This window comes from Streptomyces sp. NPDC032091 (genome assembly GCF_055580265.1).
Map to the genome: position 1 here is coordinate 1 of NZ_JBVILR010000004.1, position 53,872 is coordinate 53,872.

Consider the following 53,872-nt stretch of genomic DNA (forward strand, 5'->3'; position numbering starts at 1 on the left):
TACTGCAGGGGGGACCCTGTGGGAGAGTAGGACGCCGCCGAACAATCATTGTGGGAAAGCCCCGCACCAGTCATGGTGCGGGGCTTTTCTGCGTTCCGGGGCGGTCCGTGGACTCCTGTAGGGTCAGGGGAGCATAGATTCGACATTTCTACAGTCACAGTGGAGGCCCCCGGGTGGAGGTCCAGGAGACTCGGGTCCAGACTGACCGAATTTTCACCATTCCGAACATCCTGAGCATGGCCCGCCTCGTGGGCGTGCCGCTGTTCCTCTGGCTCATCCTCGCGAAGCACGACGGCTGGGCACTGCTCGTGCTCATGCTCAGCGGTGTCAGTGACTACCTCGACGGGAAACTCGCGCGGCGCTGGAACCAGATCAGCAAACTGGGCCGGCTCCTGGACCCCGCCGCCGACCGGCTCTACGTCCTGACCACCCTGTTCGGACTCACCTACCGGGGCATTCTCCCGCTGTGGCTCACCGCGGCCCTGCTGGCCCGTGAGGCGATGCTGCTGGTCATGGTGTGGATCCTGCGCCGGCACGGCTATCCGCCGCCCCAGGTCAACTTCCTCGGCAAGGCCGCCACCTTCAACCTGATGTACGCCTTCCCCCTGCTACTGCTCAGTGACGGTACGGGTTGGTTGGCCTGGATGGCGTCCGTTTTCGGATGGGCGTTCGCAGGTTGGGGTACAACGCTCTATTGGTGGGCAGGAATCCTTTACGTGGTGCAAGTCCGTCGTCTGGTCAAGGCGGATGCCACGGCCGATTGAACTCGCTCGGCGCCGGTACTGACGCGGAGGAGTAGCGGACCAACCGTCCGGGGCGGGTGAGGTCGGCCAGACCGTCATCTCTCTAGGAGGACTCTTCCGACATGAAGGCCGTCGTGATGGCCGGTGGCGAAGGAACGCGGCTTCGCCCCATGACCTCAAGCATGCCCAAGCCGCTCCTGCCGGTGGCGAACCGGCCGATCATGGAGCATGTGCTCAGGCTGCTCAAGCGGCATGGGCTCAGCGAGACCGTGGTCACCGTTCAGTTCCTGGCGTCACTCGTCAAGAACTACTTCGGTGACGGCGAGGAGCTCGGAATGGAGCTCACCTACGCCAACGAGGAGAAGCCACTCGGCACCGCCGGCAGCGTGAAGAACGCCGAGGAGGCCCTCAAGGACGACACGTTCCTGGTCATCTCCGGCGACGCGCTCACCGACTTCGACCTCACCGACCTCATCAACTTCCACAAGGAGAAGGGCGCACTGGTGACGGTGTGCCTCACCCGGGTGCCGAACCCGCTGGAATTCGGCATCACCATCGTGGACGAAGAGGGCAAGGTCGAACGCTTCCTCGAAAAGCCGACCTGGGGTCAGGTGTTCTCGGACACCATCAACACCGGCATCTACGTGATGGAACCGGAGATCTTCGACTACGTCGACCCGGACGTCTCGGTCGACTGGTCCGGCGACGTCTTCCCCCAGCTGATGAAGGAAGGCCGGCCGATCTACGGCTACGTGGCCGAGGGCTACTGGGAGGACGTGGGCACCCACGAGAGCTACGTCAAGGCGCAGGCCGACGTCCTGGAGGGCAAGGTCCAGGTCGACATGGACGGCTTCGAGATCTCGCCCGGCGTCTGGATCGCCGAAGGCGCCGAGGTCAGCCCGGACGCCGTGCTGCGCGGGCCGCTGTACATCGGGGACTACGCCAAGGTCGAGGCCGGGGCGGAGGTCCGCGAGCACACCGTCGTCGGGTCGAACGTCGTCGTCAAGAGCGGCGCCTTCCTGCACAAGGCCGTCGTCCACGACAACGTCTACCTCGGGCCGCACAGCAACCTGCGCGGCTGCGTCATCGGCAAGAACACCGACATCATGCGGGCCGCCCGGATCGAGGACGGGGCCGTCATCGGCGACGAGTGCCTCGTCGGCGAGGAATCGATCGTCCAGGGCAACGTACGGGTCTACCCGTTCAAGACGATCGAGGCCGGCGCCTTCGTCAACACCTCCGTCATCTGGGAGTCGCGCGGCCAGGCCCACCTGTTCGGCGCCCGCGGCGTCTCCGGGATCCTGAACGTGGAGATCACCCCCGAGCTGGTGGTGAAACTCGCCGGGGCCTACGCGACCACCCTCAAGAAGGGGGCGATCGTCACCACGGCCCGTGACCACTCCCGAGGCGCCCGCGCGCTCAAGCGCGCCGTGATCTCGGCGCTCCAGGCCAGCGCCATCGACGTGCGCGACCTGGAGAACGTCCCGCTCCCCGTGGCCCGCCAGCAGACGGCCAGAGGCGCCGCGGGCGGGATCATGATCCGGACCTCGCCCGGGGTGCCGGACTCCGTGGACATCATGTTCCTCGACGAGCGGGGCGCGGACCTCTCGCAGGCGCAGCAACGCAAGCTGGACCGCGTCTACGCACGTCAGGAGTACCGCCGGGCCTTCCCGGGGGAGATCGGCGACCTGCAGTTCCCGTCGAGCGTCTTCGACTCGTACACGGGCTCCTTGCTCCGGCGGGTCGACACCACCGGCATCGCCGACTCCGGGCTCAAGGTCGTCGTGGACGCCTCGAACGGCAGTGCCGGGCTCGTCCTGCCCAGCCTGCTCGGCCGGCTCGGGGTGGACGCGCTGACGATCAACCCCGGCCTCGACGAGTCCCGGCCGACCGAGAGCCACGAGTCCCGGCGCGCCGGACTGGTCCGGCTCGGGGAGATCGTGGCCTCGGCGCGGGCGGCCTTCGGCGTGCGCTTCGACCCGGTCGGCGAGCGGATCTCCCTGGTCGACGAGCGGGGCCGGATCATCGAGGACGACCGGGCGCTGCTCGTCCTGCTCGACCTCGTCGCGGCCGAGAAGCGCAGCGGCAAGGTGGCCCTCCCGGTCACCACGACCCGGGTCGCGGAGCAGGTGGCGGCGTACCACGGCACCCAGGTGGAGTGGACGACGACCTCGCCCGACGACCTGACCCGGGTGGGCCGCGAGGAGACGACGATCTTCGGCGGCGACGGCCGGGGCGGGTTCATCGTCCCGGAATTCAGCAGCGTCTTCGACGGGTCCGCGGCGTTCGTGCAGCTCATCGGGCTGGTCGCGCGCACGCAGCTCACCCTGAGCCAGATCGACTCGCGCATCCCGCGGGCGCACGTCCTCAAGCGGGACGTGCCGACCCCGTGGGCGGCCAAGGGACTCGTCATGCGGCGGGTCGTGGAGGCGGCGGGCGACCGGCAGGTGGACACCACCGACGGCGTGCGCGTGGTCGAGACCGACGGCCGGTGGGCGCTGGTCCTGCCGGACCCGGCGGAGGCGGTCACCCACCTGTGGGCCGAGGGCCCCGACGACGCCTCCGCGCAGGCGCTGCTCGACGAGTGGGCCGCGGTGGTCGACGGGGCCGGCGAGCACTGACCGGGCCGGCCGGTACGACCGGCCGGTCCCGCCCCGTACTGGTGTGCGGAACGGGACAGCAGTGCGGCGGGCCGGGTGCGGGGAGTGACCCCGTCCCGGCCCGCCGGTAGGCCGCATTGGATGTGGGCGGCGCCGACATGCGACGATGTGCGGCATGTCGCAGCCGCCCAACAACCGGAGTTCGGCCACGCCGTCCGCGCGCCCCGACGCCTCCATGTCGCTGCTGACCCACGTGATGGACCACAGCCTCGACGAGGGCTATGCGGAAGCCTCGGCCCGGCGTGAGGCCGACGGTACGGCGGGGCTCCCGCGGACCCTCAAGGCCAAGCTGGCGCTCGCCGCCGGGCTCGTGCTGGCCGCCATGGTGGTCACGCTGGGTGCTGCGCAGGCGCAGGTGGCGGCTCCGGTCCTGGCCAAGGAGCGCCAGGAGCTGATCGACCGGGTCGAGCGGGCCGACCGGCACGCGGACACCCTGGAGCGGGACATCGAGCGGCTGCGGACCGAGGTCGCGGACCGGCAGAGCGAGGCACTGAAGCAGCAGGGCGGCCGGCAGGCGCAGCTCGTGGCGCTGCTGTCGGGTGCAACCGAAGTGCACGGTCCCGGCGTCAAGCTTGTGGTGGACGATGCCAAGGGGTCCTCCTCGGGCGGCGGAGGCGGTCCGCGCGAGAGCGCCGGCTTCTCGGACACCGGCCGGGTCCGCGACCGGGACATGCAGCGGATCGTCAACGGGCTGTGGCAGTCCGGGGCGGAAGCCGTCTCGATCAACGGGCAGCGGCTGACGGCGCTGTCGGCGATCAGGGCGGCCGGTGACGCGATACTGGTCGACAACCGGCCGCTGGTGCCGCCCTACGAGGTCCTCGCGATCGGGGACGGGAAACGGCTCGGCACCGCGTTCCAGGACTCCGTGGACGGGCAGTACCTGCACGTGCTGCAGGCGAGCTACGGGATCCGCTACAGCCTGTCCCCGGTGGACGAGGTGAAGCTGCCGGCCGCGTCGAGCCTGACCGTGCGGACGGCGACAGCAGAAGAGCCGAAGAAGGGTGCGTCGTGATCGCGGTACTGGGCCTCCTGGCGGGAGTGGTGGTCGGGCTTCTGGTCCGCCCCGAAGTGCCGGCCGTGGTGGAGCCTTATCTGCCGATCGCCGTGGTCGCGGCCCTGGACGCCGTGTTCGGCGGCCTGCGCGCGATGCTGGACGGGATCTTCGTCGACAAGGTCTTCGTGGTGTCGTTCCTGTCGAACGTGGTCGTCGCCGCGCTGATCGTCTTCCTCGGCGACAAGCTGGGCGTCGGCTCGCAGCTGTCGACCGGCGTGGTCGTCGTCCTCGGCATCCGGATCTTCTCCAACGCTGCGGCCATCCGCCGGCACGTCTTCCGGGCGTGAGGCCGATGAGCACGGACAACACCCCGCAGGGGGAGCCGGAACCGGGACCGGTGGCGGAGCCGGCCCCGGCGCCGCGGCCGCAGCAGACCGGGCGCCAGCGGCTGGCCGCCGGGCTGTGGCCGCCGCGGCTCAGCCGGGCCCAGCTGATCGTCGCGCTGCTGCTCTTCGTCCTGGGGCTCGGGCTGGCGATCCAGGTGCGCTCCAACAGCGACTCCAGTGCGCCGCTGCGCGGTGCCCGCCAGGAGGACCTCGTACGGATCCTGGACGAGCTGGACGGGCGGACCAAACGCCTGGAGGACGAGAAGCAGAAGCTGGACGACCAGCGCAAGGAGCTCCAGAGCAGCTCCAACCAGGCGGAGGAGGCCCGCAAGCAGACGCTGGAGCGGGAGCGCCAACTGGGCGTCCTGGCCGGTACCGTGGCCGCACAGGGCCCCGGGATCACGCTGAGGATCACCGACGCCAAGGGCCAGGTGCGCTCGGACCAGCTGCTGGACACCCTCCAGGAGCTGCGGGCCGCCGGGGCGGAGGCGATCCAGATCAACGGCGTGCGCGTCGTGGCGGGGTCGTACTTCTCCGACGAGGGCGGCGGGGTCGCGATCGACGGTAAGAAGATCACACAGCCCTACGAGTTCAGGGTGATCGGCAAGCCGCAGGATCTGGAGCCGGCGCTCAACATCCCGGGCGGTGTCGTGCAGACCATGGAGAAGGAACAGGCCACGGTCGCCGTCACACGGTCGGCGAAGATCATTGTGGATGCCTTGCGGGCTGCGAAGCAGCCTGACTACGCTCGGTCGTCATCGCCGTGAGACGGGGCGGAGCGAGGACGGTCCCACGCGGGCTGACGCCTGCGGGGGGTCGACGCACAGAAGTCGCGGTGCGTGGTGGAAACTGTCTGGTGGTTACGGACGTTGTCAGAATGTCCGGGTCGGCAGGTGTGTGTATGCGGAGTTCGTCCTGCCCCACGGGCGGGTCTGTTTCGGTCAAGGGGAATCGCCCGTGAAGTTGTTTGAGAAGTTGTTCGGCAAGAAGAACCGCGAGGAAAGCGGTACGGCGCGCCACCGTGCGGGTCACGGCGAGGGGGAGGGCCAGGGCGACCGGCCGCTCTTCCGCGACGAGGTGGCCGGCCAGGGGGGCGGCGCGGGTGCGCACGGCCCGTCGGCCGCCGACCCTTCGGCTGCGGGGCGCATAGGCTTCGGAGACCCGGCCTCCCCGAACGCGGGTGGCGGGTACGCCCCCGACCCGTACGCCACCAACGCCTCCGCGGGGCAGCCGCGGAGCGAGGAGCCGTCCATGTCGGCCGGGCAGACGTGCGGCAGGTGCGGGCACCGCAGCGACGCGGCGAGCCGTTTCTGCTCCAACTGCGGTGCGCCGCTGCGGCCCGGCCTGACGCCGGAGCGCGCCTCGGAGACCACGTCCACCATCTCGATCTCGGGCCTGGAGGCCTACGAGGCCGAGGCGACCGGACAGCACGTCTCGCCCTCGCTCTCCCCCGAGGCCCAGGCCGCGGTGGAGGCACTGCCCCCCGGCTCCGCCCTGCTCATCGTGCGGCGCGGCCCCAACTCGGGCAGCCGCTTCCTGCTGGACGGCGAGCTGACGACGGCGGGCCGCCACCCGCAGAGCGACATCTTCCTGGACGACGTCACCGTCTCCCGGCTGCATGTCGAGTTCCGCCGGGGCCCCGAGGGCGGCTTCACCGTCGCCGACGTGGGCAGCCTCAACGGCACGTACGTCAACCGCGAGCCGATCGACTCGGTCGCCCTGCACAACGGCGACGAGGTGCAGATCGGCAAGTACCGGCTGGTCTTCTACGCGAGCCTGCGGGGCGTCTGACCTCCCCCTGGGCCCGGCCCGGGGGGACCTCCTGAGGGAAGGTCCCATGCTGCGCACCCCGACCGGCGGCGCCCCGAAGAAGGGCGCCGCCGGCACCGCCGGCTCGTCCGGGCAGCTGGTGAGCATCGGCACGGTGCTCACCATGCTCCGTGACGAGTTCCCCGAAGTCACGATCTCGAAGATCCGGTTCCTGGAGGCGGAAGGGCTCGTCGAGCCCCGGCGCACGCCGTCCGGATACCGCAAGTTCAGTACGGACGACGTGGAGCGGCTCGCCCGCGTCCTGCGCCTCCAGCGCGACCACTACCTGCCGCTGAAGGTCATCCGCGAGCAGCTCGACGCGCTCGACCGGGGTGAGCAAGTCCGGATTCCGGCCCCGGCCGCGCACGGCGAGTCCGTGGAGGGCGCCGGGGGTTCCGCCGGCCCCGGGGAGGCGGGCGCCGACCGGCCGACCGTGGCCCGGGTCGGGCGGGCCGAGCTGATCGCCGCCGCCGAGGCGGACGAGGTGCAGCTCGTCGAATGGGAGTCCTACGGGCTGCTCGCCGAGGCGCCCGGCGGCGGGTTCGACGCCGAGGCGGTGACCGTCGCCCGCCTGATCGCCGATCTCGGCCGGTTCGGGCTGGAGCCGCGCCACCTGCGGGCCGTGAAGGCGGCGGCGGACCGGGAGGCCGGGCTGGTGGAACAGCTGGTCGCACCGCTCCGCCGGCACCGCAATCCGCAGACCAGGGCCCATGCCGAGGCCACGATGAAGGAGCTCGCGGGGCTCTCCGTACGCCTCCACGAGGCCTTCGTACAGACCGCTCTCGGGGTCCGGCTGCACTGAACCGGGACGCCGCGACCGGGCCCCGACTACCCAAACCTGCCGGGCAGGTCCTAGGGTTGCTGTGTGAACGAGCTCGACGTTGTGGGTGTCCGGGTGGAAATGCCCTCCAACCAGCCGATCGTGCTCCTGCGTGAAGTGGGAGGCGACCGGTACCTCCCCATCTGGATCGGTCCTGGGGAGGCGACCGCCATCGCCTTCGCACAGCAGGGGATGGCACCGGCCAGGCCGCTGACGCACGACCTGTTCAAGGACGTGCTGGAGGCGGTCGGCGAGGAGCTGACCGAAGTCCGGATCACGGATCTGCGGGAGGGCGTCTTCTACGCGGAGCTGGTCTTCGCCAGCGGCGTCGAGGTGAGCGCGCGGCCGTCGGACGCCATAGCGCTGGCCCTGCGCACGGGGACGCCGATCTACGGCAGTGACGGCGTGCTGGACGACGCCGGAATCGCCATTCCCGACGAGCAGGAGGACGAAGTGGAGAAGTTCCGCGAGTTCCTCGACCAGATCTCTCCCGAGGACTTCGGCACGGGACCGCAGTAGGCCGGATGCCCGCGCCGCGCGGGCCACGGCGCCCACCGGGAACTTTCAGCCCATTCGACTAGCCTTTCCCCGCAATGGGGTACGCGAAACCACTCTCAGGGTGATTATCACTCGGCGTGCCGAGTGTGGCGATCGTTGACGCACCCGTGGTCACTGCCTACCTTCAAGGGGGCAGGTCAAGGACGGAGGGTCGGCGTGAGGATCACGGGCGACGGTACGACCGGGGGAGTCCCCGTACGGAGTGACGGTGGGCCGTCCCCGCTGCTCGGCGGCGGGTCGGGCGCCGCGCACCGTCAGCCGGCGTCGAAGCCGGTCGGGCCGGTGGACGACGCCCCGGGGCCCGAGCAGGTCGGCTATCGCGGTCCGACGGCCTGCGCGGCCGCCGGCATCACGTACCGGCAGCTGGACTACTGGGCGCGCACCGGGCTGGTGGAGCCCAGCGTGCGGCCCGCGTACGGGTCGGGCACCCAGCGGCTGTACAGCTTCCGCGACGTCGTGGTGCTCAAGATCGTGAAGCGTTTCCTGGACACGGGCGTGGCCCTCCAGAACATCCGCACCGCCGTGCAGCACCTGCGCGGCCGGGGCTTCTCGGACCTGGAGCGCATGACGCTGATGAGCGACGGCGCGACCGTGTACGAGTGCACCTCCCCCGACCAGGTCGTGAGCCTGCTCCAGGGCGGCCAGGGCGTCTTCGGCATCGCCGTGGGCGTGGTCTGGCGCGATGTGGAGAACGCGCTGTCGCAGCTGCACGGGGAGCGCGTGGACACCGGGGAGACGGTCGTGGGCCACAACCCGGCCGACGAGCTCGCCGCCCGCCGCAACCGGGCCGGCTGACGCACGGGCCGGAGCCCGTGCGTACGGCCGCCGGGCGCGGGCGGGGAAGATCACCGCGTTGTCAGTGGCATGAGGCAGCATCGGTGACGTGAGAACCGCGCCGACCATCCTGCACCTGGACATGGACGCCTTCTACGCCTCCGTGGAGCAGGCGTCGAAGCCGAGCCTGCGCGGGAAGGCCGTGATCGTCGGCGGGCTCGGCCCGCGAGGTGTGGTGGCCACCGCCTCGTACGAGGCCAGGCGCTTCGGGGTGCACTCGGCGATGCCGACCGCCCAGGCCCGCCGGCTCTGTCCCAACGGCGCCTACCTGATCCCCCGCTTCCTGGTCTACCGCGAGGTGAGCGAGATCGTCATGGGCCTGCTGCGCGAGCTGTCGCCGCTGGTGGAACCGCTCAGCCTGGACGAGGCCTTCGTCGACCTGGAGGCGGGCGGCCGGGCCTTCGACTCCGCGAGCGCCCGCGCCACGGGGGAGCGGCTGCGGGCCGACATCGCGGCCGCGACGGGGCTCAGCGGCTCGGTCGGGCTGGCCGGCTCGAAGATGCTGGCCAAGGTGGCCTCCGAGGAGGCCAAGCCGGACGGGCTGCTGCTGATCGAGCCCGGGACGGAGCGCGAGCTGCTCGCCCCGATGTCCGTGCGGACCCTGCCCGGGGTCGGCCCGGCCACCGGGGAGCACCTGCGCCGGGCCGGGATCACCACCGTGGGGGAGCTGGCCGAGGCCGGTGAGGACGAGCTGGTCCGGATGGTGGGCCGGGCGCACGGAGTGGGCCTGTACCGGATGGCGCTGGGCCTGGACGACCGGCCGGTGGTCGCGGAGCGGGACGCGAAGTCGGTGTCGGTGGAGGACACCTTCGACGTGGACCTCCACGACCGGGTGCGGATCCGCTTCGAGGTGCAACGGCTCGCCGACCGGTGCGTGGGCCGGCTGCGGGCCTCCGGGCACTCGGGGCGGACCATCGTCCTGAAGGTGCGCCGCTACGACTTCTCCACCCTCACCCGCTCCGAGACCCTGCGCGGGCCCACCGACGATCCGGCGGTGGTCCGGGAGGCGGCCGCGCGGCTGCTGGAGGGCGTGGACACCACCGGCGGGGTGCGGCTGCTGGGGGTGGGCGTGACCGGGCTCGCGGACTACACCCAGGAGGACCTGTTCGCCCAGGCGCTCGGCGCGGGGCCGCGGGAGGCGGCCGCCGCCGTCCCGTCGGACGGGACCCGGGAGGCGGAGGAGGCCGGCGGGGAGACGGGCGCCCAGGGGCCTCCAGGGGCCCCCGGGACCGTGGGGGCCGCCGAGGGCGCCGGGGGCGCCGTGGCGTCCGGGGCGGACCCGCAGGCCGCCGCCGCGCGGCACTGGCCCGCGGGCAGCGACGTACGGCACGCGGTGTACGGGCCCGGGTGGGTGCAGGGCAGCGGGGTCGGCCGGGTCACCGTGCGCTTCGAGCAACCCGGATCGCCGCCCGGGCGGGTGCGCACCTTCCTGGTCGACGACCCCGAACTGGAGGCCTCCGACCCGCTGCCGCTCGTGGGAGCTCCCGGTCCGCGCGAGAGGGCTTAGGGGGTATCCGGGGGAGGGAGGCGGAAGTCGCCGGGCAGGGCGACGTCCAGGCCGTAGTGGTGGTAGAGCTGGAGCTCCTGCTCGGGGGAGAGATGGCGGCCCACGCCGAAGTCGGGGGCGTCCTTGATCAGGGAGCGTTCGAACGGGACGCGCAGTACCTCGTCGACCACCTCGCTCGGCTCCAGCGGGACGAAGGCGTCCCGGCCGAACAGGCCGGTCCGGACCGCGGCCCACTCCGGGACCCCGGTGGCGTCGTCCAGGTAGACCTCGTCCACCGTGCCGATCTTGGCTCCGTTACGGTCGAACGCCTTGCGGCCGATCAGGCTGCGCGGATCGATGTCGGTCTGCACGGTCCCTCCACGGGGTCGCAGTCATCCGTAATGACTACAAAAGTGCATATTCGGATGAGGGGCCACTTGAGGGAGGGTCCAGATCCTCGCTGGTAGGCTGGGTGACGGCTGTTGACCCTGTGCGGGAGAGTCCTCCGAGTGAGCTCGACGGAGGCGCCGAAGGAGCAAATCCTCCCCGGAATCTCTCAGGCATACGTACCGCACGCGACGAGGCCACTCTGGAAAGCAGGAGCGGGTCCCGGGCGTGCAGTGCCGGTCCCCACTCCTCACCGACGGTGAAAGCCGGACGACGGGCGACCCCCGAGACTCCGGTGAAGCTCTCAGGTTGAGATGACAGAGGGGGAGGCCGTCCGGGTGCCCGCGCCGTGGTGCCCCTCGCAGGTCATACGACCAGGAGGCCTCCGTAATGACCGCCAACCGCATTCCGCTCTCCCAGCTCGAACGGGGCATCCCCTTCGAGCAGCGTCACATCGGCCCGGATGCCGAGGCGCAGGCGAAGATGCTCGCCCAGGTGGGCTACGGCTCCCTCGACGAGCTGACCGCCGCCGCGGTACCGGATGTGATCAAGACCGCCGAAGCGCTGAACCTGCCCGAGGCGCGGACCGAGGCCGAGGTACTCGCCGAGCTGCGCTCCCTCGCCGACCGCAACCAGGTCCTGTCGTCGATGATCGGCCTCGGCTACTACGGGACCTTCACGCCGCCGGTGATCCTGCGCAACGTCATGGAGAACCCGGCCTGGTACACGGCCTACACCCCGTACCAGCCGGAGATCTCGCAGGGCCGCCTGGAGGCCCTGCTGAACTTCCAGACGGTCGTCGCCGAGCTGACCGGTCTGCCGACCTCCGGCGCCTCCCTGCTGGACGAGGGCACCGCCGCGGCCGAGGCCATGACGCTGGCCCGCCGCGTGGGCAAGGTCAAGGGCAACGTCTTCCTCGTCGACGCCGACGCGCTGCCGCAGACCATCGCCGTCATCGAGACCCGCGCCGAGCCGATCGGCATCGAGGTCGTCGTCGCGGACCTCTCCGCGGGCATCCCCGCCGAGATCGCCGAGCGCGGCGTCTACGGCGTGCTCCTGCAGTACCCGGGCGCCTCCGGCGCCGTGCGCGACATCAAGGCCGTCATCGACCAGGCCCACGACCTCGGCGCGATCGTCACCGTCTCCGCCGACCTGCTCGCGCTGACCCTGCTCGTCTCCCCGGGCGCCCTCGGCGCGGACATCGCCGTCGGCACCACCCAGCGCTTCGGCGTCCCGATGGGCTTCGGCGGCCCGCACGCCGGCTACATGGCCGTCCAGGCCAAGCACGCCCGCTCCCTGCCCGGCCGCCTGGTCGGCGTCTCCGTGGACGCGGACGGCAACAAGGCCTACCGACTGGCCCTGCAGACCCGCGAGCAGCACATCCGCCGCGAGAAGGCCACCAGCAACATCTGTACCGCGCAGGTGCTGCTCGCCGTCATGGCCGGCATGTACGCCGTCTACCACGGCCCGGACGGCCTGCGGACGATCGCCCGCCGCACCCACCGCTACGCCGCGCTGCTCGCCGCGGGCCTGACGGCCGGCGGGGTCGAGCTGGTGCACGGCTCCTTCTTCGACACCGTCACCGCCCGGGTCCCCGGGAAGGCCGCCGAGGTCGTCGCCGCCGCCCGCCAGGGCGGGGTCAACCTGTACCAGGCCGACGCCGACCACGTCTCCGTCTCCTGTGACGAGACCACCCTGCGCGCCGACATCGAGGCCGTCTGGGCCGCCTTCGGCGTCTCCGCGGACATCGAGGCCCTGGACGCCACCGCCGCCGACGCGCTGCCCGAGGGCCTGCTGCGCTCGGACGCGTACCTGACCCACCCGGTCTTCCACCAGCACCGCTCCGAGACCGCGATGCTGCGCTACCTGCGCAAGCTCTCGGACAAGGACTACGCGCTGGACCGCGGCATGATCCCGCTGGGCTCCTGCACCATGAAGCTCAACGCGACCACCGAGATGGAGCCGGTCACCTGGCCCGAGTTCGGCCAGCTGCACCCCTTCGCCCCGGTCGAGCAGGCCGGCGGTTACCTCACGCTCATCAGCGAGCTGGAGGAACGTCTCTGCGAGGTCACCGGCTACGACAAGGTCTCGATCCAGCCCAACGCCGGCTCCCAGGGCGAGCTCGCCGGTCTGCTGGCCGTCCGCGCCTACCACCGCGCCAACGGCGACGAGCAGCGCACCATCTGCCTCATCCCGTCCTCCGCGCACGGCACCAACGCCGCGAGCGCCGTGATGGCCGGCATGAAGGTCGTCGTCGTCAAGACCGCCGACGACGGCGAGGTGGACGCCGACGACCTGCGTGCCAAGATCGAGCAGCACCGTGACGAGCTGGCCGTGCTCATGATCACGTACCCCTCGACGCACGGTGTCTTCGAGGAGCACGTCGCCGACATCTGCGCCCAGGTGCACGAGGCGGGCGGCCAGGTCTACGTGGACGGCGCCAACCTGAACGCCCTGGTGGGCCTGGCCAAGCCGGGTCACTTCGGCGGCGACGTCTCGCACCTGAACCTGCACAAGACCTTCTGCATCCCGCACGGCGGCGGCGGCCCGGGCGTCGGCCCGGTCGGTGTCCGCGCGCACCTGGCCCCGTACCTGCCCAACCACCCGCTCCAGCCGACCGCCGGCCCGGAGACGGGCGTCGGCCCGATCTCGGCCGCGCCCTGGGGCTCGGCGGGCATCCTGCCGATCTCCTGGTCGTACGTGCGCCTGATGGGCGGCGAGGGCCTCAAGCGCGCCACGCAGGTGGCGGTGCTCGGTGCCAACTACATCGCCAAGCGCCTGGAGCCGCACTACCCGGTGCTCTACACCGGCCCGGGCGACCTGGTCGCGCACGAGTGCATCATCGACCTGCGCCCGCTGTCGAAGGAGACCGGCGTCAGCGTCGACGACATCGCCAAGCGCCTGATCGACTACGGCTTCCACGCCCCCACCATGTCCTTCCCGGTGGCCGGCACGCTGATGATCGAGCCGACGGAGTCCGAGGACCTCGCCGAGATCGACCGCTTCTGCGACGCGATGATCGCCATCCGCGCCGAGATCGAGCGGGTCGCGGGCGGCGAGTGGCCGGCGGACGACAACCCGCTGGCCAACGCCCCGCACACGGCGGCGGTCCTGGGCGGCGAGTGGAACCACCCGTACACCCGCGACGAGGCCGTCTTCCCCGGTGGCGTTTCCGCCGCCGAGAAGTACTGGCCGCCGGTGCGCCGGATCGACGGTGCCTTCGGCGACCGCAACCTGGTGTGCTCCTGCCCGCCGCTGGACGAGTACGACAACTGATCCCATGCCGAAGGGGCCGGCCCCGGAGCTTTCCGCTCCGGGGCCGGCCCCTTTGTGCGTGCGTGCGTCCGTGCGTGCGTGCGTTCTGTGCGTGCGTGCGTCGTGCGGGCTCAGGCCGCCGCGAGCGGGCGGTGCGGAGCGATGATCTTGCCGTCCGGCAGCAGCTCACCGGTGTCCTCGAAGAGCAGGACGCCGTTGCACAGCAGGCTCCAGCCCTGTTCCGGGTGGTTGGCCACCGGGCGCGCGGCCTCCCGGTCGGCGGACTCTGATGACGGGCAGGCAGGCTGGTGCTGGCACATGGATGCGTTCTTTCGCTGCGGTGTGGTCTGTTCGCGGGTCTGTTCGCTACGGCTCGATGCGTGATTCATGGCCGTCCCCCTGTGTCGTCCCCGCACCTGCGGGGAGGATGTCCTCAGTCTTCCCCCATGACGGCTGCTTCGCAGGGATTTCCCGGCAGCAGTCCTCATGGATTGAGGACGCATCACTCGTGCGGGCGGTTCAAGCCAACTGCCCTGTCCTTTCGGATGGTTCGCGGCTGGTCCCGGAGGACTAGGCCGAATGGGTCATGCGGGTGGGGTGCCCGCCCGGGCCTGCGGGCCGGGCGCGGGCATGCCGACGGCGCGGCCCGGATCGCGGGCCGCGCCGTCGGCGGAGCGGGCCGTTCAGGCCGCGGGGGCCGCCAGGGTGGGCGGGACCGGCGGGGCCGCGGGGGTCAGCCGGTGGGTCAGTACGGGCAGCAGCTCCGAGACGGGATGCGGCCGGTAGGGGGCGATCCCGGGCGGGGCCGGGGCCAGCGGCACCAGCAGGTCGGCCGCCGCCGGCAGGCCCGCGGCGGCATCGGCGCCGACCGCCCCGTGCAGCCACAGGGTCAGCATGTACAGCTCCGGTACGGACAGCAGCCGGGGCTGGTAGCTCTTGCCGAGCTGTTCCGCCTGGCGCAGGGCGCGCTCGGTGGCGGCCACGTAGGGGCCCTCGAAGAAGTGCGAGAAGGCCCAGCCGTCCGGGGTGAGGCGGGTGTCGGCCGCCGCCACGAAGCGGTCGCCGCTGCGGATCAGGAACCTCCAGCCGGTGAGGCGCGTGCGGGGCGGCCTGCCGTCGGCCCCGCGGCCGGACACGCTCAGGCGGTCGAGCACGTGGACCGGAAGGGGGAGCTCGGCTGTCAGCGGGCCCTGGATCGCGCGCAGGGCGGGGGTGCGTGCCTCGTGGACGGCGGTGGGAGAACCGAGTGCCGCGAGGACGCTGCGCAGGGCGGGCGCGGGAGCCGGGGGGACATGCAGCGGCATGGTGGGTCGCCTCTCACTTGGGAGACCGGTGGTGCGGGGGAAGGTGCGGACGGCGTTGTCGCATTCTGGGGTCAGAGGTGGGCATTGGGGCAATGGCCGCGCGCCAACTCTCTGCCTCGTTTGCGGAGTTTATACGACATGTGTTCACACAGTGTTTCGGCTAGCTGTCCCGCCTATTGCCGGCAAGGCGCTTACCGGTCCCGCTGTCATGGTATTCATGCCGTTCGCGCGTGAAGGAACCACGCTGACCTCGGAGGTTACCGGAAGGGGGCTCGGCTGGAAAGTGCCGGTAATCATGAACAGGCAAAACCCATAAGGAATGTGCACACCACGGCTTGCCAGGTGAATGTGCCGGAGCGCCCATCCGGCCACACCGGCGTGCGCTCCCCGCCAAGCCGCTCCCCGCCGCGTTATCGATCACGGCCCCTGGGCATCATCGACCGTAACGTGCGCCCGGGGTAGACCGGGCCGGGCCCACTCCAGGAGGGACGCTTCGATGGGGGAGAAGGTCGTGGCAGGCGGATTCGACCTGTCCGATCGGCATCGGTATCGGAGGAAGCTCCACGAGTGCCTGGAGGGGCTGGAGCGGCTTCTGGCGGAGAAGAGGTTCGACCGCCCCAAGAACATGATGGGACTGGAGATCGAGCTGAATCTCGCGGGCGCCGACGGTTTGCCGCGCATGGTGAATGCGCAGGTACTGGAGCGGATTGCGAGCCCCGATTTCCAGACCGAACTGGGAATGTTCAACCTGGAGGTGAACGTACTCCCGCACCGGCTCGACGGCCGGGTATTCGACCGGCTCGCGGAGGAGCTGAGCGCGGGCCTGCACTACGCCCACCGGCAGGCCGCGGAGATCGACGCCGGAGTGGTGATGATCGGCATCCTGCCGACGATCACCCGCGCCGACCTGGCCCTGGCCAACCTGTCGGCGGTGGACCGCTACTCCCTGCTCAACGAGCAGATCCTGATGATGCGCGGAGAGGACTTCCGGCTGGAGATCGAGGGGGTCGAGCGGCTGAGCTGGAGCACCGGGTCGATCGTGCCGGAGGCGGCCTGCACCTCCGTACAGCTGCACCTCCAGGTCACCCCGGCGCGGTTCTCGGACGTGTGGAACGCCGCCCAGGCGGTCACCGCCGTGCAGATAGCCGTGGGCGCCAACTCGCCCTTCCTGTTCGGGCACGAGCTGTGGCGCGAGTCGCGTCCGCCGCTGTTCACCCAGGCCACCGACACCCGGCCGCCCGAGCTCCAGGCCCAAGGGGTGCGGCCGCGCACCTGGTTCGGGGAGAAATGGGTGGACTCGGCGTACGAGCTCTTCGCCGAGAACGTCCGCTTCTTCCCCGCCCTGCTGCCCATCTGCGACGAGGAGGAGCCCCTGCGGGTGCTCGCCGAGGGCGGGGTGCCCAGCCTCCAGGAGCTGGTGCTGCACAACGGCACGGTCTACCGGTGGAACCGGCCCGTGTACGGGGTGGCCGACGGGAGGCCCCACCTGCGGGTGGAGAACCGGGTGCTGCCGGCCGGGCCCACCGTCGCCGACGTCGTCGCCAACGCCGCCTTCTACTACGGCCTGGTGCGCACCCTCGCGGACGAGCAGCGCCCGGTGTGGACCCGGATGCCCTTCGCGGAGGCGGAGGCCAACTTCGACGCCGCCTGCCGGTACGGGATCGACGCCCGGATCCGCTGGCCGCGCAGGGGCCGGTCCGGGGGACTGGTGAGCGTGCCGGCCGTGCGGCTGGTGCTGGACGAGCTGCTGCCGATGGCCGCCGCCGGACTCGACGCCTGGGGCATCGAGCCCGCCGACCGGGACCTCTACCTCGGGATCATCGAGGAGCGGTGCCGGCGCCGGGTGAACGGGGCGACCTGGCAGGTGGACACGTACCACCGCGCGCTCGCGGGCGGACTGGACCGTGACGCCGCGCTGGCGGCCACCACCCGCCGCTACAGCGAGCTGATGCACCGGGGCGAACCCGTGCACACCTGGCCGGTCGGACTGGAGGACCAGGAGGTGGACGCGAGCGCCGCCGCGTCCCGGTGATCCCGTCCGGCCCCCGAGGAGGCAGTATGGGGTGGTCGGAGCGTGACGGACGGGGCAGGACGGGAGTCGGGGCGTGCGGACGGAGCCGGAGCCGGTGGTGGTGGAGCCCCGCGAGGACGGGCGGCGGGGCGTCCTGCGCACCGAGACGCTGCTCGTGCTCGCCCTGTCGCTGGGCGCGAGCGGGGTCTCCGCGCTGATCAGCTTCATCGGGTCGCTCACCAAGCCGGGCGGGCTCAAGGACCAGGCCGCCACCCTCAACGGCTCCTACGCGCCCGGGCGGCCCTGGCTCGACCTGGCCTGGCAGCTGTTCGGCATCGCCACCGCCCTGGTGCCGGTCCTGCTCGTCGCGCACCTGCTCACCCGTGAGGGCGCGCCCGGGCTGCGGGTGCTCGGCTTCGACCGCACCCGGCCCGGCCCGGACCTGGCCCGGGGCGCGCTCGTGGCCGCCGGCATCGGGAGCGCCGGCCTGGCCTTCTACCTGGCGGCCCGCGCCACCGGCTTCAACCTGACGGTGGTGCCGGAGGCGCTGCCCGACGTGTGGTGGAAGTTCCCGGTGCTCGTCCTCTCCGCGGTGCAGAACTCCGTGGTGGAGGAGGTCATCGTGCTGGCCTACCTGCTGCGCCGGCTCGGACAGCTGGGCTGGTCGCCGACGGCCGCGCTGCTGGCCAGCTCCCTGCTGCGCGGCTCGTACCACCTGTACCAGGGCATCGGCGGGTTCGTCGGCAACATGGTGATGGGCGTCGTCTTCGTCCTCGCCTACCGGCGCTGGGGCCGCGTCGCGCCGCTGGTCGTCGCCCACGCGCTGCTCGACGTCGTGGCCTTCGGCGGCTACGCCCTGCTCGCCGGGAAGGTCGGCTGGCTGCCGACCCCCTAGCGGGCCGGAGTCTCAGGCGGAGGTGTGCAGTTCGCCGTCGATGACGGTGACCGCGTGGCCGGTCAGGAGCGTGCGGTCGCCCGCGAGGCGGACCCGGACCAGGCCCGTGCGGGTACCGCCCTGGAGGCCGGTCATCTCGGTGCGGCCGGTGCGCGCCGCCCAGAACGGGGCCAGGGCGGTGTGCGCGCTGCCGGTGACCGGGTCCTCGTCGATGCCGAGGGCGGGGAAGAAGCCGCGGCTGACGAAGTCGTAGCCGCGGGCGGGGTCCTCGGCGGGCGCGGTGACGATCACCCCGCGGCGGGAGTGGCCGCGCAGGACCGCGAAGTCGGGGGCGAGCTCCCGTACGGTCCGCTCGTCGGCCAGCTCCACCACCAGGTCGCCGATGTGCGCGGAGGTGTCGTGGACCGACGTGATCGGGGCGCCGAGCGCGCGGGCGATCTCGGGGTCCGGCTCGACCGGGGTGAGGGAGGAGGTGGGGAAGTCCATGGTGACCGTCCCGTCCTCGGCGACCTCGGCCGTGAGGACGCCGCAGCGGGCGGTGAAGCGGATCAGCCCCTTGGCCAGGCCGCTCGTGGCCAGGGCGTGCGCGGTGGCGAGGGTGGCGTGGCCGCACATGTCGACCTCGGCCACGGGGGTGAACCAGCGCAGCGCCCAGTCGGCGTCCCCGCCGGGCGGCAGCGGGTGGGCGAAGGCGGTCTCGGAGAGGTTGACCTCCGCGGCGACCTGCTGGAGCCAGGAGTCCGTGGGGAAGGGGCCGTCGAGGAGGAGGACGCCCGCGGGGTTGCCGTGGAAGGGGCGGTCGGTGAAGGCGTCGATGATTCGGATGCGCATGGGCCGACCGTAGGGGGCCCGCCGGGATCCGTGCCAAGGCCAATCCGGGATGACTGGCCTTGGCGCGGGCCGGCGGTGGGGGTCAGGTGCGGGAGAGGGCCGCGGTGCCGGACAGGAGGGGGATGAGGGTGTAGTTCCCGTCCCCCCGGCCGCAGGTGGGGGCCGTGTCGACGGTGCCGGAGACCTTGGTGCCGGTCGTGAACCGGCCGTCGCGGGTCGTCGGCACCACCGTGGTGAAGTGGTCGTCGAACCCGTTCCGGCCGTAGTAGTAGACGCACTGCTGGAGGTTCACGTAGCGCCCGGCCGACAGGTCCAGCACCTTGACGTCGGACAGCAGGGGGACGAGCCGGTAGAGGCCGCGGCCGGGGCCGCAGTCCGGTGTCGTGTCCCGGGTGTCGGAGACGTTGGAGCGGGCGGAGAAGTCGTTGCCGCCGAGGTAGGCGACGGTGGTGACGTGGTCGCGCGTCGCGTCGGAGTAGTAGACGCACTGGTGCAGGTTCAGGTAGCGGCCCGCGTTGAGGTCGAGGGTGTCGAAGCCCGCCCACGGAAAGAGCGGGGAGAAGTTCCCGTCCCCGGCGCCGCAGGAACGGCTGGTGTCCGCGGTGGCCGAGGTGTTCGTCCCGGACGTGAAGCGTCCGTCGCCGCTCGGTACCACCGTGGTGAAGAAGTCACCGCCGAGCGCGGTGGTGTACACGCACTGGTGGAGGTTGAAGTACCGGCCGACCAGCGCCGGACGGTCCTCGGCGGTGGCCGTGGCCACCGGCCCCGGCAGTACCGAGAGCAGCGCGGCCGCGCCGGCCGCGGCGGCGAGCCACTTCCTGATCCGTCCCTGATGGCGCACGGATGTCCCCTTTCGTCGGCTTCCCATGGAGGAGCGGGGCAAGAACAGCACGCGCGGACGAGCGTCGCCTAGGAGTTCTCCCGGCATTCCACCCCAATGGGTGCAGGTGGGGAGCGGTGTTGCCGCCTTCGTCTCCGATAGTTTCCGATACATCGTTGACGCATCGCGATGGATCAACGATAGTGGAACACGTCAAGCAGACACACGAGACGAAAGGAGCGCAGTGATGCGTTCACGCGGACAGCACGACCACGGACATGAGCACGGACGGGGTCACGGCCACTGCGGGCCGGACCGTCGGGAGGAGTTCAGGGGGCTGCGCGCGGCCTTCGGGCCGTTCGGGCCCGGCTTCGGCGGCGGCCCCTTCGGCGGACGGGGCGGGCGCGGCGGCCCGCGCGGGAGGGCCAGGCGCGGCGACGTGCGGGCGTCCATCCTGGCGCTGCTCGCCGACCGCCCCATGCACGGCTACGAGATGATCCAGGAGATCGGCGAGCGCAGTGGCGGGGCGTGGAAGCCCAGCCCCGGCTCGGTCTACCCGACCCTCCAGCTGCTGGAGGACGAGGGGCTGATCAGCAGCGCGAGCGAGGGTGGCAAGAAGCTGTTCACGCTCACCGACACGGGCCGCGCCGAGGCCGAGTCGGGTCCGGACGCCCCTTGGGCGGACGCCGGGCGCGGCTTCGACTTCGAGGCGATGCACGAGATCCGTGCCGCCGGCGCCGGCCTGATGGAGGCCTTCGGGCAGGTCTTCAGGACCGGCACGCCCGAGCAGCGGGAGAAGGCCCTCGCGGTCGTCAACGACGCCCGCAAGAAGCTGTACCTGATCCTGGCCGACGAGCACTGAACCGGTCCGGCCCGATGACGACGGCGCGCCCCGCGAGGACTCTCGCGGGGCGCGCCGTTCGTGCGTGCGCGGGGCCGGGCGGGGCCGGGTGGCTCAGACGACCAGGGCGGCCAGCCGGCGCAGGGACTCGTTCAGCGCGGCGGTCGCCGAGTCCTTGAGCTTGCCGGCCATCAGGGAGACCGCGGCGCCGGTGAACTCCCCGTCGATGCGGACCGTCGTGGCCGTGCCGTCGGCGGTCAGGGTGTACCGGGTCAGGACGGCGACCCCCATCGGGCCCTTGCCGGTGATCGCGAAGAGGCGCTGGTCCTCCAGTTCGGAGACGGTCCACAGGACCTCGGCGGGGAAGCCCATCATCTTCATGTTCTCGGTGAAGGTGGCGCCGACCGCGAGGGTCTCGGGCCCGCCCTTCGGGAAGTCGGTGTGGGTCATGCTCCACCGGCCGTACGCGCCCCAGTCGGTCAGCTGGGCCCAGAGCTTCGCGGCGGGCGCCTCGATGCGTGATTCCGCGGTGACTTCAGCCATGCGTCCACCCCTTCGCGTCGGGTTCGTGCGGCGGAACGTAGCCCCGGGGGTCGGAACATTCAATACTGATGACCTGTCAGGAACCGGAGGTTCCCGCGCCTTCGGTATCGGGTCCGTCTCAACAGGTGTCACTCTGGTGACGCTCCTGACGGGCCCTGTCATGATGGCCCGATGCAAGCGTCAGGGAAGAACGCCGGACTGGGCCTCGCCCTCGTCTCGGCGTGTGCGTTCGGTGGTTCCGGTGTCGCGGCGAAGCCGCTGATCGAAGCCGGTCTGGACCCGCTCCACATGGTGTGGCTGCGGGTGGCGGGGGCGGCCCTGGTGCTGTCCCCCCTGGCCTGGCGGCACCGCGGCCTGGTCCGGCGGCGGCCGCTGCTGCTCGCCGGCTTCGGGCTGGTCGCCGTCGCGGGCGTGCAGGCCTTCTACTTCGCCTCCCTGTCGCGGATCCCGGTCGGCGTGGCCCTCCTGCTGGAGTACCTGGGCCCGGCGCTGCTGCTCGGCTGGATCCGGTTCGTGCAGCGCAAGCCGGTGACCCGGGCGGCCGCGGCCGGGGCGGCGGTGGCCGTCGTGGGGCTGGCCTGCGTGGTCGAGATCTGGGCCGGGCTGAGCCTCGACCCGCTCGGGGTGCTCCTCGGTCTCGCCGCCGCCTGCTGCCAGGCCTTCTACTTCGTCTTCGCGGACCAGGGCACCGACGGCGAGGACGTGCCCGACCCGATGGGCGTGATCGCGCACGGCATGCTCGTCGGTGCGCTGGTGATGACCGTACTGGCCCGCCCCTGGCAGATGGACTGGCAGGTGCTGGCCGGGGACGCGGCGCTCGGGGACCTGCGGGTGCCCGCCCCGGTGCTGCTCGGCTGGGTGGTGCTGGTCGCCACCGTGGCCGCGTACCTGACCGGCGTGGTCTCGGTGCGCATGCTCTCCCCGCAGGTCGCGGGCGTGGTGGCCAACCTGGAGGCCGTCGTCGCCACCGTGCTGGCCTGGGTGCTGCTGCACGAGCACCTCTCGACCTGGCAGATGGTCGGCGGGGCGCTGGTGCTGGGCGGCGCCTTCATCGCGCAGTCCTCGCGGCCGGCCCCGGTGGTGGCGGGCGAATCGGTTCTGCCGGCGGTCGAGGCCGAGGCCGGGGCCGGGGCCGACGCGGAGCCCCAGGCCGCGCCCGAGCGGACGAGGGCGTAGGGTGCTCTGCATGTACGACACCGTGCTTTCGCCGCCGGCCGCCTAGCGCGGGCGGCCACCGCCGAACGAGAGACCAGCCACGGGAGTTCCCGGGCCGGTCCGTGCTGCCCGCGAAGCGATGACCCGCAGTCCTCATCCTTCACGCAAGCGCGGAGAAACACGTGTCGAACCACTCGCCCGCCACCGGGCGCAGCCTGCTCTACCTCGTCGTCGCCGGAGTCGCCTGGGGCACCGCCGGGGCGGCGGCCTCCCTCCTCTTCCTGGCCAGTGACCTCGGTCCGCTCGCCCTGTCCTTCTGGCGCAGCGCCGGCGGGCTGGTGGTGCTGCTGGCGGTCCTGGCCGTACGCCGTCCCGCGCGGGCGGCCGGGGCGGCGCGCGGCCGCCGGCCCTCGGCGGCCTCGCTGATCGGGACCGGTCTGATGTTCACGCTCTTCCAGGCCGCCTACTTCGGGGCCGTCCGCGAGACCGGCCTGGCCGTCGGCACCGTGGTCACCCTGGGCGCCGGGCCCGTGCTGATCGCGCTGGGCGCCCGGTACTGGATGGGCGAGCGGCTCGGCTGGGGCGGACTGGCCGCCGTCGGCGGCGCGCTCGGCGGACTCGCCGTCCTGGTGCTGGGCTCCGGGGGCGGTGAGGTGAGGCCGCTCGGGGTCGTCTGGGCCCTGCTGTCGGCCGCCGGGTACGCGGGGATGACCCTGCGGGCGCGCTGGCTCGGGCGGCGCGGGGCGGGCGGGGACCCGCTGGTGACCACCGCCTGGTCGGTGGGCGTGGGCACGGTGTGCCTGCTGCCCCTCGCGGCGGTGGAGGGCCTGCTGCCGCACACCGCCGAGCCGGCGCGGGTGCTGGTCCTGCTGGTGTACGTCGCCGTGGTGCCGACGGCCCTGGCCTACGCCCTGTACTTCACCGGGGCGGCGGCGGTGCGTGCCGCGACGGTGTCGGTGATCATGCTGATCGAGCCGGTGAGCGCGGCCGCCATCGCCGTCGGGGTGCTCGGGGAGCGGCTGACCGGCGCGGTCGTGCTGGGCACCGTCCTGCTGCTGTCCGCGGTGGGCGCGCTGATCGTGGCCGAGGCGCGCAGGCCCGCGGGCTCGGCGGACCGGCCCGCCGACCGGCCCGCCCGTGAGGCTCAGAGCGCGCTGACGTAGTCCGGGACGGCGATGCCGGGGGCCAGGCCGGCGGCCGGGACGGGGGTCCCGTACGCCGGCGCCACCGGGACCACGCCCGACCAGAAGGGCAGCTCCAGGTCCTCGGCGTCGTCGTTGGGCCCGCCCGTGCGGACCTTCGCGGAGACCTCGTCCAGGTCCAGCCGGATCACCGCCGTGGCCGCGAGCTCCCTGGCGTTGGCGGGGCGGGAGTCGGCCGCGCGGCCGGGGACGACGTGGTCGACCAGGGCGTCGAGGGCCATCCGGCGTTCCGCCTCGTCGGTGACCTCGTACGCCGTGCCGTGGACGACCACGGAGCGGTAGTTGATCGAGTGGTGGAAGGCCGACTTGGCCAGGACCAGGCCGTCCACGTGCGTCACCGTCAGGCAGACCGGCAGGCCCGGGTCCTGCTGCCCGGCGGCCAGCAGCGGGCGCGAACCGGTGGAGCCGTGCACGTACAGGGCCTCGCCCACCCGGCCGAACAGCGTCGGCAGCACCACCGGCGCGCCGTCGCGGACGAAGCCCAGGTGGCAGAGGTAGGTCTGGTCGAGTATCGAATGCACCGTCTCGCGGTCGTAGCGGGCCCGCTGGCGGGAGCGGCTCGGGACGGTGCGCTCGGTCGGCTCGTAGGCGGCGGGGGTGACGCTCATGATGCGGACTCCGTTGTACTAGTGCATAATTGCCTTTGTGCTAGGAGAATATACGATCAGTGGGCGTCGCGCATCGGACATCGCGGCCAGCATCGAGGCGGGCGTCGGATCGGGCGCCCTCGCGCCCGGCGCGCCGCTGCCGCCGATGCGGGAGCTGGCGGGCGAGCTCGGGGTGAACCCCAACACCGTGGCGGCCGCCTACCGGTCGCTGCGCGAGCGCGGGATCATCGAGACCGACGGGCGGCGCGGCAGCCGGGTGCGCGGGCGGCCCGCCAGCACCCCGCGCGACGCACTGCGTGCGGAGGTCCCGGAGGGCGCACGGGACCTCACGGACGGCAACCCGGACATGTCGCTGCTGCCCTCCCTGGACGGGCCCCTGGCCGCGGCGGCCCGCCGGTACGCGCAGGCCCCCACCCGCTACGGGGACGATCCGGTCCTGCCCGACCTCGCCCGCCTCGCCCGCGCGGGCTTCGAGGCGGACGGGGTCCCGGCCGGGGCCCTGGCGGTGACGTCGGGAGCGCTGGACGGCATCGAGCGGGTCCTGGCCGCCCACCTGAGACCGGGGGACGCCGTGGCGGTCGAGGACCCCGGCTGGGGCAGCGTGCTGGACCTGGTCCCGGCGCTGGGCCTGCGGGTGCTGCCGGTGGCCGTCGACGACGAGGGCCCCCGGCCGGAGGCGGTGGCCGGAGCGCTCGAAGCGGGGGCCCGCGCCCTGGTGGTGACGGCCCGCGCGCAGAACCCGACCGGGGCGGCGGTGGGCCCGGCGCGCGCCGCGCTGCTGCGGGAGCTGCTGGCGGACCGGCCCGGCGTCCTGGTCATCGAGGACGACCACGGCCACGGGATCGTGGACCTGCCGCTCTGCCCGCTGGGCGGCGTCACCCGGCACTGGGCGCTGGTCCGCTCCACCGCCAAGGCCTACGGCCCCGACCTGCGGCTCGCGGTGCTCACGGGCGACGCGGTGACGATGGACCGCGTCCGGGGCCGCCAGCGGCTGGGCCCGGGCTGGGTGAGCCGGCTGCTCCAGAGCACGGTCGTCGAACTGTGGGCCACCGGCGCGGTGGACCCGTCGGCGGTGGCCCGTTCGTACGGGCTGCGCCGGGACGGGCTCGTCGAGGCGCTCGCCGAGCGGGGGGTGGCGGCGCACGGGCGCAGCGGCATGAACGTGTGGGTGCCGGTCGCCGACGAGACGGCGGTGGTCACCCGGCTGCTGACGGCGGGCTGGGCGGTCCGCCCGGGAGCCGTCTACCGGCTGGAGGCGGGGCCGGGGGTGCGGATCACCGTTTCCACCCTGCGTGAACGGGAGGTCCCGTCGCTGGCCGGCGCCGTGGCGGCGGCGGTGCGGCCGGCGCCGGGGGCCCGCTTCGACTGAGCGCGGGCACGCGAATGCCCCCGCCGCGCGGTGCGGCGGGGGCCGGGCCGGCGGGGCCGGAGGTCAGGCGCGCCCGCGGGATTGCGGGCGGGCCTGGGTGAGGGCCGCTCCCGCGAGGACGATCAGGGCGCCCACCGGGGTGTTCCAGTGCAGCTGCTCGCCCAGGAGCAGGACGCCCGCCGTGGTGGCGATCACCGGGATGAAGTACGTGACCATCTGCGCGGTCGTCGGCCCGACCTCCGCCACCAGGCCGTACTGCATCTGGAGGGCCGCCCCCGTGCCCAGGGCCCCCAGGGTGATCACCGAGAGGGTCGGCCACAGCGGGAAGGCGGCCGGGGCCGAGGTGAACAGGGCGCTGACGGCGGCCAGCTGGAGGGTCGAGACGATCAGCTGCGCCCCCGTCATGGCGACCGGCGAGCCGGAGGTGCCCGCCAGGGTGCGGCGGACGTAGATCCAGCCGATCGGGTAGCAGAGCGAGGCGAGCAGGGCCAGGGCGGTGCCCTTGGCGTCGACGCCCGTGAACCCCTGCCAGGCGCCGAGCACGGTCAGCACGCCGAGGAAGCCGAGGCCCAGGCCCGCGAACCGGCGGCGGGTGGGACGGTCCTCGGACAGCGCGACCAGCGAGAGCGCCATGCCCCACAGCGGGGAGGTGGCGTTGCAGATCCCGGCCAGGGTGGAGGTGATGGACTGCTCGGCGTAGGCGAAGAGCGCGAAGGGGGCGGTGTTCAGCAGCAGCGCGGCCACGGCCAGGTGGCCCCAGGTGCGCCGGCCCCGGGGGAGCGGCTCGCGGCGCACCAGCAGCACCGCCAGCAGGGCGAGCGCCCCGAAGAACACCCGGCCGAGGGCGACCTGGAAGGGCGCGAACGCCCCCGTCCCCACCTTGATGAACAGGAAGCTGAACCCCCACACCACCGAGAGGAGGGCGAAGCGCACCCGCCAGTCGAGCCCACCGGTACGGCCGGCACCCCGCGGCGGGGCGGCGGCGACGGAGGTGGTGGCGGGGGAGGAGGCGGCGGGACGGGGGGTGACGGATGCGCTCATGGGTTTCACTCTGCTGCGCCCGACCTCGTAGGACAAGCGAGATCTGCTGGCCACCACGGCGTAGCATCGCTTACATGTTGAACCTGGAACGCCTGCGCGCCCTCGACGCCCTCGCCCGCCACGGCTCGGTCAGCGGAGCGGCGTGCGGCCTCCATGTGACCACATCGGCGGTCTCCCAGCAGATGGCCAAACTGGAGCGGGAGGTCGGACAGCCGCTGTTCGCCAAGAACGGCCGCGGCATCCGGCTCACCGACGCCGGGCGGCTGCTGGCCGGCCACGCCGCCCGGATCATCTCCCAGGTGGAGCTGGCCCAGGCGGACGTCGAGGCCCAGCGCGGCCGCGCGGTGGGGGAGCTGCGGATCGGCTCCTTCCCCACCGCCATGCGCGGGCTGCTGCCCCGGACGCTGACCGCCCTGCGCGCCCACCACCCCGAACTGCGGGTGCTGGTGCGGGAGAAGGAGCCCGAGGAGAGCATGGCCGCCGTGGTCCGGGGCGACCTCGACATGGCCCTGGCCATCGACTGGCACAACAAGCGGATGCCGGTACCGGCCGAGCTGACCCGGACCCACCTCCTCGACGACGCCGCCGACATCGCGGTCCCGCGCGACCACCCCCTCGCCGACCGGGCGCAGATCTCCCTCGCCGACTTCGCCGACGACGACTGGATCTCCTGGAACGAGGGGCAGTTCTGCCACGAGTGGCTGGTCCACACCCTGCGCGGTACGGGCGTCGAGCCGCGCATCGCGCACATCGCCGAGGAGCACCACACCCAGCTCGCCTTCGTGGAGGCCGGGCTGGGCGTGTGCGTGACGCCCCGGCTGGGGCGGGGGCCGGTCCCGCCGGGCGTGCGCCTGCTGCCGGTGTGCGACACCGTACGGCGCCACGTGTACGCCGTCTGGCGCGCGGACGCCGACCGCCGGCCCTCCCTGCGCGCGGCCGTCGAAGCCCTGAAGGAGGCGGCGGCCGCGGTGGCGGGCATCCCCTAGAGCTTGGCGAAGTCCCAGGACACGAGCGAGTCCGGGGTCAGGCGGATCCAGGCGTGCCGTCCGTCGTACGGCATCCGCTCGATGCCGAAGTTCTTCCGCGGGAAGATCCGTTCCACCTCCGCGAGCTCCGGGCAGGGTTCGCCGGTGCGGGGCGCCTCGCCGACGAAGACCGCCGTGCCGGACAGCTCGACCCCGCGCAGCTCCCCGTACTCCTCTCCCGCGTCCACCAGCACCGACACCCGGGGGTCCTTCCGCAGGTCCGACCAGCGGCGGCTGCGCGTGATCGAGTACAGCCACAGGGAGGTCCCGTCCCAGGCGAACCACAGGGCGCCCACGTGCGGGCGCCCGTCCGGGGAGACCGTGGCCACCCGGCAGGTGCGCTGCTCGCGCAGGAACGCGTCCACCTCCCCGTCGGTCATCATGATGCGCCGGCCCCGCCGCTGCGTCCCCGGCCCGCTCGTCCCGTCCATCGGCACCGCACCCCTTCACATCTGACTGTGTGTCAGGAATCATGCGTCCTCGTCCGCCGACGCACCAGGGGGAGCCATGCCGGAGTTCGATCCCGCCACCACCGCGCTGCTCACCGTCGAATGCCAGAACGGGGTCGTCGGCGAGGAGAGCGCCCTGCCCGAGCTGGCCGAGGAGGCCCGGGAGTCCGGGATGCTCGGCCGGGTGGCCGCGCTCGTCGCCGCCGCGCGCGGGGCCGGGGTGCAGGTGGTCCACGCGGTCGCCGAGCGGCGCCCCGACGGCCTCGCGGCCAACACCAACGCGCGCCTCTTCCGGGCCGCCGGGAGGCTGCCCGTGCGCCAGCTGACCGGCAGCCGGGCGGTGGAGGTCGCCGCCCCCCTCACCGTGGACGGGAGGGACCTGGTCGTCCGCCGGCTGCACGGGCTCTCCCCGATGGCCGGGACCGACCTGGACGCCCTGCTGCGCAACCTCGGCATCCGGACGCTCGTCGTCACCGGGGTCTCCTCGAACATCGCGATCCCCAACACCGTCTTCGACGCCGTGAACCTCGGCTACGAGGTCGTGGTCCCGGCCGACGCCATCGCCGGGGTGCCCGCCTCCTGCACCGCCGAGGTGATCCGCAACTCCCTCGTCCTGGTGGCGTCCGTCACCACGGCACAAGCACTGCTTTCGCAGTGGGCTCCGCGGCCCTGACCGCCGTAACCTGGCCGGATGTTGTCCGAAGTGATCGCGACCCGCTATGTCACGCCCCTGCGTGAGGGCGGCTCGCTCCCGGGAATCGTCGAGGCCGACGACCTCGGTACCTACGTCATGAAGTTCACCGGAGCCGGCCAGGGACGCAAGACCCTGGTCGCCGAAGTCGTCTGCGGGCGGCTCGCCCAGCGGCTGGGGCTGCGGGTCCCCCGGCTGGTGCAGATGCAGCTCGACCCCGTCATCGGGCTCGCCGAGCCCGACCAGGAGGTGCAGGAGCTGCTCAAGGCCAGCGGCGGGCTCAACCTCGGCATGGACTACCTGCCCGGCTCGATCGGCTTCGACCCGCTCGCCTACCGGGCGGACCCGGTCGAGGCGGGGCGCGTGGTCTGGTTCGACGCCCTGATCAACAACGTCGACCGGTCCTGGCGCAATCCCAACCTGCTGGTCTGGCACGGGGACCTCTGGCTCATCGACCACGGCGCCACGATGATCTGGCACCACAACTGGCCGACCGCCCGGGCCGCGGCCGCCAAGCCCTACAACGCCTCCGACCACGTCCTGGCCCCCGTCGGCCCCGACATCGCGGCCGCCGCCGCCGAGCTGGCCCCCCTCGTCACCGAGGAGCTGCTCACCGAGGTCGCGGCGGACGTGCCCGACGAGTGGCTCGTCGACGAGCCGGGCTTCGACTCCACCGACGCGGTACGCCGCGCCTACGTGGAGGCGCTGCTGCCGCGCGCGGCGACGATCCACGAGAGGATCACCATGGAGGCCGAGGTGCGGCCGCAGACCGGTCCGCCGGGCTGGCTGGCCGAGCGCCTCCCTCCCCAGCCCGACAAGAATAAGAACAAGACCGAGCAGAAGAGCGGCGACGAGTGACCAAGCGGGACGTGTTCGAATACGCGCTGGTGCGCGTGGTGCCCCGGATGGAGCGCGGCGAGTGCTTCAACGCCGGCGTCATCGTCTACTGCCGGGCGCACTCCTACGTCGCCGCGCGCACCCACCTCGACGAGGCCAAGCTCCTCGCCCTGGACCCGAAGGCCGACGTGGCCGGGGTCCGGGCCGCGCTGCGCGGGGTCGAGGGGCTGTGCGAGGGCGGCGAGCGGGCGGGCCAGGCGGCGGGCGACGACCCGGGGCGGCGGTTCCGCTGGCTGATCGCCCCCCGCAGCACCGTGGTCCAGCCCGGGCCGGTGCACACCGGGCTGACGGCGGATCCCGCGGCGGAGGTGGAGCGCCTGCTGGACCTGCTGGTCCGCTGACCGGGCGGTGGGCGGGCGGCCCGGCCGCGGCGCGAACCCCGTCGGGCCGGGACCCCGTTGACACCGGGTGCCAGGGCTCCTAGCGTCTCCTCAGCTGAAGCTACTAAGCGGTTGCTCACCTCGGGCGGCCGTTTCTCAAGGGCGAGGAGAACCAGCATGTCCACCACCGAGCAGCGCGTCGCGATCGTCACCGGGGCGGCCCGGGGCATCGGCGCGGCCACCGCCCTGCGCCTGGCCGCCGAGGGCCGGGCGGTCGCCGTGATCGACCTCGACGAGGCGGCCTGCAAGGACACCGTCGAGGCCATCACCGCGGCCGGCGGCCGGGCCCTGGCCGTCGGCTGCGACGTCTCGGACGCCGCCCAGGTGGAGGCGGCCGTCGAGCGGGTCGCGAGCACGCTGGGCGCCCCGACCATCCTCGTCAACAACGCGGGCGTCCTGCGCGACAACCTGCTCTTCAAGATGAGCGACACCGACTGGGACACCGTCATGAACGTGCACCTGCGCGGCGCGTTCCTGATGGCCCGGGCCTGTCAGAAGCACATGGTGGAGGCCAAGTTCGGCCGTGTCGTGAACCTCTCCAGCAGCTCCGCGCTCGGCAACCGCGGCCAGGCCAACTACGCCGCCGCCAAGGCCGGCCTGCAGGGCTTCACCAAGACCCTGGCGATCGAGCTCGGCAAGTTCGGCATCACCGCCAACGCCGTCGCCCCCGGCTTCATCGCCACCGAGATGACCGCGCAGACCGCCGCCCGCGTCGGCATGGGCTTCGAGGAGTTCCAGCTCGCCGCCGCCTCGCAGATCCCCGTCCAGCGCGTGGGCCGCCCGGACGACGTGGCCAACGCCATCGCCTTCTTCACCGGCGAGGCCGCCGGCTTCGTCTCCGGCCAGGTGCTCTACGTGGCCGGCGGCCCGCTCAACTGACGACACCCCCGAGAGGCAGGGCGTACGGCATGACGTACAACGGCACGGACAGCGGCAAGGTCGCACTGGTCACCGGCGCGAGCCGGGGCATCGGCTACGGGATCGCAGAGGCGCTCGTCGCCCGGGGTGACCGGGTCGTGATCACCGGGCGCAACGAGGACGCGCTCAAGGAGGCCGTCGAGCGGCTCGGGGCGGACCGGGTGGTCGGCGTGGCCGGGAAGGCGCACGACGAGGCCCACCAGGCCGTCGCCGTCGACCGGGCGATGGAGGCCTTCGGCCGCGTCGACTTCCTGGTGAACAACGCGGGCACCAATCCGGTCTTCGGGCCGATGGCCGACCTGGACCTCCAGGTGGCGCGCAAGGTCTTCGAGACCAACGTGATCTCGGCCCTGGGCTTCGCCCAGCGGACCTGGCACGCCTGGCAGAAGGACAACGGCGGGGCGATCGTGAACATCGCCTCCATCGCCGGCGTCTCCGCGTCGCCCTTCATCGGGGCGTACGGGATGAGCAAGGCCGCGATGATCAACCTCACGCTCCAGCTCGCGCACGAGATGGCGCCCCGGGTGCGGGTCAACGCGATCGCCCCGGCGGTGGTCAAGACGAAGTTCGCCCAGGCGCTCTACGAGGGCCGCGAGCAGGAGGCCTCGGCGGCCTATCCGCTCGGCCGGCTGGGGGTCCCGGAGGACATCGGGGGCGCCGCCGCATTTCTTACATCTGCACAAGCGGAATGGATTACTGGACAAACCCTGGTCGTCGACGGGGGAATGTTCCTGAATGCCGGTGTGCACTGACCGATAACCGGACGTATTTGCCTCCCAGGGGGAGGCAAATACGTATCGAACACGCGCGAAAACGGTCAAGAGCCTCATGAAACCTGCCCATTGGATTTGTGACGCTCTGCGGTAGGGTCTGCCGCACCCGGTGGCTGATCGAGGAGCGTGCACGTGTTCAACCGGACCAGATGCCTGCAGATCACTGCGGCCGTTGCGTCCATATCCCTGGTCGCCGGATGCGGTCTGCTGTCGGACGACACCGACGCGGCCGCGAAGAGGATCACCGTCGGTACGACGAGCGCGCCGAGCACTCTCGACCCCGCCGCGGCATGGGACGGCTCCTGGGAGCTCTACCGGAACATCTACCAGACGCTGCTGGCGTTCCCCACGGGCAGCACCAAGCCGCAGCCCGACGCCGCCCAGAGCTGCGACTTCACCGACACGGCGAACATGGCCTACCGGTGCACCCTGCGCAAGGGCCTGAAGTTCTCCGACGGGGAGCCGCTCGACTCCAAGGCGGTCAAGCACTCCCTCGACCGGATCCGGACGATCAACTCCCAGGTCGGCCCCAAGGGCCTCTTCGAGAGCCTGGACAAGATCGAGGCCCCGGACCCGCTCACGGTCGTCTTCCACCTGAAGACCCCCGACGCCACCTTCCCGTACGTCCTCGGCTCGCCCGCAGCCTCGCTGGTCGCGCCCAAGGAGTACCCGGCCGACAAGCTCCGCTCGGACGGCAAGGTGACCGGCTCCGGCCCGTACACGCTCACCTCGTACAAGGAGGGCTCCGAGGCCGTCCTCGGCGGCTACGAGGGCTACGAGGGCTTCGCCAACCGCCGTAACGACGCGGTCACCATCCGCTACTTCAAGAAGTCCGACGAGATGGTCGCGGCCTTGAAGAACAAGGAGATCGACGCCACCTACCGAGGCCTGTCGGCGGCGGAGATCAAGGACCTGCAGAGCCCCGCCTCGCACAACCAGGGCGTCCAGGTCGTCGAGAACGTCGGCTCGGAGATCCGCTACCTGGTCTTCAACCCCAAGGACCCGCAGGTCGCCAAGGTGCAGGTGCGCCAGGCCATCGCGCAGCTGGTCGACCGGGGGGCGCTCGTCACCAAGGTCTACCAGGGCACCGCCGAGCCGCTGTACTCGATGGTCCCCAAGGGGGTCGTCGGCCACAAGACGCCCTTCTACGACCTGTATGGCAACGCGGACGTCACCAAGGCCCGCAAGATCCTCCAGTCCGCCGGGATCAACACGCCGGTGGAGCTGACCTTCTGGTACACCACCGACCGCTACGGCGGCTCCACCGCCGACGAGTTCACCGAGCTCAAGCGGCAGCTCGACGAGAGCGGCCTCTTCAGGATCACCCTGCGCGGCAAGCCCTGGAAGGACTTCCAGGTCGGCTACAAGAACGGCGAGTACCCGGTCTTCGGCCGCGGCTGGTTCCCCGACTTCCCGGACCCCGACAACTTCATCGCGCCCTTCGTCGGCAAGGAGAACGCGGTCGGCACCCCGTACGAGCCGGCCCAGATCCTGACCGACATCCTGCCCAAGTCCCGTCGCGAGAGCGACCGCGCGGCCGGCGTCAAGGAGTTCGAGACGGCCCAGCAGATCTTCGCGCAGGACGTCCGGCTGCTGCCGCTGTGGCAGGGCAAGCTCTACGTCGGCGCCCGCGAGGACATCGCCGGTGCCGAGCGGGCCCTGGACCCCCAGACCGCCATGCAGATGTGGGAGTTGTACCGCAAGACCAGCTGGTGACGGCGGGCCCCGGGCGCGGAGGCGCCCGGGGCGCGGCGTTGTCAGTGGGGCCCGGTAGGTTCTGGGGAGTTGCACGAACTTGTACCGGAGGTTGTCGACGTGACCCAGATGCTGCCCGAGTCGTGGCTGCCCGTCCTCGGCGGGGAGCTGGACCAGCCCTACTTCAAGGAGCTCACCGAGTTCGTCGAGAAGGAGCGGGCGAACGGGCCGGTCTACCCGCCGCGCGAGCAGGTCTTCGCGGCCCTGGAGGCCACGCCGTTCGACAAGGTGAAGGTGCTCGTCCTCGGCCAGGACCCGTACCACGGCCCCGGCCAGGGGCACGGCCTGTGTTTCTCCGTGCGGCCCGGGGTCAAGACCCCGCCCTCGCTGCGCAACATCTACAAGGAGATGAAGGAGGAGCTCGGCCTGGAGGTCCCGGACAACGGGTACCTGATGCCGTGGGCCCGGCAGGGCGTCCTCCTGCTCAACGCCGTGCTCACCGTCCGCGAGGCCGAGCCCAACTCGCACAAGGCCAAGGGCTGGGAGAAGTTCACCGACGCGGTGATCCGCTCCGTGTCCGAGCGGCCCGACCCGTGCGTGTTCGTCCTCTGGGGCGCCTACGCCCAGAAGAAGATCCCGCTGATCGACCAGGAGCGGCACGTCATCGTCAAGGGCGCGCACCCCTCGCCGCTGTCGGCCAAGAAGTTCTTCGGCTCCCGGCCCTTCACACAGATCAACGAGGCCGTCGCCGCCCAGGGCCATGAGCCGATCGACTGGCGGATCCCGGACCTGGGCTGACACCCCACCGCGCCTCGGCGCCAGAGCCGGTGCCTCCGGTTAGCGTCTTGACGATCGGACCGGATCAGGTCCGCGGAGCGAGCCGGAGGCCCCGTTGACGGAGCAGCAGCAGGAGGCGTCGGAGGACGCCGTCATGACCAGGATCGGCCAGGCGGTCATCCTGCTGCACGCCGGGGACCGCGAGGAGGCCCGCAACCGGCTCTGCGGGATCTGGTCCGAGATCGGCGAGGACGGCGACTCCCTCCACCGCTGCACGCTCGCCCACTACATGGCCGACACCCAGGACGACCCCGCCGACGAACTGGCCTGGGACCTGAGGGCCCTGAGCGCCGCCGACAGGCTCGGCGACGCGGTCCGCGTCTTCTACCCGTCCCTGCACCTCAGCCTCGCGGCCGACTACCTCAAGCTGGACCGCCCCGAGGCCGCCCGGGTGCACCTGGCCCGGGCCCGGGCCGCCACCCGGGCCCTGCCCGACGACCGGTACGGCGCGGGGGTGCGGGACGCCATCGCCCGGCTGGAGCGCCGGCTCGAAGAGGAGGCGGGGCCGGGGCCCCGGCCGTTCCCCGAGCAGTCGCCCTGAGGGCCCGCGGCCCCGTTACGGCCCCGTCCCGGCCTCCGTCTCAGCCCTCGTGGACGCCCGAGCAGATGCGGGCCTCCGGGCTGTCCGGCTGCCAGTGCCCGTGCCGGCGGCCCATCGCGCACACGTCCGCCGGGCGCACCGGCAGCTCCCGCACCAGTTCGCGCGGCACCCGCGCGTCGGGCCGTACCGCCCCGGACAGCTCCCCGGGGGGCCGTCCGGCGTGCCCGGCGGGCCTGCGGGGCTCCGGGATGTCGGGGACGGGCCGGCCGGACTCGGCGGCCTCCCCGGTGTTCCCGGACTCCGCGGGGCTCCCGGGTCCGGTGCGCGCCGTGCCCCGGCCGGCGGTCGTGGGCGCCGATGGCCGGGCGGCGCCGTCGCCGGGCACCGCCTTCAGGGCCTCCAGGGCGGGCGCCTGGACCACCACCGGCAACGCCCCCGGGCCCCCACGCGGCTCGTACCGGGGCGCCACCCCGTCGGCGGGGGAGCCGGCCGGCCGCATCGGCGCGGGGCTCACGTTCACGCAGCCGGAGACCGCCGAGACCGCCGAGACGGCGCAGGCGGCTCCGAGGAGCAGTTTCGTCGAGGTTCGGGTTGGATGCACTCGCGCAACTCTGCTGTGCGAAGGCCCCGTTGCGAAAACCCTGAGCCGATATTCACCCCGCACGGGTGACGCGGAGCGGGTGTCCGGAGGACACCACCCGCCCGGAGCGGGTCCCGGCCTAGTCGCCGGTGACGCCGTCGATGTGCTCGCGCAGCAGGTCGGCGTGCCCGTTGTGGCGGGCGTACTCCTCGATCATGTGGGTGTAGATCCAGCGCAGGCTGAAGACCTCGCCCCGGTGGTGGCTCGCGGCGTCCGACAGCGCGTCCAGGGAGCGGCCCGCCGCCGCCCGCCGGGCCAGCTCGACCTCCTCGCGCCAGACCTTCTCCGCGTCGGCCCAGGTGTCCGCGTCGGTGAACTCGAAGTCCCCGTCCCGGTTGTCCTGGGTGCTGTACAGGTCGGGCAGGTCCTCGCCCAGCGAGATCTCCCGGAACCAGTACCGCTCCACCTCCGCCATGTGCCGTACGAGCCCCATCAGGCTCAGCGCCGAGGGACGGAGCGGGCGGCCGCGCAGCTGCTCGTCGGAGAGGCCCTCGCACTTCCAGGCGAGGGTCGCGCGGTGGTATTCGAGCCAGCCGTCCAGCATCTCCCGCTCGTCGGCGGTGGTGGCGGGCTCGGCGCGGTGGTTTCCGGGGGAGATCGTCATGGCCGCCATCCTGCTCGAACGCGCCGTCGGCGACCAGCGATTATGCTGCGGAGTCCCACACGGAAAAGGCACATACCAGGAGGCTCCCGGTGAAGGTCGGCGTCATCGGACTCGGCGACATCGCGCAGAAGGCGTACCTGCCCGTGCTCACCACCCGCCCCGGGGTCGAGCTGCACCTGCAGACCCGCACCCACGCCACGCTGGAGCGGCTCGGCGCGGTCCACCACGTCCCCGAGGGTCGCCGCCACGCCTCGCTCGGCGCGCTGATCGCCCAGGGCCTCGACGCCGCCTTCGTGCACGCCCCGACCGCCGCCCACCCCGAGATCGTGGAGCGGCTGCTGGAGGCGCGCGTGCCCACGTACGTGGACAAGCCGCTCGCCTACGAGCTCGCGGACTCGCGCCGGCTGGTCGAGCTGGCCGAGGAGCGCGGCACCTCCCTCTTCGTCGGCTTCAACCGCCGCCACGCGCCCGGGTACGCGCAGTGCGCCGACCACCCGCGCGAGCTGATCGTCCTGCAGAAGAACCGGGTCGGGCTGCCCGAGGACCCGCGCACCCTGGTCCTGGACGACTTCATCCACGTCGTCGACACCCTGCGCTTCCTGCTGCCCGGCGAGGCCGACCACGTCGACGTCCGCGCCGTGGTGCGCGGGGGCCTGATGTCACAGGTGGTGCTCCAGATGTCCGGCGACGGGTTCACCGCGCTCGGCATCATGAACCGGCTCTCCGGCTCCGCCGAGGAGGTCCTGGAGGTCTCCGGCCAGGACTCCAAGCGCCAGGTCGTCAACCTCGCCGAGGTCATCGACCACAAGGGCCAGCCGACCGTGCGCCGGCGCGGGGACTGGGTCCCGGTGGCCCGCCAGCGCGGGATCGAGCAGGCCGTGGACACCTTCCTGGAGGCCGTGGAGGGCGGCAAGGTGCTCAGCGCCCGGGACGCGCTGCTCACCCACGAGCTGTGCGAGCGGGTGGTGCTGACGGCTTTGGAGCAGTCCTCGCGGGCCTGACCGCCCGGGCGCCCCGGGCCGCGCAGTACAGGGCCAACCCGGCCAGGGAGGCCGCGCCGGGCCAGTTCCCGAAGCGGACGAAGAGGGTCGTGCCCCGGGCGAGCGGCACCCGGTAGACGACCGCCGCGCTCGCCGAGGTGGGCAGCGTCGCGCCGACCTCCTCGCCGGACGGGCCGAACACCGCGCTGGTCCCGGTCAGGGTGGCGTGCACCATCGGGCGGCCGGTCTCGGCGGCGCGCAGGGCGGCCAGCGAGGCGTGCTGGGACGGCGCCCAGCTCTCCTGGAAGGTCGAGGTCGACGACTGGGCCACCAGCACCCCGGCCCCTTCGCCGGCCAGGTGCCGGCTCATGTCGGGGAAGGCCGACTCGAAGCACACCAGCGGGCCGATGCGGGTGCCGCCGGGCAGGTCCATGAGCACCGGCCCGTCGCCCCGCATCCGGTCCTCGCCCGCCGCCTTCCCGACCGAGGTGGCCCAGCCCAGCAGCGACCGCGCCGGTATGTACTCGCCGAAGGGCACCAGCCGCATCTTGTCGTACCGGTCCCCGGTGGGGCCTCGAGGGCCGACGAGGACCGAGCTCTTGTAGATCCCCGGCCGGTCCGAGCGGCGGGCGTCCACGTTGACCAGCAGCGGCGCCCCGACCCGCGCGGACAGCTCCGCCAGCCGCCGGGACAGGTCGGGCCGTGCCGACAGGTCCGCACCGATGCTGCTCTCGCCCCACACCACCAGGTCGGGGCGGCTCCCCGCCAGATCGGCGGTCAGGCGTTCCTCGACGGCGAAGCGCCGGTCCCCGCTGTCCTCCCCGTCGACCGGGCCCGGCTGGACGACGGCCACCCGCAGCGCGCCCGACGCCTCCGGGCGCGGCAGCCACACCCACACCACCGCCGTCAGCACCGCGCACCCCGCCACCGAGGCCAGCGCCGCGCCCCGCGCCCCCGGCACGGCGACCAGCAGCACCACCGCGCAGTTCACCGCCACCACCAGCAGGCTCACCAGCCACACCCCGCCCGCGGAAGCCAGCCGCAGCGCCGGGGCCACCTGCCACTGGCTGGCCCCCAGCAGCCCCCACGGCCCGCCCAGCCCCTGCCAGGACCTGGCCAGCTCCGACAGCAGCCACCCCGCCGGTACGAGGAACAGCGCGGCCGCGGCCCGGCCCGGAGCCGGTGCCCCGCCCAGCAACTCCCGTACCAGCAGCGCCCAGGGGATCCACAGCAGCCCCAGGATCCCGGCGAGCGGCACCAGGAAGACGTGCAGGCTCGGCAGCAGCCAGTGGTGCACCGCCACGATGAACCCCGCACCGCCGAGCCAGCCCTCCAGGGCCGCCCGCCGCCCGGTGGGGGCGGAGCGCAGCAGCAGCATCCAGGGCACGAGGGCCCCGTACGCCAGCCACCACAGGGCCGGGGCGGGGAAGGCCAGGCAGGGCAGCGCCCCGGCGGCCACCGCGCCCGCCGCCCGCCACCACCGGACCCGCCGGCCCGGGCCGCCGTGCGCGTCAGGCCGGCTCCGGACGCGGTGTCCGTGGCGCCGGCCCGGCCCGTTCGGGGCGTCGCGCCCGTTCCGTCCGTTCCGTCCGCTCAGGCCGTTCAGGCCGTTCAGGTTCAGGCTGTTCAGCCCGTTCCGCCCGCTCGGTTCCGCGACCATGACATGCCTCCGCCTCCAGTGTGGGACCGCGTCCGGCGGGCCGCGCCCGCACGCTCCGGGCCGCCGTTCAGGCCTGCGCGTGGCGCCACTTCTCGTGCACGGTCACCCCGGTGAGCCGCCAGCCCTCCGCGGTGCGGGCGAGCGTGAAGGTGTAGCGCCCGGCGGCGACGAAGTTGGGGGCGGTGCCCCGGTCGCCTTCGCCCGCCAGGCGCATCGGGTTCAGGAAGTCGGCCAGGACCCGCGCGCCGTCCCCGGGGGAGCCGTCCCGGTCCTCCAGCAGGATCCGCCGGTTGACGATGAGGTGCTGGCGCACCGGGAACAGCCGCATGGTCTCCGCGAGCCAGTCGGCCACCTCCCCGGCCGGCCCCTCGACCCCGCCCGCCGAGCCGTAGTCGGCCCGCCCGCCGGGGGTGAACAGGGCGCGGTAGGCCGCCCAGTCACCGTCGTCGACGGCGGCCGCGTACTCCGAGACCACCTCGTCGACCGCCAGCCGGTCCATCACCGTCGCCAGGTCCACACGCTGCGTCATCGGGTCAGTGTGCGGCCGGCGGCCGACGAGGCCAAGGGGCGTGCGGCGACCGGATCTTCACGGTGCCGCCCGGTGGCCGGAACGCACCTCCCGCTGCCGGACCACGACCAGGAACGCGTCACTGGCCAGGTCCATCACCACCTCCGCCGGCACGCCCTCGCGCATCCGCTGGGCCGCGTACTCCTCCGCGGGCCAGCTGCCCCGCGGACTCCCGGCCGGAAACCGCTCCAGTACCACCCGACGCATGGGACACCCCCTGCTGCTCGCCGTTCAGGTCCACCGGGCACAACGACGCGAAGGCCGCCCGGGAACGTTCCCGGGCGGCCTTCGCCGCGTACGCGTGTCCGAACGGCCCGATCAGCTGCCGGTCGCGCCCGCCTCGGCTTCGAGGACGCCCATGCCGATCAGTACGAACAGGGCGACGCCGAGCAGGATCCGGTAGATCACGAAGGGCATGAAGCTCTTGCTCGAAATGAACTTCATGAACCAGGCGATGACGGCGTAGCCCACGAAGAAGGCGATCACCGTGGCGAAGATCGTCGGCCCCCAGGTGATGTGACCGGGGCTCTCGATCACGTCCTTGATCTCGAACGCGCCCGAGGCCAGCACGGCCGGGATGGCCAGCAGGAAGGAGTAGCGGGCCGCCGCCTCGCGCGTGAAGCCCAGCAGCAGACCGCCCGAGATCGTCGCGCCCGAGCGCGAGACGCCCGGGATCAGCGCCATCGCCTGGCACACACCGAAGATCAGACCGTCCTTGACGCCCAGCTCCTTGAGCGTCTTGCGCTGCTTGACCACCCGGTGCCGGCCGCCCTGCTCGTCCCGCGAGGCCAGCCAGTCGGCGAAGCCGAGGATGAGGCCCATCACGATCAGGGTGGTGGCGGTCAGCCGCAGGTCACGGGCCGGGCCGGTGATCTGGTCCTTGAAGACGAGGCCGAGGACGCCGATCGGGATCGAGCCGACGATGACGAGCCAGCCCATCCGCGCGTCCTGCTCCGAGCGCAGCGACTTGGTGTACAGCGAGCGGAACCACGTCGAGATGATCCGCGCGATGTCCTTGCGGAAGTAGATCAGCACGGCGGCCTCGGTGCCGATCTGGGTGATCGCCGTGAAGGCAGAACCCGGGTCGTGCCAGCCGGCGAAGGCCGCGGTGAGGCGCAGGTGCGCGCTGGAGGAGATCGGCAGGAACTCCGTGAGACCTTGGACGAGACCGAGGATTAGGGATTCGAACCAGCTCATGTCGGTGGGTGCTCGTCCTTGTGATCGTCGGGCAGTTCGGGTCCGATGCTAGGGCCCGTGCGGAGCGGCACCGACCACAGGGGGGTGTACGGACGCGGGCTCGCCCACGGAGGGGGCGGCGAGGCGGTGGCGCCTGCGCCAGGCGACCGCCGCGGCCACCGCTCCGGAGACGGTGATGAACCCGGACGAGACGAGAAACGCGGGGGATCCGGGGGAGGACGCGCTGGCCCCGGCGATCACGTACGCGGCCGTGTTGGGCACCGTGCCGAGCGCCGTGGCCAGGAGGAACGGGAGCCAGCCGCAGCGGGACACCGCCGCCAGGTAGTTGGCCGCCGCGAACGGGATCCCCGGGAGGATCCGGACCGCCAGCACGGAGCGGAAGCCGTGCCGGCTCAGCTGGGCGTCGGCCGCCTCCAGCCAGCGCCCGCGCAGGAAGGGCCGCAGCGCCTCCTGGCCCATGGCCCGGCCCAGCCCGAAGGCGATCCCGGCGCCCAGCACCGTGCCGCCGACGGCCGCCGCCAGTCCGGACCCGGTGCCGAAGACCGCCCCCGCGGCGAGGTTCAGCAGCGGACGCGGCACGAACGCCGCCGTGCACAGCCCGTACGCGCCCGCGAACAGCAGCACCGCCACGCCCACCGGGAGCCCGGGAGGCCAGCCCTGGGAGAGCAGCCGCTGGGGCTCGTATACCAGGACGCAGACCCCGGCCGCCACGAGCAGTACGACGAGCAGCGACAGCCGCGTCCACGGCGCGAGGAGGAGGGACATCCGGGGAGATTAACCGACCGGTGCGGCACTCCGCCGTAATCCGGACCTCATCCGGGCCTCATCCGCCCGGAGGGATCCGGGCGGACGCGCCGCGGTCCGGCCGTAATTCGTTCGCCGCGCCCCCGCCCCTCGGGCAGGATCAGGGCCATGTCCCGGTACGCCTTCCCCGCAGCGCCGTCCGCAGTCGCGGACGCGCCGAAGGCTGCCCTCTCCGCCTCCTCGGCACTCGCCCTGGCAGAGGCCTTCGCCGCAGCGGCACTCGCCGCGTTCGACGGCGCACGAAGCTGACCCTTCCCGGATCGTCCGGCGGACCCCGCAGGGGGAGGGTCGGTTCGCTCCAGGGGTCCCGTTCCAGCTTCGAGACACGGGAAAGACATCATCATGGCCAAGACGGCCTTCGCCCGCACCAAGCCGCACCTCAACATCGGCACCATGGGGCACGTCGACCACGGCAAGACCACCCTCACCGCCGCCATCACCAAGGTCCTCGCCGAGCGGGGCGGCGCCTCCTTCGTGCCGTTCGACCGGATCGACCGGGCGCCCGAGGAGGCCCGGCGCGGCATCACCATCAACCTCACGCACGTCGAGTACGAGACCGACACCCGCCACTACGCCCACGTCGACATGCCCGGCCATGCCGACTACATCAAGAACATGGTCACCGGCGCGGCCCAGCTCGACGGGGCCATCCTCGTCGTCTCCGCCCTCGACGGGGTCATGCCCCAGACCGCCGAGCACGTGCTCCTCGCCCGGCAGGTCGGCGTGGACCACATCGTGGTGGCCCTCAACAAGGCCGACGCAGGGGACCCGGAGCTGACCGACCTGGTCGAGCTGGAGGTCCGCGAGCTGCTCACCGCCCACGGCTACGGCGGCGAGGAGGCGCCGGTCGTACGGGTCTCCGGGCTCGGGGCGCTGGAGGGCGACCCGCGCTGGACGGGGGCGATCGAGGCGCTGCTCGACGCGGTCGACACGTACGTGCCGATGCCCGTGCGGTACACGGACGCGCCGTTCCTGCTGCCCGTCGAGAACGTCCTGACCATCACCGGCCGGGGAACCGTCGTGACCGGCGCCGTCGAGCGGGGCACCGTCCGGCTCGGCGACCGCGTCGCGCTCCTCGGCGGCGAGGGCGAGCCCGTGGAGACCGTCGTCACGGGTCTGGAGACCTTCGGCAAGCCGATGGAGTCCGCCGAGGCGGGGGACAACGTCGCGCTGCTGCTGCGCGGGTGCACCGCGACGGGATCCGCCGCGGGCACGTGGTCGCCGCGCCCGGCAGCGTGCGGCCGAGCCGGCGCTTCACCGCGCGGGTGTACGTGCTCTCGGGGAAGGAGGGCGGCCGGACGACGGCGCTGTCCTCCGGCTACCGGCCGCAGTTCTACATCCGCACCGCCGACGTGGTCGGCGACGTGGACCTGGGCGCGGCCGGGGTGGCCCGCCCCGGGGAGACGGTGACCATGACCGTCGGGCTGGGCCGGGACGTGCCCCTGGAGGCGGGCCTCGGCTTCGCGATCCGCGAGGGCGGGCGCACCGTCGGCGCGGGGACGGTGACCGAGGTCCTCGGGTAGGCCCGGGTGTGGTGGCGGTGGTCGGGGTTTGCCAGACTGCCGTCACCAGACGGGCTGAGCGAGGGGCGGGCGGGGATGAGCGGCACGGCGGCACGCGAGACGGCACTGGTGCTCGGCGGCGGCGGGCTCACCGGCGTCGGCTGGGAGTCCGGGATCCTCTACGGGCTCGCCCGCGCCGGAGTGGACCTCACCGGGGCCGACCTCGTCGTCGGCACCTCCGCCGGCTCGGTGGTCGGCGCCCAGCTGACCTCCGGGCTGCTCACCCCGCGCGAGCTGTACGAGCGCCAGCTCGCCGACCCCGCCGGGGAGATCGCGGCGAAGATCGGCGCCGGCCTCATCGCCCGGTACCTCTTCGCCATGCTCCGCTCGCGCGACGCCGCCGAGTACGGCAGGCGGGCCGGCGCCATCGCCCTCGCCGCCGCCGGCACCCCGACCGAGGCGGAGCGGCGCGAGGTCCTGGCGGCCCGGCTCGTCTCGCACGAGTGGCCCGAGCGGCGCCTGGTCGTCCCCGCCGTCGACGCGCTGACCGGTGAGAGCGCCGCCTTCGACCGGGAGGGCGGGGCCGGGCTGGTGGACGCCGTCGCGGCGAGCTGCGCCGTGCCCGGGGTCTGGCCGGCCGTCACCATCGGCGGCCGCCGCTACGTGGACGGCGGCTTCCGCTCGGCCGTCAACGCCGACCTGGCGTCCGGCTACCGGCGCGTGGTGATCCTCGCCCCGCTGCCCGTCGGCGTGGGGCGGCTCCCCTCTCCCGTCCAGCAGGCCGAGCGGCTGCGGGCCGAGGGGGCGCGGGTGCTGCTGATCATCTCGTCCCCGGAGGCCCGCAAGGCCTTCGGCCGCAACCTGCTCGACCCCGCCCGGCGGGCTCCCGCCGCGCGCGCGGGGCTGGCCCAGGCCGCCGCGCACGTGGCGGAGGCGGCCGCCGTCTGGACGGCTGCCTGAGCGGGCCGGGCGCGGGCCCGCGGGCCCGACAATGGTGGGGTGAGCGACGAACAGATCCCGGTGATCCGGGAAGTGGGCCAGGGCACCGCCAAGCTGATGCCGGACGTGGACCGGGAGCGGGCCTGGCTGCTCACGGTGGACGGGGCGCCGCAGTCCTACGTGGACCTCGACGAGCCGGAGCACCTGGAGTTCGAGTACGTACGCCGCCTCGCGCACGTCCTGGACTGCGCGGCCGGGCCGGGGGAGGCGCTGGACCTGCTGCACCTGGGCGGCGGCGCGCTGACCCTGCCCCGCTACGCGGCGGCGACCCGGCCGGGTTCCCGTCAGACCGTGGTCGAGTTCGACGCGGCCCTGGTGGAGCTGGTGGCGGAGCACCTCCCGCTGGCCGCCGGGGCGCGGGTGGAGGTGCACGCCGCCGATGCGCGGGCCTGGCTGGAACGGGCCCCGCAGGCCAGTGCGGACGTGCTGGTCGCCGACGTGTTCGGGGGCTCGCGGGTGCCGGCCCGGCTGACCTCGGTGGAGTACGCCCGCCAGGCGGCCCGGGTGCTGCGGCCCGGCGGGCTCTACGCGGCGAACCTGGCCGACGGGGCGCCGTTCGGCTTCCTGAAGGCCCAGCTGGCCAACTTCGCCGCCGTGTTCGGGGAGCTCGCGCTGATCGCCGAGCCGGGGGTGCTGCGCGGGCGGCGCTTCGGCAACGCGGTGCTGCTGGCCTCCGACGCGCCGCTGCCGGTGGCCGAGCTGGCCCGGCGGTGTGCCGGGGACGCGTTCCCCGCCCGGGTGGAGGCGGGGGAGGGGCTCGCACGGTTCATGCGCGGGGCGCGGGTGGTGGCGGACGCCGACGCCGTCGCCTCGCCGGAGCCGCCGGAGGGGGCGTTCAGCCTGGGGTGACGGTGGGGGCGGCGGCGGGTACGGGTGCGGGCGCGCCGGCGGCCGCGGACTTCGGGGGGACCGGCCGGCGGGTGATGCGGCGGACCTCCGGGACCAGCAGGACCAGGGCCGTGGGGACGATCACCAGGGCCGCGCAGCCCCACAGGGCCGGGGTGCGGCCGAAGACCGTCTCGGCCGGGCCGGCCAGGGCGGTGGCCAGCGGGAGCATGGAAACCGAGCCGAACCAGTCGTAGGCGGAGACCCGGGAGAACTTGTCCTCGGGGATCTCCTGGTGCATCGTCGTCATCCAGTTCACGCTGAACACCTCGACGGCGGCGCCGCTGGCGAACATCACCGCGCACAGCCCCCAGGTGGGCAGCGGCACCGCGAGGCCCGCCGAGGGCAGCGCCAGCGGGAACACGCACAGGGTGCCGACCAGCAGCAGACGGCGGGGTTTCCACACCATCATCAGGACGGCGCCGGCGATGGTGCCGACGCCGAAGAAGGCCAGGGCCAGCCCCCAGGGGGCGGGGCCGCCCAGCCGGTCGCGGGCGACGAGGGGCCCGTACACCGCCTCGGCCGCTCCGACGACGGCGACGACGACGGAGAACTGGAGCACGATGCTCCACAGCCAGGGCCGGGTGCGGAACTCCACCCAGCCCTCGCGGAGGTCGGCCAGCAGGCCGCCGCCGGGTGCCCGGCGGGCGGTGTGGCCGACATCGAGGAAGGCGCGCAGGGCGCCGGCGACCGCGAAGGCGGCCGCGTCCACGGCCAGCACCCAGCCGGGGCCGATCGCGGCGATCAGGGCGCCGCCGAGGGCCGCGCCGCCGATGCCCGCACCGTTCATCGCCATCCGGAAGAGCGCGAACGCCCGGTTGGAGTGCTCGCCCGAGACGCTGGAGAGGAGCATGCCCTCGGCGGCCGGGTTGAAGAAGGCCGTGCCGGTGCCGCAGAGGGCGGTGAGCAGCATCATCTGCCACAGCCGGGGCTCGCCGGTGAGGACCAGCACCGCGAAGGCCGCCTGCGAGAGGCAGTTGAGGGCGTTGGCCGCCACCATCACGCGGTGGCGCGGGAGCCGGTCGGCGAGGGCGCCGCCCACGAGCAGGAAGAGGACGAGGGGCAGCGTACGGGCGGCCGCGACGAGGCCGACGTCGCCGCCGGAGCCGCCCGCGTCCATGACGGCGAAGGCGGAGGCGATGAGCGCTCCGTGGCTGCCGAGGTTCGTCACGACCGCGGCGCCGGTCAGCAGGGTGTAGTTGCGGCCCGCCCAGGAGGGGAGGCGGCGTGGAGCGGCGGGGGAGTCGGTGGGGGGAGAGCTCACCGGGGGACTATCCCCCGCCCCGGGCCGAGAATCCAAACGAATAACCGGAAAAAGGATAATCGGCCCGGAGGGGGTGGGTCGGGGTGACGTGAGGTCAGTTGTCGATGAGACGGACCGAGCTCATGATCTTCTCCTCGGTGGCCTGGTCCACCTCGCCGGGGACCCCGGCGGCGGCCCACATGACCCAGCTGGCGAAGTCACCCTTGGAGTTGCGGAAGCTGAAGGCGATGCTCTTGCCGTCCGAGGAGCACTTGTTCTCCTTGGGGACGTTGCTCACGGTGGCCGTCGCGTAGTGCCCCTTGAGACCGGAGAGGGTCGTGTACTCCTTGGACTCGGAGATCTTGACCTGCTCCTTCGGGAGCTTCTGCGAGTAGGCGGCGAACACCCAGGTGCCCGCCTCGCTGTGCGCGGCCCCGGCGGTGTCCTTGGCGCCCTGGCCGCCCTTGGTGCCGGTGCCGGCCAGTCCGGTGCTCTCCTCCTTGCCGTCCTTGTTGGAGTCCACCTTGCACCAGTCCTCCTTGAGGAAGGCGGGTGCGGAGAAGGTGACGAGGGGGGAGCCGTCGTGCTTCTCGGCGTCCTCGAAGCCGGAGATCACCCCGGAGCTCGCCACGTTCCACTCCGGCGGGACGTCGAAGGCGGTGCCGTGCTTCGGGTTGATGACCACCTTCCAGCCCGGGATGACGGGCTTGGCGTCGCCGCCGCCGCGCGGGTTGCCGCTCGGGGCGGGCGGGGCCGCGGAGGTGGCGGGGGCGGAGGAGGCGGCGGCGGGCTTGTTGCTCGCCTGGTTGCTCCCCTTGTCGTCCCGGGTGAGGACGAACGCGCCGGTCGCGGCCGCCGTCACGACGACCGCCGAAGCCGCCACGATGGCCACCGTCTTCGTCGAGAACGGGCTTCCGCCGGACGGCGGGGGCGCGGCCGGCTGCGGGGTGGGCTGGCCCCACGGCTGGACCGGCGGCGGGGTCTGGTAGCCGCCCGCCTGCGGGTAGCCGTAGCCGGGCTGCTGCTGACCGAATCCCGGCTGGGGCTGCTGCTGGTACGGGTTCGGCTGTCCCGGCTGCTGCTGGTACGGGTTCTGTTGCGCGTCCTGGGGGCCCTGCTGTCCCCCGGGCTGCTGCTGCTGTCCTGGCCACATGGCCGGTAACGATAGTGGGAGTGGCCTGCGGGAGCCACGTCCGCCCCCTCACGGGCTCTGGCCAACTTCATCTACTCGTGGGTAACATCGCGTGCCATGAGCGCAGAACAGATGAACGTGGGCGAACTGCTCGCCCAGACCGTCCCGATGGCCCGCACCCTCAACCTGGAGTTCCTGGAGACCACTCCGGAGCGCGCCGTCGTCCGGCTCCCGGACCAGCCCGACTTCCACAACCACGTCGGCGGCCCGCACGCCGGCGCGATGTTCACCCTGGCCGAGTCCGCCAGCGGCGCGATCGTCCTGGCCGCCTTCGGCGACCAGCTCTCGCGCGCGGTGCCGCTGGCCGTCAAGGCCGAGATCGGCTACAAGAAGCTCGCCAAGGGCGTCGTGACGGCCACCGCGACCCTCGGCCGCCCGGCCTCCGAGGTCGTCGCCGAACTCGACGCGGGCGGCCGCCCGGAGTTCCCCGTCACCATCGCCATCCAGCGCGAGGACGAGGCCGTGACCGGGGAGATGACCGTGGTCTGGACCCTGCGCCCCCACGCCTGACCCGTGCTGCGGGCGGAGCCCGTCACGGCGAGCGGATAGGCTGCCTGTTCGGCGGGTCCCGAGGGCGCGCCGGTCACGACGAGGGAGGGCGAACCGGTGCACGTCCAGGAATGGCTGGAGACGATTCCGGCGATCAGTGTCTATCTCCTGGTGGGTCTGGTCATCGGGCTGGAGAGCCTGGGCATCCCGCTGCCAGGGGAGATCATCCTCGTCAGCGCGGCCCTGCTGGCCTCGCAGCAGGGGCACATCGACCCCGTGGTCCTGGGTCTGTGCGCGGTCGCGGGCGCGATCGTCGGCGACTCCATCGGCTACGCGATCGGCCGCCGCGGCGGCAAGCCGCTGCTGGAGAGGCTGGGCCGGCGCTTCCCGAAGCACTTCGGGCCGGACCAGGTGGCCGTGGCGGAGCGCTCGTTCGACCGCTGGGGCATGTGGGCCGTCTTCTTCGGCCGGTTCGTGGCCCTGCTGCGGATCTTCGCCGGACCGCTCGCGGGCGTGCTGCGCATGCCGTACTGGCGGTTCCTGATCGCCAACGTCCTCGGCGGCGTCCTGTGGGCCGGCGGCACCACCGCGGTCATCTACACGGTCGGCATCGTCGCGGAGCCGTGGCTGAAGCGGTTCTCCTGGCTGGCCCTGGTGGCGGCCCTGCTGTTCGGGCTCGCCGTGACGCTGGTGGTCCGCGGCCGGATGAAGAAGGCCGCGGCCGCCGCCCGCGAGGAGGAGGCCGCCCGGGTGACCGCCCCCGCGGGCGCCGCGGACTGACCCCCGGCCCCGGCCCCGGGGCCGGGGCCGGGGGAGACGGCGGGCTCAGGACTCCGGGGTGACCGAGGCGCGGTGCTGCTTCGCCAGCTCCGTGTACATGGCGGCGTTCACCTTGATGTGCTCGCGCTCCTCCGCGGTGAGCTCCCGCCGCACCTTGGCCGGTACGCCCGCCACCAGCGAACCGGGCGGCACCACCATCCCCTGCGGGACCAGGGCCTGCGCGGCCACCAGCGAACCGGCGCCGATGACGGCCCCGTTCAACACGGTCGCGCCCATCCCGATCAGGCAGTCGTCCTCCACGGTGCAGCCGTGCACGACGGCGTTGTGGCCGATCGACACCCGCTCGCCGACGGACACCGGGAAGCCCGGGTCCACGTGCAGGGTGCAGTTGTCCTGGACGTTGCTGTCGGCGCCGAGCGTGATCGGGCCGCAGTCGCCGCGCAGCACCGCCGAGTACCAGACGCTGGCGCCCGCGCCCAGGGTGACGTCGCCGACCACGACCGAGGTCGGGGCGGTGAACGCCGTCGGGTCCACGGACGGCCGCCGGTCGCCCACGGCCGCGATGAGAGCTCCCTGACCGGCCTGGCCGGGGTGGCCCGTGTGGTTCGTCATGATCGTTTCCCTCTGTTTCCGGATGCCGCGCTACCGGCACCGTAGGGCACGGGCCACCCCCGGTCCGCGATGGGGTGAAGATCACAGGAACGCGGTCCGGACGTCCGGCGCGCGGCCCACTACCGTGGCCGGGTGCCGAAGAACCAGAACACGTTCTCATCCCTGGCGGCCCTGCGCCGCAGCGTCGCCAGCCGCGCGGTCCACGCGGGCTGGCGCTGGATGCAGCGGGCCGGCGCGGTCACCGCGCAGAACCCGGGCCGGCTGCGCTTCGGCGCGATCGGCGACGGCACCCGCCTCGCCTTCCCGCAGGGCACCGTCTTCGGCGAGGCCTGGATCCGGATGGGCGGGCATTGCATCATCGCCGAGCAGGTCACCCTGACCGCCGGGATGATGCCCGACCTCGACCTCGGCCCCGACCCGGTACTGGTCCTGGGCAACGGAGTCGTCCTCGGCCGGGGCAGCCACGTCATCGCCGACGCCCGCATCAGCATCGGCGACGACACCTTCTGCGGCCCCGGTGTCTACATCACCTCCACCAACCACAGCTACGACGACCCGCACGAGCCCGTCGGCAGGCAGTGGCCCCGCAGCGCCCCGGTGGAGATCGGGCCGGGCTGCTGGCTGGGCACGGGGGCGGTGATCCTCCCCGGGGCGAAGCTGGGCCGCAACGTGGTGGTGGCCGCGGGGGCCGTCGTACGGGGCGAGGTGCCGGACCACGCCGTGGTGGCGGGGGCCCCGGCCCGGATCGTGCGCCGGTGGGAGCCGGAGACGGGCTGGCAGCCGCCGCTGCGCACCCCGGCGCCGGTGCCGATCCCGGACGGGGTGACCTCCGAGCAGCTGCGGGGCCTGGCCCGGCTGGCGGAGGCCGAGTAGGAGCTGCCCGCCGGGGCCGGGGCCGGTCCGTCGCGGGCCGGGGCCGGTGCGGTGGGTCGGAGGCGGCGCGGTGGGGCTCGGAGGCGGTCCGCCCCGGCCCGGGGTCAGCCCGCCGCGAGCAGGACCGTGCCGGCCAGGGCCAGTCCGGCGCCCGCCGCCTGGACGCTGCGCAGGCGCTCCTTGAGCACGGCGAAGGCGGCGAGGGCCGTGATGACCGGGTAGAGCGAGGAGAGCACGGCGGCGACCGTCACCGGACCGCTCTGGGCGGCCAGCGCGTAGGTGCCGTTGGCCGCGACGTCCGCGAGGCCGACGAAGACCAGCGCGGGCAGCAGGCCCCACAGGACGCGCGGGCCGGTGCCCTGCGGCAGGGCGGGGGTCCCGCGGCGGGTCTGCGCCCACAGGGCGGCCCCGCCGACGGCGACGTTGGTGACCCGCTGGACGAACAGGGCGAGGAAGAGCCCGGTGACGGTGGTGGAGGCGTGCGAGATGAGCACCATCACGGCACCGAAGCCGAAGGCCGCGGCCAGGGTGAGGACCACCGCCTGCCGCTGCACGGGCGCACCCCGCAGCTCGGGGCCGCCCGCGAGCACGATGCCGGCGAAGGCCACCGCGATGCCCGCGAACTGGCCCGGCCCGGGCCGCTCGCCCAGCGCCAGCCCCACCCCGACCGGGACGACCACCCCGACCGAGCCCAGCGGGGAGACCACGCCCATCGGGCCGAGCGCCAGGGCCTTGTAGAAGCTGAGCATCGCGGCCGGTCCGACCACGCCCGCCGCCACCGCGAACCAGAGCTGCGGTCCGGCCTCGTGCCAGGCGCCCGTCGCGAGGACGACCGAGCCGAGCACGAGGACCGCGGCGATCTGCGAGACCACGACCACGGTGAGCGCCGGCAGGCGGCGTGTCAGCAGCCCGCCGCCGAAGTCGGCGAGGCCCCACAGCACGGCTGTGGCCAGGGCGAAGAGGGCGGTCATGGCGGGACCTCGCAGTACAGTGCGGTGAACGGTGGAGTGCAGCATCGATTACACCGCAGGTTAGTTCAGTCTGTTGAACTGTGTCATCCAAAATATTGGACGGAATGGTGTCGGATCTCGAACAGCTCACCCAGGCGCTCGCCCGGAACCTCAAGCGGTGGCGCGGGGAGCGCGGGTTCACCCTGGACGCGCTCGCGGCCCGCGCGGGGGTCAGCCGCGGCATGATCATCCAGATCGAGCAGGCCCGTACGAACCCGAGCGTCGGCACCACGGTCAAACTGGCCGACGCCCTCGGCGTGAGCATCACCACCCTGCTGGACCACGACCGCAGCCCGCAGGTGCACCTGGTGCTGCCGGGGCAGGGGGTGCGGATGTGGTCCAGCGCCCCGGGCAGCGAGGCGCGCATGCTGCTGGGCGACGACCGGCGCGGCCCGGTGGAGATGTGGACCTACCGCCTGGAGGCGGGCGACGGCACGGCCTCCGACCCGCACCCGGCCGGGACGTTCGAAATGCTCCACGTCACGGCGGGGGAGCTCACACTGGAGATCGCCGACGACCGGCACGTGGTGCCGGCGGGCGGGGCCGTCTCCTTCGAGGCGAACGTCCCGCACGCCTACCGCAACGAGGGCGCCGTGCCGATGGAGATGACGATGGCCGTGTCCATCCCGCCCGTCCAGCGCGCGGACACCCACCGCTGACGGACGCGGACGGGGCCTCGGGGCGGACGCGGGGCGGGACGCGCTACAGCGCCGGTATCTCGATGGCGGGGCAGCGGTCCATGACCATCTCCACCCCGGCCGCGCGGGTCCGGGCGAAGGCGGCCTCGTCGATCACGTTCAGCTGGAACCAGACGGCTTCCGCCCCCGCCGCGACCGCCTGGTCCGCGACCTCACCGGCGAGCGAGCTGTTCACGAAGACGTCGACCACGTCCACCTTGAAGGGGATGGCGTCCAGCGAGGGATACCCCGGCTCGCCGTGCACCGTCTCCGCCTTGGGATGGACGGGCACCACGCGCTTGCCGAACCGCTGGAGCACCTTGGCCACCCCGTAGGCGGCCCGGTCCTCGTTGCCGGACAGACCCACCACCGCCCAGGTGTCGCCGAGCTCGGTGAGGATCCTGCGGATGGTCGCCTGGTCGCCGTACACGTACGCCGCCTCCTGCTGCTGCCGGGTCTGGTGGGTGTTCCGCAGCATCAACGGAAAGGACACCTGTCCGATTCCCCGTAGACAGCTCAGGGCCCTGACTCGTCACGTCGCACGGCCGTGGCCGCTGTGTACCCTGTCGATCTGTTCGAACGAGCGAGGGGGACGCCGGGGTGGACATCGAAGGAGCGCATGCTCCGATCCAGCTCCCTGAAGGCAATTGGTGGGACTGGGACGTGATCGCCTGGGACGGCGGGCAGCTCAGGCTTGCCGCCGGCTACGACCTGTCTTACCACCACGGCCTGGAACTGGTTTTCGGCGATCCGTTCTTCGTCTGCTGCCCGGCGATGTTTCACGATCCGATCTTCCGTGCACCGACCGCGGACGAGGTCCTCAGAGTCACGCGTCAGGTCGGCGAAAGGCCGCCCGTCGTGGTCGCCTTCGAGGCCGACGCGGGCGGGCAGGAGCCGGTCTCGTGCCTGATCGCAGCCGAGCGGTTCGAGGTCGTCCAGGAGTCCGTCCTGCGGTACTGGCGCGAGGACGCAGGCCCGGGTCAGCGCTTCGCCCCCTGGGTGCGGCCCCCGGACCAGCAATCAACCCCTGGCTAGGCGGCCGCTGCGCCCATCTCGGCAGGTGGGGCTGGGAAGGCCAGCTCCTCGTCATACTGCTGGCCCGATCTACGGGACGGCCTCGAAGGCCCGGGTGGAGCCGGTTGTGGCGGCCCTGGTGCTCGAACAGCCCGCCCGGTTGTCCTCCGGCCCGGACTGCTCTTGAGTACGGATTAGGGTGGAGCGGTGAAGGCAGACCAGTACGAGACGGTGGCCCGCGAGGGGTCGCACGAGTCCGAGATCAACCGCTCGCGCTTCCTGTGCTCGCTGGCGCCCGCCGCGACCGAGCGGGAGGCGCAGGACTTCATCGCGCGCATCCGCCGCGAGCACCCCACCGCCACGCACAACTGCTTCGCCTACGTGATCGGCGCCGACGCCTCCGTCCAGAAGGCGAGCGACGACGGCGAGCCGGGCGGCACCGCCGGTCTGCCCATGCTCCAGATGCTGACCCGGCGCGACATCCGCTACGCGGTGGCCGTCGTCACCCGCTACTACGGCGGCGTCAAGCTCGGCGCGGGCGGACTGATCCGCGCCTACGGCGGGGTCGTCGGCGAGGCCCTCGACGCGCTCGGCACCGTCACCCGCCACCGCTACCGGCTGGCCACCGTCACCGTCGACCACCAGCGGGCCGGCAAGACGCAGAACGACCTGCGCTCCACCGGCCGGACGGTGCTGGACGTGCGCTACGGGGAGGCCGTCTCCATCGAGATCGGCCTCCCCGAGGCGGACGTGGACTCCTTCCGGGCCTGGCTGAACGACGTCACCGCCGGGACCGCCGGCTTCGAACTGGGCGGAGAGGCCTACGGCGAGGGCTGAGCCCCGCGCCGGCCGTCAGAGGCGGCCGGACAGCAGCCGGTCCGCGTGGCGCAGCGCGTACCGGCCGACCGTCTCCCCGAGCCGTGCGCCCGCCTCGTCGGCGGAGCGGCTGTGGATCCCCGAGTACACCCGGGCGTCCACGTTGTCCCGGGTGAGCTGGTCCCAGCCCGAGTAGGCGCGGTGAACGCCCGGCGCGGTCGGGCTGGTCAGGTCGAACGGCTCCGCGACCGGTCCCGCGAGGGCGTCGAGGACGGCCTGCGCGGCGCCCGCGTACGTGGCGTGGCCGCTGGGGTAGTCGGGGTGGGCCGGGGTGTTGTGCAGGGGACGCCAGGCCGGGTCGGTGCCGATCGTGCCCGTGCGGATCGCCGTCACCGGCCGCCAGCGCAGGTACGTGTACTTGGCGTCGGAGGTCGCGATCTGGGTGTCGACCGACGCCGCGTGGAAGAGGGCGAGCAGCGCCGCCCGGTCGGCGGTCGAGCCGTGCGAGCGGGCCACGGCGACCCGCAGCGCGTCGGTGTAGAGGGTCAGCGAACCGCCGTACCAGAAGT

General features: G+C 72.9%; 58 protein-coding genes, 1 pseudogene and 1 riboswitch (1 of these 60 cut by a window edge). Of the genes and pseudogenes, 37 read left to right on the forward strand and 22 right to left on the reverse strand.

Going from position 1 to position 53,872, the window contains the following annotated elements:
* Positions 1-173 precede the first annotated feature (173 nt).
* The 10 genes from ACZ5NJ_RS08205 to ACZ5NJ_RS08250 all read left to right on the forward strand — a co-directional run bounded on the left by ACZ5NJ_RS08205 (position 174) and on the right by ACZ5NJ_RS08250 (position 10,311).
* Complete coding sequence (locus ACZ5NJ_RS08205; RefSeq protein ID WP_344170800.1) at positions 174-764, forward strand: CDP-alcohol phosphatidyltransferase family protein; 591 nt, start codon at positions 174-176, stop codon at positions 762-764.
* Positions 765-865: 101 nt separating this feature from the next.
* Positions 866-3,364 (forward strand): sugar phosphate nucleotidyltransferase, encoded by a 2,499-nt coding sequence (locus ACZ5NJ_RS08210; protein WP_468763890.1) that lies wholly within the window; start codon positions 866-868, stop codon positions 3,362-3,364.
* A 145-nt stretch (positions 3,365-3,509) separates the two neighbouring features.
* The gene (locus tag ACZ5NJ_RS08215; protein WP_468763891.1) at positions 3,510-4,415 is read left to right on the forward strand and encodes a DUF881 domain-containing protein; all 906 of its coding nucleotides are present in this window, start codon (positions 3,510-3,512) and stop codon (positions 4,413-4,415) included.
* A complete protein-coding gene (locus ACZ5NJ_RS08220) occupies positions 4,412-4,744 on the forward strand; it encodes a small basic family protein (RefSeq protein WP_007262894.1) in 333 nt (110 codons plus the stop codon). Before ACZ5NJ_RS08215 ends, ACZ5NJ_RS08220 begins: the two co-directional genes overlap by 4 nt.
* Before the next feature lie 5 nt (positions 4,745-4,749).
* Complete coding sequence (locus tag ACZ5NJ_RS08225; RefSeq protein ID WP_468763892.1) at positions 4,750-5,550, forward strand: DUF881 domain-containing protein; 801 nt, start codon at positions 4,750-4,752, stop codon at positions 5,548-5,550.
* 130 nt (positions 5,551-5,680) lie between these two features.
* Positions 5,681-6,574 carry an FHA domain-containing protein gene (locus ACZ5NJ_RS08230; RefSeq protein ID WP_468763893.1) on the forward strand — a complete coding sequence of 298 codons (894 nt, stop codon included), beginning with the start codon at positions 5,681-5,683 and terminating at the stop codon, positions 6,572-6,574.
* 46 nt (positions 6,575-6,620) lie between these two features.
* Positions 6,621-7,394 (forward strand): transcriptional regulator FtsR, encoded by a 774-nt coding sequence (gene ftsR / locus ACZ5NJ_RS08235; protein WP_468763894.1) that lies wholly within the window; start codon positions 6,621-6,623, stop codon positions 7,392-7,394.
* Between the two features lie 63 nt (positions 7,395-7,457).
* A complete protein-coding gene (locus tag ACZ5NJ_RS08240; RefSeq protein ID WP_007262890.1) occupies positions 7,458-7,931 on the forward strand; it encodes a bifunctional nuclease family protein in 474 nt (157 codons plus the stop codon).
* Between the two features lie 195 nt (positions 7,932-8,126).
* On the forward strand, positions 8,127-8,765 hold the full coding sequence (locus ACZ5NJ_RS08245; RefSeq protein ID WP_468763895.1) for a MerR family transcriptional regulator: 639 nt from the start codon (positions 8,127-8,129) through the stop codon (positions 8,763-8,765).
* Between the two features lie 88 nt (positions 8,766-8,853).
* Positions 8,854-10,311, forward strand: a complete 1,458-nt coding sequence (locus ACZ5NJ_RS08250; protein ID WP_468763896.1) for a DNA polymerase IV — start codon at positions 8,854-8,856, stop codon at positions 10,309-10,311.
* Here the strand turns inward: ACZ5NJ_RS08250 and ACZ5NJ_RS08255 are convergent.
* Complete coding sequence (locus ACZ5NJ_RS08255; RefSeq protein ID WP_468763897.1) at positions 10,308-10,661, reverse strand: PRC-barrel domain-containing protein; 354 nt, start codon at positions 10,659-10,661, stop codon at positions 10,308-10,310. The two genes, ACZ5NJ_RS08250 and ACZ5NJ_RS08255, sit on opposite strands and share 4 nt — an antisense overlap.
* Before the next feature lie 112 nt (positions 10,662-10,773).
* Positions 10,774-10,872: riboswitch (glycine riboswitch) on the forward strand.
* Positions 10,873-11,067: 195 nt separating this feature from the next.
* Between ACZ5NJ_RS08255 and gcvP the strand changes: the two genes are divergently transcribed.
* On the forward strand, positions 11,068-13,953 hold the full coding sequence (gcvP, locus tag ACZ5NJ_RS08260; RefSeq protein ID WP_468763898.1) for an aminomethyl-transferring glycine dehydrogenase: 2,886 nt from the start codon (positions 11,068-11,070) through the stop codon (positions 13,951-13,953).
* Between the two features lie 110 nt (positions 13,954-14,063).
* Here gcvP and ACZ5NJ_RS08265 read toward each other — a convergent pair whose 3' ends face one another.
* Together ACZ5NJ_RS08265 and ACZ5NJ_RS08270 are read right to left on the reverse strand one after the other, a co-directional pair.
* Complete coding sequence (locus ACZ5NJ_RS08265; protein WP_042809437.1) at positions 14,064-14,252, reverse strand: DUF5999 family protein; 189 nt, start codon at positions 14,250-14,252, stop codon at positions 14,064-14,066.
* 363 nt (positions 14,253-14,615) lie between these two features.
* Positions 14,616-15,236 carry a hypothetical protein gene (locus ACZ5NJ_RS08270; protein ID WP_468763899.1) on the reverse strand — a complete coding sequence of 207 codons (621 nt, stop codon included), beginning with the start codon at positions 15,234-15,236 and terminating at the stop codon, positions 14,616-14,618.
* A gap of 496 nt (positions 15,237-15,732) precedes the next feature.
* Between ACZ5NJ_RS08270 and ACZ5NJ_RS08275 the strand changes: the two genes are divergently transcribed.
* Positions 15,733-17,268 carry a glutamate-cysteine ligase family protein gene (locus tag ACZ5NJ_RS08275; RefSeq protein ID WP_468763900.1) on the forward strand — a complete coding sequence of 512 codons (1,536 nt, stop codon included), beginning with the start codon at positions 15,733-15,735 and terminating at the stop codon, positions 17,266-17,268.
* Between the two features lie 73 nt (positions 17,269-17,341).
* Positions 17,342-18,142 (forward strand): CPBP family intramembrane glutamic endopeptidase, encoded by an 801-nt coding sequence (locus tag ACZ5NJ_RS08280; RefSeq protein WP_468763901.1) that lies wholly within the window; start codon positions 17,342-17,344, stop codon positions 18,140-18,142.
* Between the two features lie 12 nt (positions 18,143-18,154).
* Here ACZ5NJ_RS08280 and ACZ5NJ_RS08285 read toward each other — a convergent pair whose 3' ends face one another.
* Both ACZ5NJ_RS08285 and ACZ5NJ_RS08290 read right to left on the reverse strand, forming a co-directional pair.
* Positions 18,155-18,973: a PhzF family phenazine biosynthesis protein gene (locus ACZ5NJ_RS08285; RefSeq protein WP_468763902.1), complete on the reverse strand. Its 819-nt coding sequence runs from the start codon at positions 18,971-18,973 to the stop codon at positions 18,155-18,157.
* Between the two features lie 82 nt (positions 18,974-19,055).
* Positions 19,056-19,814: a hypothetical protein gene (locus ACZ5NJ_RS08290; protein ID WP_468763903.1), complete on the reverse strand. Its 759-nt coding sequence runs from the start codon at positions 19,812-19,814 to the stop codon at positions 19,056-19,058.
* 226 nt (positions 19,815-20,040) lie between these two features.
* Here ACZ5NJ_RS08290 and ACZ5NJ_RS08295 point away from each other — a divergent pair, with 226 nt between their 5' ends.
* Positions 20,041-20,655: a PadR family transcriptional regulator gene (locus ACZ5NJ_RS08295; protein WP_468763904.1), complete on the forward strand. Its 615-nt coding sequence runs from the start codon at positions 20,041-20,043 to the stop codon at positions 20,653-20,655.
* Between the two features lie 93 nt (positions 20,656-20,748).
* Here the strand turns inward: ACZ5NJ_RS08295 and ACZ5NJ_RS08300 are convergent, their stop codons facing one another.
* Positions 20,749-21,177, reverse strand: coding sequence for a type II toxin-antitoxin system Rv0910 family toxin (locus tag ACZ5NJ_RS08300; protein WP_468763905.1), 429 nt, complete (start codon positions 21,175-21,177; stop codon positions 20,749-20,751).
* 171 nt (positions 21,178-21,348) lie between these two features.
* On the opposite strand from ACZ5NJ_RS08300, the gene ACZ5NJ_RS08305 reads away from it, so the two are divergent.
* Both ACZ5NJ_RS08305 and ACZ5NJ_RS08310 read left to right on the forward strand, forming a co-directional pair.
* Positions 21,349-22,353 carry an EamA family transporter gene (locus tag ACZ5NJ_RS08305; RefSeq protein WP_468763906.1) on the forward strand — a complete coding sequence of 335 codons (1,005 nt, stop codon included), beginning with the start codon at positions 21,349-21,351 and terminating at the stop codon, positions 22,351-22,353.
* A gap of 161 nt (positions 22,354-22,514) precedes the next feature.
* The gene (locus ACZ5NJ_RS08310; protein WP_468763907.1) at positions 22,515-23,495 is read left to right on the forward strand and encodes a DMT family transporter; all 981 of its coding nucleotides are present in this window, start codon (positions 22,515-22,517) and stop codon (positions 23,493-23,495) included.
* Here the strand turns inward: ACZ5NJ_RS08310 and ACZ5NJ_RS08315 are convergent.
* Positions 23,477-24,142: a pyridoxamine 5'-phosphate oxidase family protein gene (locus ACZ5NJ_RS08315; protein ID WP_468763908.1), complete on the reverse strand. Its 666-nt coding sequence runs from the start codon at positions 24,140-24,142 to the stop codon at positions 23,477-23,479. The two genes, ACZ5NJ_RS08310 and ACZ5NJ_RS08315, sit on opposite strands and share 19 nt — an antisense overlap.
* A gap of 37 nt (positions 24,143-24,179) precedes the next feature.
* On the opposite strand from ACZ5NJ_RS08315, the gene ACZ5NJ_RS08320 reads away from it, so the two are divergent.
* On the forward strand, positions 24,180-25,511 hold the full coding sequence (locus ACZ5NJ_RS08320; RefSeq protein ID WP_468763909.1) for an aminotransferase class I/II-fold pyridoxal phosphate-dependent enzyme: 1,332 nt from the start codon (positions 24,180-24,182) through the stop codon (positions 25,509-25,511).
* A gap of 63 nt (positions 25,512-25,574) precedes the next feature.
* Here the strand turns inward: ACZ5NJ_RS08320 and ACZ5NJ_RS08325 are convergent, their stop codons facing one another.
* Positions 25,575-26,552, reverse strand: a complete 978-nt coding sequence (locus ACZ5NJ_RS08325; protein WP_468763910.1) for a DMT family transporter — start codon at positions 26,550-26,552, stop codon at positions 25,575-25,577.
* Positions 26,553-26,626: 74 nt separating this feature from the next.
* Here ACZ5NJ_RS08325 and ACZ5NJ_RS08330 point away from each other — a divergent pair, with 74 nt between their 5' ends.
* Positions 26,627-27,538, forward strand: coding sequence for a LysR family transcriptional regulator (locus ACZ5NJ_RS08330; RefSeq protein WP_468763911.1), 912 nt, complete (start codon positions 26,627-26,629; stop codon positions 27,536-27,538).
* Here ACZ5NJ_RS08330 and ACZ5NJ_RS08335 read toward each other — a convergent pair.
* Positions 27,535-28,008 carry a pyridoxamine 5'-phosphate oxidase family protein gene (locus ACZ5NJ_RS08335; protein WP_468763912.1) on the reverse strand — a complete coding sequence of 158 codons (474 nt, stop codon included), beginning with the start codon at positions 28,006-28,008 and terminating at the stop codon, positions 27,535-27,537. The two genes, ACZ5NJ_RS08330 and ACZ5NJ_RS08335, sit on opposite strands and share 4 nt — an antisense overlap.
* A gap of 76 nt (positions 28,009-28,084) precedes the next feature.
* On the opposite strand from ACZ5NJ_RS08335, the gene ACZ5NJ_RS08340 reads away from it, so the two are divergent.
* The 8 genes from ACZ5NJ_RS08340 (at position 28,085) to ACZ5NJ_RS08375 (ending at position 34,758) form a co-directional block, all read left to right on the forward strand.
* Positions 28,085-28,699 (forward strand): isochorismatase family protein, encoded by a 615-nt coding sequence (locus ACZ5NJ_RS08340; RefSeq protein WP_468763913.1) that lies wholly within the window; start codon positions 28,085-28,087, stop codon positions 28,697-28,699.
* 18 nt (positions 28,700-28,717) lie between these two features.
* The gene (locus ACZ5NJ_RS08345) at positions 28,718-29,575 is read left to right on the forward strand and encodes a HipA family kinase (RefSeq protein WP_468763914.1); all 858 of its coding nucleotides are present in this window, start codon (positions 28,718-28,720) and stop codon (positions 29,573-29,575) included.
* Entirely contained in the window at positions 29,572-29,955 is a 384-nt protein-coding gene (locus tag ACZ5NJ_RS08350; RefSeq protein WP_389611674.1) for a DUF3037 domain-containing protein, read from the forward strand. The genes ACZ5NJ_RS08345 and ACZ5NJ_RS08350 overlap by 4 nt, the downstream gene beginning before the upstream one ends.
* Before the next feature lie 156 nt (positions 29,956-30,111).
* Positions 30,112-30,873 (forward strand): 3-oxoacyl-ACP reductase FabG, encoded by a 762-nt coding sequence (gene fabG, locus ACZ5NJ_RS08355; protein ID WP_468763915.1) that lies wholly within the window; start codon positions 30,112-30,114, stop codon positions 30,871-30,873.
* A gap of 29 nt (positions 30,874-30,902) precedes the next feature.
* Entirely contained in the window at positions 30,903-31,664 is a 762-nt protein-coding gene (locus ACZ5NJ_RS08360) for an SDR family oxidoreductase (RefSeq protein ID WP_468763916.1), read from the forward strand.
* A gap of 153 nt (positions 31,665-31,817) precedes the next feature.
* A complete protein-coding gene (locus ACZ5NJ_RS08365; protein ID WP_468763917.1) occupies positions 31,818-33,401 on the forward strand; it encodes an ABC transporter substrate-binding protein in 1,584 nt (527 codons plus the stop codon).
* 108 nt (positions 33,402-33,509) lie between these two features.
* The gene (locus tag ACZ5NJ_RS08370; protein WP_468764302.1) at positions 33,510-34,178 is read left to right on the forward strand and encodes a uracil-DNA glycosylase; all 669 of its coding nucleotides are present in this window, start codon (positions 33,510-33,512) and stop codon (positions 34,176-34,178) included.
* Between the two features lie 133 nt (positions 34,179-34,311).
* Positions 34,312-34,758 (forward strand): hypothetical protein, encoded by a 447-nt coding sequence (locus ACZ5NJ_RS08375; RefSeq protein WP_468764303.1) that lies wholly within the window; start codon positions 34,312-34,314, stop codon positions 34,756-34,758.
* A gap of 40 nt (positions 34,759-34,798) precedes the next feature.
* Here the strand turns inward: ACZ5NJ_RS08375 and ACZ5NJ_RS08380 are convergent, their stop codons facing one another.
* Together ACZ5NJ_RS08380 and ACZ5NJ_RS08385 are read right to left on the reverse strand one after the other, a co-directional pair.
* The gene (locus ACZ5NJ_RS08380; protein WP_468763918.1) at positions 34,799-35,359 is read right to left on the reverse strand and encodes a hypothetical protein; all 561 of its coding nucleotides are present in this window, start codon (positions 35,357-35,359) and stop codon (positions 34,799-34,801) included.
* Between the two features lie 118 nt (positions 35,360-35,477).
* Positions 35,478-36,002: a DinB family protein gene (locus tag ACZ5NJ_RS08385; protein ID WP_468763919.1), complete on the reverse strand. Its 525-nt coding sequence runs from the start codon at positions 36,000-36,002 to the stop codon at positions 35,478-35,480.
* An 89-nt stretch (positions 36,003-36,091) separates the two neighbouring features.
* Here ACZ5NJ_RS08385 and ACZ5NJ_RS08390 point away from each other — a divergent pair, with 89 nt between their 5' ends.
* Positions 36,092-37,003, forward strand: a complete 912-nt coding sequence (locus tag ACZ5NJ_RS08390; protein ID WP_468763920.1) for a Gfo/Idh/MocA family protein — start codon at positions 36,092-36,094, stop codon at positions 37,001-37,003.
* Here ACZ5NJ_RS08390 and lnt read toward each other — a convergent pair.
* The 5 genes from lnt to ACZ5NJ_RS08415 all read right to left on the reverse strand — a co-directional run bounded on the left by lnt (position 36,942) and on the right by ACZ5NJ_RS08415 (position 41,172).
* Positions 36,942-38,642, reverse strand: a complete 1,701-nt coding sequence (lnt, locus tag ACZ5NJ_RS08395) for an apolipoprotein N-acyltransferase (protein WP_468763921.1) — start codon at positions 38,640-38,642, stop codon at positions 36,942-36,944. The genes ACZ5NJ_RS08390 and lnt overlap by 62 nt on opposite strands.
* A 67-nt stretch (positions 38,643-38,709) precedes the next feature.
* Complete coding sequence (locus ACZ5NJ_RS08400) at positions 38,710-39,171, reverse strand: nuclear transport factor 2 family protein (RefSeq protein WP_468763922.1); 462 nt, start codon at positions 39,169-39,171, stop codon at positions 38,710-38,712.
* A 57-nt stretch (positions 39,172-39,228) separates the two neighbouring features.
* Complete coding sequence (locus tag ACZ5NJ_RS08405) at positions 39,229-39,417, reverse strand: hypothetical protein (RefSeq protein ID WP_468763923.1); 189 nt, start codon at positions 39,415-39,417, stop codon at positions 39,229-39,231.
* 111 nt (positions 39,418-39,528) lie between these two features.
* Positions 39,529-40,407 carry an undecaprenyl-diphosphate phosphatase gene (locus ACZ5NJ_RS08410; RefSeq protein ID WP_468763924.1) on the reverse strand — a complete coding sequence of 293 codons (879 nt, stop codon included), beginning with the start codon at positions 40,405-40,407 and terminating at the stop codon, positions 39,529-39,531.
* Between the two features lie 48 nt (positions 40,408-40,455).
* Positions 40,456-41,172 (reverse strand): TVP38/TMEM64 family protein, encoded by a 717-nt coding sequence (locus ACZ5NJ_RS08415; RefSeq protein WP_468763925.1) that lies wholly within the window; start codon positions 41,170-41,172, stop codon positions 40,456-40,458.
* 147 nt (positions 41,173-41,319) lie between these two features.
* Between ACZ5NJ_RS08415 and ACZ5NJ_RS08420 the strand changes: the two genes are divergently transcribed.
* The 4 genes and pseudogenes from ACZ5NJ_RS08420 to ACZ5NJ_RS08435 all read left to right on the forward strand — a co-directional run bounded on the left by ACZ5NJ_RS08420 (position 41,320) and on the right by ACZ5NJ_RS08435 (position 44,561).
* Positions 41,320-41,460 carry a hypothetical protein gene (locus ACZ5NJ_RS08420; RefSeq protein WP_468763926.1) on the forward strand — a complete coding sequence of 47 codons (141 nt, stop codon included), beginning with the start codon at positions 41,320-41,322 and terminating at the stop codon, positions 41,458-41,460.
* A gap of 93 nt (positions 41,461-41,553) precedes the next feature.
* Positions 41,554-42,734: pseudogene (tuf, locus tag ACZ5NJ_RS08425) on the forward strand (elongation factor Tu).
* 75 nt (positions 42,735-42,809) lie between these two features.
* Entirely contained in the window at positions 42,810-43,673 is an 864-nt protein-coding gene (locus ACZ5NJ_RS08430) for a patatin-like phospholipase family protein (RefSeq protein ID WP_468763927.1), read from the forward strand.
* 96 nt (positions 43,674-43,769) lie between these two features.
* On the forward strand, positions 43,770-44,561 hold the full coding sequence (locus ACZ5NJ_RS08435; protein WP_468764304.1) for a spermidine synthase: 792 nt from the start codon (positions 43,770-43,772) through the stop codon (positions 44,559-44,561).
* Here ACZ5NJ_RS08435 and ACZ5NJ_RS08440 read toward each other — a convergent pair.
* On the reverse strand, positions 44,548-45,861 hold the full coding sequence (locus ACZ5NJ_RS08440; RefSeq protein WP_468763928.1) for an MFS transporter: 1,314 nt from the start codon (positions 45,859-45,861) through the stop codon (positions 44,548-44,550). The genes ACZ5NJ_RS08435 and ACZ5NJ_RS08440 overlap by 14 nt on opposite strands.
* Positions 45,862-45,955: 94 nt before the next feature.
* Positions 45,956-46,993: a DUF8017 domain-containing protein gene (locus ACZ5NJ_RS08445; protein ID WP_468763929.1), complete on the reverse strand. Its 1,038-nt coding sequence runs from the start codon at positions 46,991-46,993 to the stop codon at positions 45,956-45,958.
* Positions 46,994-47,089: 96 nt separating this feature from the next.
* Here ACZ5NJ_RS08445 and ACZ5NJ_RS08450 point away from each other — a divergent pair, with 96 nt between their 5' ends.
* On the forward strand, positions 47,090-47,542 hold the full coding sequence (locus tag ACZ5NJ_RS08450) for a DUF4442 domain-containing protein (RefSeq protein ID WP_468763930.1): 453 nt from the start codon (positions 47,090-47,092) through the stop codon (positions 47,540-47,542).
* Between the two features lie 96 nt (positions 47,543-47,638).
* Positions 47,639-48,301, forward strand: a complete 663-nt coding sequence (locus ACZ5NJ_RS08455) for a DedA family protein (RefSeq protein ID WP_468763931.1) — start codon at positions 47,639-47,641, stop codon at positions 48,299-48,301.
* A 45-nt stretch (positions 48,302-48,346) separates the two neighbouring features.
* Here the strand turns inward: ACZ5NJ_RS08455 and ACZ5NJ_RS08460 are convergent, their stop codons facing one another.
* Positions 48,347-48,913 carry a gamma carbonic anhydrase family protein gene (locus ACZ5NJ_RS08460; protein ID WP_395512145.1) on the reverse strand — a complete coding sequence of 189 codons (567 nt, stop codon included), beginning with the start codon at positions 48,911-48,913 and terminating at the stop codon, positions 48,347-48,349.
* A gap of 132 nt (positions 48,914-49,045) precedes the next feature.
* Between ACZ5NJ_RS08460 and ACZ5NJ_RS08465 the strand changes: the two genes are divergently transcribed.
* On the forward strand, positions 49,046-49,786 hold the full coding sequence (locus ACZ5NJ_RS08465; RefSeq protein ID WP_468763932.1) for an acyltransferase: 741 nt from the start codon (positions 49,046-49,048) through the stop codon (positions 49,784-49,786).
* A 104-nt stretch (positions 49,787-49,890) separates the two neighbouring features.
* Here ACZ5NJ_RS08465 and ACZ5NJ_RS08470 read toward each other — a convergent pair whose 3' ends face one another.
* Positions 49,891-50,757, reverse strand: coding sequence for an EamA family transporter (locus tag ACZ5NJ_RS08470; protein ID WP_468763933.1), 867 nt, complete (start codon positions 50,755-50,757; stop codon positions 49,891-49,893).
* Positions 50,758-50,864: 107 nt separating this feature from the next.
* On the opposite strand from ACZ5NJ_RS08470, the gene ACZ5NJ_RS08475 reads away from it, so the two are divergent.
* Entirely contained in the window at positions 50,865-51,455 is a 591-nt protein-coding gene (locus ACZ5NJ_RS08475; RefSeq protein WP_468764305.1) for a helix-turn-helix domain-containing protein, read from the forward strand.
* Between the two features lie 43 nt (positions 51,456-51,498).
* Here ACZ5NJ_RS08475 and ACZ5NJ_RS08480 read toward each other — a convergent pair whose 3' ends face one another.
* Positions 51,499-51,951, reverse strand: a complete 453-nt coding sequence (locus tag ACZ5NJ_RS08480) for a CoA-binding protein (protein WP_468763934.1) — start codon at positions 51,949-51,951, stop codon at positions 51,499-51,501.
* A gap of 122 nt (positions 51,952-52,073) precedes the next feature.
* Between ACZ5NJ_RS08480 and ACZ5NJ_RS08485 the strand changes: the two genes are divergently transcribed.
* Both ACZ5NJ_RS08485 and ACZ5NJ_RS08490 read left to right on the forward strand, forming a co-directional pair.
* The gene (locus tag ACZ5NJ_RS08485; protein WP_468763935.1) at positions 52,074-52,508 is read left to right on the forward strand and encodes a hypothetical protein; all 435 of its coding nucleotides are present in this window, start codon (positions 52,074-52,076) and stop codon (positions 52,506-52,508) included.
* Positions 52,509-52,694: 186 nt separating this feature from the next.
* Positions 52,695-53,324 carry a YigZ family protein gene (locus ACZ5NJ_RS08490; RefSeq protein ID WP_468763936.1) on the forward strand — a complete coding sequence of 210 codons (630 nt, stop codon included), beginning with the start codon at positions 52,695-52,697 and terminating at the stop codon, positions 53,322-53,324.
* Positions 53,325-53,339: 15 nt separating this feature from the next.
* Here ACZ5NJ_RS08490 and ACZ5NJ_RS08495 read toward each other — a convergent pair whose 3' ends face one another.
* Positions 53,340-53,872 carry the 3' portion of a vanadium-dependent haloperoxidase gene (locus ACZ5NJ_RS08495; RefSeq protein ID WP_468763937.1) on the reverse strand. The gene runs 814 nt beyond the window's last position, so 533 of the gene's 1,347 nt are visible here — the last part of the coding sequence; the start codon falls outside the window, past its right edge — the gene reads right to left on this strand; the stop codon is at positions 53,340-53,342.

Bases quoted from the DNA above. Each gene is read 5' to 3' on its own strand.
- ACZ5NJ_RS08345 (WP_468763914.1), top strand. From the start codon at position 28,718: ATGTTGTCCGAAGTGATCGCGACCCGCTATGTCACGCCCCTGCGTGAG.
- ACZ5NJ_RS08445 (WP_468763929.1), bottom strand. From the start codon at position 46,993: ATGTGGCCAGGACAGCAGCAGCAGCCCGGGGGACAGCAGGGCCCCCAG.
- ACZ5NJ_RS08370 (WP_468764302.1), top strand. From the start codon at position 33,510: ATGCTGCCCGAGTCGTGGCTGCCCGTCCTCGGCGGGGAGCTGGACCAG.
- ACZ5NJ_RS08285 (WP_468763902.1), bottom strand. From the start codon at position 18,973: ATGCGCATCCGAATCATCGACGCCTTCACCGACCGCCCCTTCCACGGC.
- ACZ5NJ_RS08435 (WP_468764304.1), top strand. From the start codon at position 43,770: ATGCCGGACGTGGACCGGGAGCGGGCCTGGCTGCTCACGGTGGACGGG.
- ACZ5NJ_RS08275 (WP_468763900.1), top strand. From the start codon at position 15,733: ATGGGGGAGAAGGTCGTGGCAGGCGGATTCGACCTGTCCGATCGGCAT.
- ACZ5NJ_RS08300 (WP_468763905.1), bottom strand. From the start codon at position 21,177: ATGGCTGAAGTCACCGCGGAATCACGCATCGAGGCGCCCGCCGCGAAG.
- ACZ5NJ_RS08210 (WP_468763890.1), top strand. From the start codon at position 866: ATGAAGGCCGTCGTGATGGCCGGTGGCGAAGGAACGCGGCTTCGCCCC.
- lnt (WP_468763921.1), bottom strand. From the start codon at position 38,642: ATGGTCGCGGAACCGAGCGGGCGGAACGGGCTGAACAGCCTGAACCTG.
- ACZ5NJ_RS08470 (WP_468763933.1), bottom strand. From the start codon at position 50,757: ATGACCGCCCTCTTCGCCCTGGCCACAGCCGTGCTGTGGGGCCTCGCC.
- ACZ5NJ_RS08295 (WP_468763904.1), top strand. From the start codon at position 20,041: ATGCGTTCACGCGGACAGCACGACCACGGACATGAGCACGGACGGGGT.
- ACZ5NJ_RS08385 (WP_468763919.1), bottom strand. From the start codon at position 36,002: ATGACGATCTCCCCCGGAAACCACCGCGCCGAGCCCGCCACCACCGCC.
- ACZ5NJ_RS08405 (WP_468763923.1), bottom strand. From the start codon at position 39,417: ATGCGTCGGGTGGTACTGGAGCGGTTTCCGGCCGGGAGTCCGCGGGGC.
- ACZ5NJ_RS08270 (WP_468763899.1), bottom strand. From the start codon at position 15,236: ATGCCGCTGCATGTCCCCCCGGCTCCCGCGCCCGCCCTGCGCAGCGTC.
- ACZ5NJ_RS08325 (WP_468763910.1), bottom strand. From the start codon at position 26,552: ATGAGCGCATCCGTCACCCCCCGTCCCGCCGCCTCCTCCCCCGCCACC.
- ACZ5NJ_RS08225 (WP_468763892.1), top strand. From the start codon at position 4,750: ATGAGCACGGACAACACCCCGCAGGGGGAGCCGGAACCGGGACCGGTG.
- ACZ5NJ_RS08265 (WP_042809437.1), bottom strand. From the start codon at position 14,252: ATGTGCCAGCACCAGCCTGCCTGCCCGTCATCAGAGTCCGCCGACCGG.
- ACZ5NJ_RS08375 (WP_468764303.1), top strand. From the start codon at position 34,312: ATGACCAGGATCGGCCAGGCGGTCATCCTGCTGCACGCCGGGGACCGC.
- gcvP (WP_468763898.1), top strand. From the start codon at position 11,068: ATGACCGCCAACCGCATTCCGCTCTCCCAGCTCGAACGGGGCATCCCC.
- ACZ5NJ_RS08430 (WP_468763927.1), top strand. From the start codon at position 42,810: ATGAGCGGCACGGCGGCACGCGAGACGGCACTGGTGCTCGGCGGCGGC.
- ACZ5NJ_RS08215 (WP_468763891.1), top strand. From the start codon at position 3,510: ATGTGCGGCATGTCGCAGCCGCCCAACAACCGGAGTTCGGCCACGCCG.
- ACZ5NJ_RS08420 (WP_468763926.1), top strand. From the start codon at position 41,320: ATGTCCCGGTACGCCTTCCCCGCAGCGCCGTCCGCAGTCGCGGACGCG.
- ftsR (WP_468763894.1), top strand. From the start codon at position 6,621: ATGCTGCGCACCCCGACCGGCGGCGCCCCGAAGAAGGGCGCCGCCGGC.
- fabG (WP_468763915.1), top strand. From the start codon at position 30,112: ATGTCCACCACCGAGCAGCGCGTCGCGATCGTCACCGGGGCGGCCCGG.
- ACZ5NJ_RS08480 (WP_468763934.1), bottom strand. From the start codon at position 51,951: ATGCTGCGGAACACCCACCAGACCCGGCAGCAGCAGGAGGCGGCGTAC.
- ACZ5NJ_RS08400 (WP_468763922.1), bottom strand. From the start codon at position 39,171: ATGACGCAGCGTGTGGACCTGGCGACGGTGATGGACCGGCTGGCGGTC.
- ACZ5NJ_RS08315 (WP_468763908.1), bottom strand. From the start codon at position 24,142: ATGAGCGTCACCCCCGCCGCCTACGAGCCGACCGAGCGCACCGTCCCG.
- ACZ5NJ_RS08450 (WP_468763930.1), top strand. From the start codon at position 47,090: ATGAGCGCAGAACAGATGAACGTGGGCGAACTGCTCGCCCAGACCGTC.
- ACZ5NJ_RS08330 (WP_468763911.1), top strand. From the start codon at position 26,627: ATGTTGAACCTGGAACGCCTGCGCGCCCTCGACGCCCTCGCCCGCCAC.
- ACZ5NJ_RS08415 (WP_468763925.1), bottom strand. From the start codon at position 41,172: ATGTCCCTCCTCCTCGCGCCGTGGACGCGGCTGTCGCTGCTCGTCGTA.
- ACZ5NJ_RS08335 (WP_468763912.1), bottom strand. From the start codon at position 28,008: ATGGACGGGACGAGCGGGCCGGGGACGCAGCGGCGGGGCCGGCGCATC.
- ACZ5NJ_RS08360 (WP_468763916.1), top strand. From the start codon at position 30,903: ATGACGTACAACGGCACGGACAGCGGCAAGGTCGCACTGGTCACCGGC.
- ACZ5NJ_RS08460 (WP_395512145.1), bottom strand. From the start codon at position 48,913: ATGACGAACCACACGGGCCACCCCGGCCAGGCCGGTCAGGGAGCTCTC.
- ACZ5NJ_RS08340 (WP_468763913.1), top strand. From the start codon at position 28,085: ATGCCGGAGTTCGATCCCGCCACCACCGCGCTGCTCACCGTCGAATGC.
- ACZ5NJ_RS08410 (WP_468763924.1), bottom strand. From the start codon at position 40,407: ATGAGCTGGTTCGAATCCCTAATCCTCGGTCTCGTCCAAGGTCTCACG.
- ACZ5NJ_RS08305 (WP_468763906.1), top strand. From the start codon at position 21,349: ATGCAAGCGTCAGGGAAGAACGCCGGACTGGGCCTCGCCCTCGTCTCG.